We start from the raw sequence: 44,185 nt of genomic DNA on the forward strand, positions 1-44,185 counted from the left end.
GTGCACACTATTCACCGAAGCCCTTGAGTCTGAGATTTGTTCTGTCGCAAGACAAATCATCAGTCAAGGGCTTCGTTCATGATCAACTCGGGTCCCCGAGCACGACCTCAAACGTTAAAACTCAAGCTAGTCGATCGAGTCGGGGAGGTCTTCGATGTCGGAAGCTGTGCCGTGGCTTGCCAGTTCGGCTTTCACCACCTGGTAGGCGGTGGACTGGTTGTAGCCGCGGCGGGCGAGCATGCCGACGAGGCGGCGAATTGCTTTGTCGCGGTCCAGGTTTGCCGGCATCGAGCGGAGTTTGCGGCGAACCAGTTCGACGGCGCGGGATTCCTCGTCGTCCGAAGTGATGGCGTCCAAAGCGAGGGCGGCCTCGGACGGCGCGACGCCCTTGCGGCGGAGTTCTCGAGCAAGGGCCTGTTTGCCTTTACCGGAGAAGGTGTGGCGGGCGTGCACCCACTCTTCGGCGAAGGCGGCGTCATTGATGAGGTCGATCTCGGCGAGACGGTCCAGGGCGGCCTCGGTCACTTCGGGTGTGAATCCCTTGGCGGCCAAGCGTTGTGCGAGTTCTGCGCGGCTGCGGGCGCGGACGGCGAGCAGGCGCAGACTTGCGTCCTTTGCCTGCTCGACCGTCCCGCCCGGCGGGGTCGGCTCCGACGAGGACCGGTGCGCCCCGGCCTGTTTCGGCTCCGATCGACCCCGCTCGGATCCGGCCGCCACCGGATCCGCCTCCCATCGGCTTCCCGAACGATCAGAATCGCCCGATGAGGTGGCTTTCGCCCGCCTACGCTTGGATGTGGACCCAGTCGAGCGCGCCCGCTGCGGTTCGAGCGCGCTCGACCAGCTTCCTCCTATGTCCGGATCGGCGGAACCACCTTCAGCCGACCGGAATCGCCCGAATCCGGACTCGTGCGGTCGCGATCCAGTGTTGACCGGATCAGCGGAACGGCCAGAAGCGGACAGGAGTTCGTGCAGCCGACGCCGCGTTTCGTTCACCGGGTCGGGCCGCGCCTCATCGGGCGCGGCCGGACCGGAACGTTGCGGTGTGCGTCGGCCGTTCATCGGATCAGAAATCGGCGGGCACCTCGGCGACCGCATCGGCTGCGGTCACATCGGCGCCGATGCCGAGCTTTTCCTTGATCTTCTTCTCGATCTCGTCGCGGATATCGGTGTTCTCCAGCAGGAACTTGCGGGCATTCTCCTTGCCCTGACCCAGCTGGTCACCGTCGTAGGTGTACCAGGAGCCGGACTTACGAACGAAGCCGTGCTCGACACCCATGTCGATGAGCGAGCCTTCCTTGCTGATGCCGAAGCCGTACAGAATGTCGAACTCGGCCTGCTTGAACGGCGGCGACACCTTGTTCTTGACCACCTTGACGCGGGTGCGGTTGCCCACCGCGTCGCTGCCGTCCTTGAGTGTCTCGATGCGGCGCACATCCAGGCGCACCGAGGCGTAGAACTTCAGCGCCTTACCACCCGTGGTGGTTTCGGGGGAACCGAACATCACACCGATCTTCTCGCGCAGCTGGTTGATGAAGATGGCGGTGGTACCCGTGTTGCTCATCGCACCGGTCATCTTGCGCAGCGCCTGGCTCATCAGACGGGCCTGCAGACCGACGTGGCTGTCACCCATCTCGCCCTCGATCTCGGCGCGCGGCACCAGCGCGGCCACCGAGTCGATGACGATGATGTCCAGCGCGCCGGAGCGGACCAGCATGTCGGCGATTTCCAGGGCCTGCTCACCGGTGTCCGGCTGCGAGACGAGCAGGGCGTCGGTATCGACGCCGAGCTTGCGGGCGTACTCGGGATCGAGGGCGTGCTCGGCGTCGATGAAGGCCGCGACACCGCCCGCCGCCTGCGCGTTGGCCACCGCGTGCAACGCGACGGTCGTCTTACCCGAAGATTCCGGGCCGTAGATCTCCACGACACGACCGCGCGGCAACCCACCGATACCGAGGGCCACATCCAGCGCGATGGAACCGGTCGGGATCACCGAGATGGGCTGGCGGGCCTCCTCGCCGAGACGCATGACCGCGCCCTTGCCGAAGCTCTTCTCCACCTGAGCCAACGCCATCTCGAGCGCCTTGTCGCGGTCATACGCCTGTGGTGCCATGTCCTGATCCCCTTTTCGCCGGGTAAGTCTTCGTTCTTGGTTGGCGCCCACATTAGAGGGCGGCACCGACAAGTTCTGACGCCAACATTAGACGAACAGATGTTCGAGTCAAGCGACGCGCCCGGTAACACGCGAACCGGCTTTCCCGCCCCTGGCAACCGGCCCGTTAAGCGAGGTTGAGCCGCGACGGAGCCGCCGAACATCGACGTGATCCGATCACCGCACCAAGGAAATCCGATCACTGTCCAGCAGCGTCTGCGCCTGCTTGAAGACCCGCAGCGCGGGCGTGACCTCGACGTCGGTGATTCCGTCGAGGGGGCCGAGCCGCTGCGTGACATAGCGGTAGAGGTGTGCAGTATCGCTACACACGATCGAAACCATCAGATTGGTAGGCCCGGTGGTCGCGGCGACGAACACGGTTTCCGGGTGCGCCGCGATCGCGGCACCCGTCGCCTCGAGGTCGGCGGGCCGGGTGCGCAACCACAGCCCTGCCCGCACGGCATATCCCATCCGCTCGATCGCGAAGTCGAGATCGAAATACAGCACCCTGGATTCGACGAGTTCGGCCATCCGGCGGGCCACTCGCGTTGCGGTCCAGCCGATTTCGGCGGCGATCTGCGCGTACGGCGCGCGGCCGTCGCGGCCGAGAATCATCAGCATCGCCTCGTCCTGCGCCGAGAAGTCGACCGGAGTCTCCGGCCCGACGTGGTCGGCCGTCGATCCTCGCGGACCGAGTTGGCGCAACTGGGCCCGGGTCAGCAGGTGGCTGTAATGCGGCCAATCCTCCGCGAGCGGGAACCGGTGGATCACCTCGTGCGCGATCAGCCCGGTCACCTGACTGGCCTGGGGCAGTGTGTGCAGCAACAGTCTGTCGCGACGCTCGGCGGAGCGTGGCCGGCTCACACAGGTCACTTCGGACCCGGTGGACAGCAAGGTGACCCAGCTCAGATCGGGGAACCTGGCCAGCGATTCGGCCAGCCGCACCGCCTTGTCCGGTGTCGACCGGAGCCGGATCACCCAGCGGGCGTGCCCGAGCGGCACCGCGTTCACCTGGCCCGACACATGCAGGATGCCGCGTTGACGCAGTGACCGATAGCGGCGCGCGACGGTCTGTTCCGACACTCCGAGGATGACGCCCAGCTTGGCGAACGCGATTCTGGCGTCGGTCACCAGTGCGTACACGATCTGCTTGTCGAGCACATCCAGCAGGGAGGATTCCTGCGCCTCTTCGAGCTTCACCGGAGGAATCTATCGCAGAGAGCGGTATAGCTATGTGGATATCGCCGGTTGTCGCACGCTGGGCGTCGAAATCGTTCGCATTGCCCTTGGAGGCTTCCTGTGAAGAAATGGCTCCCCTTGTTCGCCGCGTGCCTCGGCACGCTGATGCTGCTCATCGACGTCACCATCGTCAATGTCGCACTCCCCGACATCGCCGCCGATCTCGGCACCAGCCTGTCCGGCTTGCAGTGGGTGGTCGACGGCTACGCGCTGGCACTGGCGGCACTGCTGCTGATACTCGGCTCGATGGCCGACCGAGTCGGCGCGAAACGGACGTATCTGGCCGGGCTCGCAGTGTTCGCCGTCGCGTCCCTCGTGTGCGGGATCGCGCAGTCCGCATCGAGTTTGATTGCGGCACGGGCACTTCAGGGCCTCGGCGGCGCGGCCATGTTCGCCACCACGCTGTCGCTGTTGCACTCGACCTACACCGGCCGCGATCGTGGTGTTGCCTTCGGCATTTGGGGCGCGGTCTCCGGTGCGGCGGCAGGCCTCGGCGTCGTACTCGGCGGCGCACTGACCGACGCGTTCTCGTGGCGCTGGATCTTCTTCGTCAATCTGCCGATCGCGGTGGTGGCAATCGCCTTGACCGCCCTCGTGTTTCCGCAGTCGATGCGGCGGGCCGATCGCGCGGTGGATCTGCTCGGCATGCTGACCTTCGCGACCGCCGCAACCGGAGCGACCTATGGTGTCATCCGCGGCGGTGAGCACGGTTGGACCGACGGTCCCGCGCTGTCGGCGCTGGTGCTCGGCGGCGCGGCGCTGCTGGCCTTCTGGCTCGTCGAATCCCGTAGCGCGGCACCGATGTTCCCGCTGGCGCTGCTGCGAAACCGCGATTTCGGCGGCACCCTCATCGGGGCGAGCGGACAGACCTTCGCGGCTTTCGCGGCAACACCGCTGATCTCGCTGTGGCTGCAGCAGCAGTTGCAGATGACCCCGCTGCACGCGGGCCTGGCAATGTTGCCGATGGCCGCGACCGCGTTCGTGGTCGCGGGAGTGTTCGGGCGACTGCTGCACGACACGGCGCCGAAGTGGACGATCGGGGTCGGGCTCGTCGTCGTCGGCATCGGCGCCGGACTGCTCACCCTGATCGACACCGGATCATCCTGGAGCGCACTGTTGCCCGGGTTCATAGTGATCGGTGCCGGGATCGGCGTCAACGCACCGGCATTGGTCGCCGTCGGCATGGCCGCGGTGCCGCCGCAGCAGGGCGGCACGGCCGCGGGCGCGGTCAATACGGCGCGGCAGCTTGGGCTCGCGCTCGGAGTCGCGGTGCTGGGCACCGTGTTCCGCGAAGTCGCCGACGCCGATCAGCGGATGACACCGGCGCAGTTCGTCGATGGGCTCGACGCGGCCCTCCAGGGGGCGGCCGTCGTCGGCATCGCATTCGGACTGATCGCGTTCGCCCTGTTCCACCGGCAGCGCACGGTTGCCGGGGCAGAGCGGGGCGATCGCACGGCAGTCGCCGCACGGTAGCCTGCTGGTGCAGGAGGCGTGATCGGGAGCCCGCAGCTCCCGATCACGCCTTTCCTGGTAATCATTCGATCGAGCGAGCATGGCAGCCAGGGGCGAGTGCCGCGATCCGCTCGACGGTCGTCCTCGGCACTATCGCCGCGTTCCGACCTGATCTCGTCAGCGTCGACAAACGCTGCCGCGCATCAGATTTCGATGCACCACGGTCTCGTGACTGCTACTGCTGCGGCTGGACCGAGTCGTCGCCTTCTTTCCGTGGGCCGAAAATGCGGCGATCGGATTCGGTGATGCGGACATCGTTGATACTCGCCTCGCGGCGCGACATCAGGCCTTCGGGGGTGAACTCCCACTGCTCGTTACCGTAGCTGCGCCACCACTGGCCCGACTCGTCGTGCCATTCGTACTGGAAGCGGACCGCGATGCGGTTGCCTTCGAAGGCCCACAGGTCCTTGCGCAGCGCATAGCCGTTCTCGACGGACCACTTCCTGGTGAGGAACTCCACGATCGCCGCGCGGCCGGTGAAGAACTCGTCGCGATTGCGCCACACCGAGTCCTCGGTGTACGCGGCGGCGACGCGCTCCGGATCGCGTGTGTTCCAGGCATTTTCGGCGGCACGGACCTTGACCTCGGCGGATTCGCGATCGAAGGGTGGTAGTGGGGGTCGCATGACGACTCCTTCCTCGAGTGTTGACTGCCGTGGGTATCGCGATCTCCCCGGAAATGTTCAACCGCTATTCCTTGTTTGATCGGTTAGAACTTAGCCGCAACAAGCGGCCCGAGTCAACCTGTAAAATTACTTTATCCGGTTAGAACGGCGGTGGTTGCCTTGGTAGAACATAAAGGCTCGTTACCCTCAGTCATGCTCGATCCACGCCCCCACCTCGGTGAACCGCTGGCACTCGACCTGTTGAACACGAGGTGGATCGAGAACGGGCCACAGGACCTGCTGACCGATGTCGCCGGACTCGGCGTCTGGCTCGACTCGGCGGGCCTTGCGCACCGTGCGTCCGCGGACGAACGGACGCTGGAAGCGGTGCTCGCCGCGCGCACTGCCATCTACGACGTCGTGAAGCACAGCACCGCCTCCGGACTCAACGATGTGCTCGAACACGGCCGCGTCCGGCGCACCCTCACCAGCACCGGCCCCACCGACGTCGATGACGTGGCCGACCCGGCCTGGCTCCCCGCCTGGCTGGCTGCCGACAACCTGCTGCGCCTGCTCACCGAAGCCCCCGACCGCATCCGTCAGTGCGCCCACCCCGACTGCGTGCTGTTCTTCTACGACACCTCGAAAAACGGCACCCGGCGCTGGCATTCGATGGCAACCTGCGGCAACCGCGCCAAAGCCGCGCGCCACTACGCGAAGAAGGGGTGAGGTCAGAAGAGCTCGTCGAGCAGCCGGTAGTAGCCGAGACGGCGCCGATCGGGCTCGGCCAGGCCGTAGGCGGTGAAGAACGCGCGCACCTCGTCGGCGCCGAAGTCCTCCCGCAGATCGCGTTCGGCCAGCGCAAGATCGCGATACCGATCCGCGACACCGAGGCCGCCGACATCGATCAGAATGCCGCCTTCGAGCACGTTGGACGGCGTGAAGTCGCCGTGAGCGACCACGAGATCCTGCTCGTCGGGGCGCTGCGCACGGAGTCGGTCCAGTATCTGTTCGGGGACCAGATGCTCATGGTCAACATCGAAGTCCTCGGGATCGATCAAACCCTCGAGCACTCGGCGAGCGGCCCGGGTCAGCATCGAATCGAGTCGGCCGTCGAACGGGCACCCGGCAATCGGGATGCTGTGCAGGCTCCGCAGCAGCGCACCCATGAGCGCCCCTACCGTCCCGCCCACGTCCGAACCGTCGGCTGCGGGATATCCGCCGGGAACCTCACCACTCCCGGACGACGCATCGCCCTCGGCGGCATGGGCCCTGCCTTCGGGGATACCGCTGTCTCCCACCGCACCGATTTCGGCAGCAGCACGCTCGTTGCCCTCGGCGCGCGAGGCGAGACTCGGCACGCCCGCGTCGGCGAGCACCAGCACATCACCGTCGAACACGGCCACATCCGGTAGTCGAATCCCATAGTCGCGCAACCAGTTCAGGCGCGCATGCTCGGCCACCGCCAGCGGACCGCGCTTGACCCAGTACATGCCGTTGACGAACGAGACCCCGCCGCTCAGCCCCTCGTGATCATCCGACCAGACCGGTGTGGCACCGAGCAGTGCGGCGATTGCGGGAGGTAGGGCAACGGGCAGCTCCTCCAGGGCGTCCAAGATCGCGCAAGTCGACTCGACCAGCTCGGAATCGGCCTCGGCGCTGCGCAGCGCCAACGCCTCGGCCAACAGTGTGCGCGCTTCGTCGAGCCTGTGCTGCTCGGCGAGCGTTGTACCGAGGTGTTGGAGCGCGAACGACAGCACCTCCGGCACGTCGGTTCGGGCCAGGTCCAGCGCCTGCCGGTAGAGGATTTCGGCAGTCACCGCATCGCCTTGATATCGATAGACGTCACCGAGGTTGATCAGCACCGCGACCCGCCGTCGCTCGGTGTCGGCACATTCCAGTGCCCGGTCCAGATGGTCGAGTGCGTCCTCGTAGCGCCCGAGCAGCAGCAGGTCGATCCCGGTCTGCTGCCATTCGACATAGCCGGTAGGCCGGACTGCTGCCACCCGCGCGGCCAGGTGCTCACGATCGGTGTCAGCCATGTGCAACCGCCCGTCGAAGGGGTAGCCGGAGGCCGCGCCTGCGTCCCGGCCGAGCGCGGGACCGCGGACGGACTGCGTCCGCCGGCTCGGGTGATCGGTCACCATCGGCCGCGTGGCACGTCGAAGTCTGCACATAGCGCCCGCCACACATCCCGGGGATCGACCCCCGCGTCGATGGCGGTGGCCCCGGTCCGACCGCCCAGCGACGGGATCACATGATCGGTGAGCAGGGCATCACCACGGGCCACACCGAACTCGGTGTGCAACAGCTCCTGAAACTCAGTCAACCGCACCGGGTTCAAGATACTCGCGCCCTCCGACCCGATGCGCTCCGCCTGCGGGTCCCCAACCCGTGCGCTACTGGGCTCGCACCTCGTCCAACACCGCACGGCAGCGCGCGATCGGGTCGGCGACGGTGGCCGCATCCGCGGCTGCGGATCGGGCCGCCGCGGTGTAAGCAGGGGTGTGCAGCAAGTCGAGGACTGCCGAGCGTACGGCGTCGGCGGTCAGTGGGCGGACCAGGATCGAACTACCTTGGCGGGCGGCGCGATTGGCCAGTTCCCATTGATCGCCGCCACCGGGGATCGTCACGATCGGGACGCCCGCGAGCAGGGATTTGGCCAGCAGGCCATGGCCGCCGCCGCCCACGACGGCGGCCGAGTGGGTGAGTAGTTCGTCTTGGCGCCCCAGACCCGCAGTCGCCCACGACGGCAGATCGGTGGGCGGGCTGTCCAGCAGGGAGATCGCCACCCGCACGCCCGCGCCGTCGAGCGCCTCCAGCACAGTCTCGACCATGCCTGCGACACCGGTGTGCGCGGTCGAGGGCGCAACCATGACCAGTGGTTCGTTGCCGGGCGGCGGTTCGAGGATCGCGCTGGTCGGCTCCCACAGCAGCGGTCCGATCACGTAGGTGTGTTCCGGCCAGTCCGGGCGCGGCACCTCGAGTGCGGGCAGGGTGGCGATGAGCCTGGCGGCCGGACCCGGATCGGTAGCGGGTAGCCCAACACCCTCGCGGGCCTGCTCACGTTGGCGCTGACCGTTGCGAATGGCCCGCGCGGTCAGGGTGCGCAACACTCCGTCGCGCAACCTGCCACGCACACCCTCCCCTGGTGCGAGTCCACTCCCGATGGGCGGCAACGCTTTCGACGGCAGATACAGCGGATGCGGGGACAGCTCTACCCATGGCACCCCCAGGCGTTCGGCAGCCATGCCCCCACCCGCGGTGAGCACATCCGACACCACCAACTCGGGCAGCATGGCGCTCAGATCCGGCAGGATCTCCGTCGAAATGTGCGCGGCCCGTTCATGAATCCGCTGCCCGGCGTCGGCGTCGTCGTCGGCGGCCCGCGGCGCAAGGCCCTTGAGGCGACGCACCGGAATGCCCGCTTCCCGCGCGACATCGAACCACCGTGGCCCGGTGAACAACACGGGCTCGTCACCGGCCGCGAGGAATCGCTCGCACAGCGCCAACGCCGGAAACGCATGACCTGGATCCGGTCCCGCTACTACGGCAACACGCATTCGCCCAGCCTGCCACACGCTCTCTCGCGCCGAGCCGGCCCGTCGGGCCCGATGTTCACGCAGTGGTCGATCGCTGGACGCCGCACCTGGCGCCAGCGCCTGCAATGATGGTCTAGACCATTGAGGCCGTATTGGAGGATGCAGGTGCCCATCTCCACCGTCGACGAATTGATGAGCTTGCTGACCGGCTGTCACGACGTCTGGGACTCGCCGGACCGCAACGGCGACCCGGTCGACATTCTCGATCACGACCTGCAATGCGCAGAACTACTGCGCAGCGCCTATCCGGCCGATGAGGAACTACGACTAGCGGGCCTGCTGCACGACATCGGCCACCTACTCGTTCCCGGCGACGATGCAGGACACGGCAGGCACGGCGCACAGGCAGTGCGCCCGCTGCTCGGCAACCGGGTCGCCCGGCTGGTGGAACTCCACGTTGTCGCCAAGCGATATCTGGCCGCGACCGACGCCGTGCACGCCGACGGGTTGTCACCGTCCAGCCAGCGCACACTGGTCGCCCAGGGCGGCCCCATGGACGAGAGGGAAATCGCGGAGTTCCAGGCGGACCCGGATTTCACTGCGCGATTGCCCTGCGCCGCGCCGATGACGCAGGCAAGGTCGTCGGGTTGGAAGTGGCGCGCTTGGAGTCGTGGCGCGCCGTCATCGAACGAGTCGCCGCCGCAAGCTGACGACCGAATTGCAGGCTGCGGCCGACTCGGACAGCCACGGCGGGGCGGCCGGCTCGGCACTGTCGCACCAAGAATCGCCGGCGCAAGCCGGATCGAATGTCAGCCGCGGAAGTAATAGAGCTCGAAGCCGACAGCGTGATCGGCCGGGAAGCCTTCCTTCGGGCCGGTCGCCATCTCGATGACGGCGCGAACCTGGTCGGCGACCGGTTGGGGGCTGAGGATCTCCAGGTAGCGGCGATGCTCGGCGAGCGAGGCCGCGGCCTGGTCAAGGGTGTCGGTGACGTCGACGGCATGGGTAGCGGTCGGCCCGACTACCGCCGCCCACCGTGGTGACCACGGCGCGAGGTCGGAAAGTTCAGGAAAGATCCACTCGTTGCCCGCGTCGGAAATTGCGTCCAGGCCCGCGCGGCCGACCGCTCGGTGGTCGGCGCTGTTGGCATAGCCGGGAGCCCAGGCGTCCCCGAAGTTGAACAACACCACCAACTCCGGCCGATGACGCCGGATCGCGGCCGCCAGGTCCCTGCGCAAGGTCAGATTTTCCTCCACCCGACCATCGGGGTGACCGAGGAACTCGACCTCGTGAACTCCGACAACCTTGGCCGAGGCAATCTCTTCGGCCTCGCGCAGTGGACCGGCCTCGGCAGGCGGGATACCTGCCATCCCGGCTTCACCCGAGGTCACCAGAACGTACCTGATGTCCTTCCCCTGCCCGGTCCAGCGCGCCACGGCCGCAGCCGCTCCGTATTCGATGTCATCGGGGTGGGCGACGATCACCAGCCCGCGCTGCCAGTCCTCCGGAACCTGTTCCACAGCACACATTCAAGCACTCTAATTACCGAACCGGCCGCACCGCTCCGAGTTCCCGGCGCACCGGCCTGCGCCGCGCTACATCCACTCGCGACCACTCCTGCGCCGACCCCACAACGGCACAGCGACCCACTACAGCTTGGTGGCGGACTTATCCGAGCCCGATACCGCCTTGTACAGCAGATACAGGCCGAACACCACGGCGCTGATCACCAGGATCGGAAACAGTCCCTTGATGAGTGCGCCGATAATCGCCAGCGCGATCCAGACGACCGCGACGACACCGATGATCTTCCACAACATTGCCAGCCTCCAACAAGTCTCATGCGCATCGCCGTTCCGACGACCCGACTCCTCAATCCTGGCAGCCCGACGCCAATAAATCACCAGGTCAGCACCGACATCCGGGTGAAGATCAGGGTTCACCCTGATCTTCGACTCACCGTCTGCGCCTTCGGATCGAGGGGCCGATCACCACGAAGACCGAGGCCGAAACCGCTGGTCGCAGGCAGTCGAACGGCGCTACAGTCCCTGCGGCGGCAGTTGAGCGCCGACCTGATGGTCGGCGACCTCGGTGAGCGCCTGCGCCCAGCCGTCGAGACGGTCGGCGGCATGACGCAGATCGGAGACGATCACGTCGAAATCGTGCCGGAGCACCAGGGTTTCCGGCACCGCGAGAATGCGCCCGGCGGCAGCGACCACCTGCTCGTATTCCACGACGCCCGCATCGAGGCGACCGAGCGCGAACTGCACGTTGCCCAAAAGTGCATCTGCCGCATCGGAATTCGTTCCGCCCATCGTGCTGATGGCGCGCTCCATCGCGGTCACATCGGCGGCGAGCGCGTGCAGAGCGGCCGCACCCGATCCCGCGGTCTCCAGCATGTCGACCAGTTCATCGTCGGGCAGCCGCTTCGAGCGCGCGATCTGCCCGACCAATCCGTGCATAGCTCGCTCCGCACGAATCAACCTGGTGATCGGTGCCCGCGTGGCCGACCACAACGGCGGCTGCTTGGGCGCAACGAATGTCGCCTGTGGCAGCGGCGCATTGCGCAGTCGCAGATAGCGACGCGCACTCAGCGCGGTCCCGGTCACCAGGGCGACGGCTCCCCCACCGACGACAACGACCGCCCAGGCCGGCGCAGCGATGATGACGAGCCCGACCGTGCCCGCGGTGGTGAGGCCGGACACCGTACCGAGCTGGAAGCTGCGACGGCGGGCCCTGCGCCGCTTACGCAGCTCCCGTTCCCTCGGATCCGCCCAGCGGCGGACCGCGACCAACGCGTGCTGGCCGACCTCGCGCAGATTGTCGGGAAGACTTCCCGGCTGCGGCACGATCGCGGATTGTGCGCGCACCACAGCGCGACGTCCCGACCGCACGACACCCGCTTCCGCCCGGACCGACTGTTCCCGGATTCGCTTGCGGCTCACGGTTTCCCTCCCACCGGTGGTTCGGGCCGGTCGATACAAGGCCCGAGCGGCACCCGAGTGTTGCGCTCCGCCGAGAGCGCGTGCACCGAACAAGCCTTCACCGAACCAGTCCTCGCCGAACCTCCGGCAGCGTAGTTCCAGCGACCGGCAGCAGTCGCCGGTAGCTACTGCTGCGCGGTCTGGCCCTTGTTCATCTGCGGCTGCGCCGGATTGGCCTGGGTCTGTGCCGGGCTGATGGCGGGCGCGCCTGCGCCACCCGTAGGCAGTGCATCGCCTCGCATGGATGCGCGGATCTGCTCGAGCTTGCTGTGTCCTGCCATCTGAATGCTGGCCTGCTGCACCTCGAGCATCCGGCCCTGCACCGAGTTCTGCGCGAGCTCCGCGGAACCGAGCGCGTTGGCGTAGCGCCGCTCGATCTTGTCGCGTACCGCGTCCAGGCTGGGGGTGGAGCCCGGCGCGGACAGCGTGGAGTCCATCTGCTGCAGCGAGGCGGAGACCTGCTCCTGCATCTTGGCCTGCTCGAGCTGGCTGAGCAGCTTGGTGCGCTCGGCGACCTTCTGCTGCAACATCATCGCGTTCTGCTCGACGGCCTTCTTGGCCTGCGCGGCCGCCTGCAGGGACTGGTCGTGCAGCACCTTGAGGTCCTCGACGGACTGCTCTGCGGTGACCAGCTGCGCGGCGAAGGCCTCGGCCGCGTTGGTGTACTGGATCGCCTTCTCGGTGTCGTTGGCGGCCGCGGCCTGGTCGGCGAGCAGGACAGCCTGGCGCGCATTGGCGTTGAGCTTCTCGACCTCGTCGAGCTGGCGGTTGAGCTTCATCTCCAGCTGACGCTGATTGCCGATGACCGACGCGGCCTGCTGCGACAGGGCTTGATGCTGGCGCTGGGCTTCCTCGATGGCCTGCTGAATCTGGACCTTCGGATCCGCATGCTCCTCGATCTTCGAATCGAAGAGGGCCATCAGGTATTTCCAGCCCTTCACGAACGGATTAGCCATCGATTGATCCCGCCTCCATCTGATGCGCCGCGCTTTACCGCGACTCTAGTGCGCGACCGTCACGCACCCGATATGTGCCTATCCTCCACCATGTGGGCACCTGACCGGGAGAACCCGGCCTTTCCGACGCCTAGGGAGAATCTATCCGTTCCCGGCACCGGTCCGCAGCGTTGCCCGGGGCTGCCACCACTCGTTCTGTGTCAATTGCTCTTCACCAGGATCAGCATGTCGGATTTCGGCGCCGGAATGACGATCCGGGTGTCCTCCGCGATGTGCGGCGGGCGGACCTTCGTTGCGGCACCGGCCACCGACATCGTGGCCGTCGCGGGCTCCAACGCGGGCTCGGCGCCGGTCTCGGCGGGCTCGGCGGCGGCCGTCTGCTCCGCTTCGGCCGCGGGGGTGGCGGCGGACTCGCGGGCGGGAAGTCCGTCGGACCCTGCCATGATCGTGCTCACATCCCATAGCACCCGCGACAGTGGCACATCCAAGGCGGCGCAGATTGCGGCAAGCAGTTCGCTGGATGCCTCCTTGCGGCCGCGCTCGACCTCGGACAGGTAGCCCAGGCTCACCCGCGCCGAGGTGGACACCTCACGCAAGGTCCGACTCTGGGCGAGACGAGCACGCCGCAGACTGTCGCCGATCGCCTCTCGCAGCAGCGTCATCTCGTTCTCCTTCGCTCACTGACAGCGGGCCACGCGCGGCGCCTACAAGCACTGCGCATGCCGTTCTTTCTGGCACAACGTCGGACACGGTCCGGTTGGTTCCCGCGGAGCGAACTTCGATTCGCCTCGCGCTCACTACGCCGAAACCGAGGTTTCTCCGGCCGTCACGTATCGCAGTAACTCCCGAATGGCCGTGTGCGTTGCGCCAATCCTGATAGTCCACCGGTCACCGAGGAGTTTCAACCGGACGACCTCGGTATGCCCTGGACCAGCCAGTCCGAGGAAGACAGTGCCGACGGGATGCCCGTCCTGAGCGTCCGGTCCTGCGACACCGGTCAGCCCGACGCCCCAGTCCGCGCCACATCGGATCCGAGCGCCGACAGCCATCTGCTCAGCGGTGCTCGCGGCCACCGGACCCTCCGTTGCCAGTACTTCGTCGCTGACGCCCGCGAGACTGTGTTTGAGATCAGTGGCGTACACCACCAATCCGCCGCGCAGCACCATGCTTGCGCCGGGCACGCCGGCGATAGTCGCCGCGAGCAGGCCCGCCGTCAGGGATTCCGCCGTAGCCACGGTCTGTCCGGCCGCGCCGAGTGCGTGCACCAGGTCGGCGGCGGGCACGTCGGCGATCAGCGGATCCGTCATGCCCCGCGAGTCCGTCCCGGTGTGCCCGCGAACCACACCCTGGCGGCCTGCCCGACGTAATCGAGGCCGGTGAGGACCGTCAGCGCGACCGCCACGTACATCAAAGCCATCCCCGCGGTGGCGAATCCGCCTGCCAACGGCAACAGCAGCACCGCGATCGCGACGGATTGCATGAGGGTTTTGAGTTTGCCGCCGCGACCTGCCGGGATCACGCCGCGGCGCACCACAGCCAACCGCAACAGGGTGACCCCGATCTCACGGCCGCAGATCACGAGGGTGATCCACCACGCCAGATCGCCGAGAACGGAAAGGCCGATCACTGCGGACCCGATGAGCGCCTTGTCCGCGATCGGGTCGGCGAGCTTGCCGAAATCGGTGACCAACCCATATTTGCGGGCCAATTGCCCGTCGAAGCGATCGGTGATCGCGGCAAGGCCGAACAGCGCCGCCGCCGCGATCCGCCAACCGGTTTGATGCCCGCCGGCCGCGAACAGCGCGAGCACGAAAAGTGGCACCAGTGCGATCCGCATCATGGTCAGCACATTCGCGATATTCATCAGCGGAACGGCAGGCTCGGCCTGCGTCGGCACGAACCCGGAATGGATCGGAGCGGGCTCGGTCCACTGGCGGTCGATCTCGTCGGGCTGCACGCTCATGCCTCCGCCTCGGTGGGCGGCCTCATGGCCGCCTCTCCATCCGGTCGCGCTGCTCGGCGCGATGCGGTGAGCGGAGCGATCGGATGTGCGGCACACCTTCAGACTATCGGTAACCGGGCCGACTACTGTGCACCCCATGACCTCTCGGGGACCAGTAGGTGGTTCGACCAGCGATGCGCATTCCGGCGTGGCACCCGCCGCGCGCGACTCCGCCCTGCTCGTGCGCCGCGCCCGAACGTCCGATGTACCCGAGATCAAGCGCCTCGTCGATGTCTATGCCGGTCGGATCCTGCTGGAAAAGAACCTGGTCACCCTGTACGAGGCGGTCCAGGAATTCTGGGTTGCCGAGCTCGACGGCCGGGTGGTCGGCTGCGGCGCGTTGCACGTGCTGTGGGCAGACCTCGGCGAGGTGCGCACGGTCGCCGTGCACCCCGATGTCAAGGGGCACGGGGTCGGCAAGCTCATCGTGCAGCGCCTCGTCGCGGTGGCCAGGGAGTTGGAGCTCGGGCGCCTGTTCGTGCTCACCTTCGAGGTGGACTTCTTCGCAGGCCACGGCTTCGTCGAAATCGAGGGCACCCCGGTGACCGCCGAGGTGTATGCCGAGATGTGCCGCTCCTACGACACCGGTGTGGCCGAGTTCCTCGATCTCAGCTATGTGAAACCCAACACTCTGGGCAATACCCGAATGCTGCTGAACCTCTGACAGGAAGCGATCCTCGTGCCGATCTTCGCCGTTCATTACACCTATTCCGAGGCCACCGTCCCTGGCCGCGACACCTATCGCCCCGAGCATCGGGCCTGGTTGTCCGGTCTGGTCGAGGCGGGCACCCTGCTCAGCAGCGGGCCCTACCCGGACGGTTCGGGCGCCTTGCTGCTGTTCCGCGCCGACGACGAGACCGCGCTCACGGATCTGCTGGCCGATGATCCGTTCGCGCGGGAGAAACTGATCGACGCGGTCCGCGCCGTCGAATGGGTGCCGGTGATGGGCGCATTCGCCGTCTGATCGGATCCCGCGGCAAGCTCCGCCGGCCGCGACCGTTGGCGTCAGCTGTCGCGATGACGCCAACGGGTGTGGCTCATTCGCCCGAGATATCGACCGGTCGCGATGACGCCAACGGGTGTGGCTCATTCGCCCGAGATATCGACCGGTCGCGATGCCGCCGCACCGCGGGTCTTGATCAGGCTGGCGACCGTCGCCACGATCAGGATGCCGAGGATGACCCCCAGCGACGCCGGCGTCGATATTTCCGGGACACTCACATGCCGGCCACCGTTGATGAACGGCAGCGTGTTCTCGTGTAGCGCATGCAGCACCAGCTTGACGCCGATGAACGCCAGGATCGCCGAGAGCCCGTAGGACAGGTAGACCAAGCGATCGAGCAATCCGCCGATCAAGAAGTACAGCTGACGTAAACCCATGAGTGCGAACGCGTTCGCGGTGAACACGATGTAGGGCTCCGCGGTGAGGCCGTAGATCGCCGGAATCGAATCCAGCGCGAACAGCAGGTCTGCGAAGCCGATCGCGAGCAGTGCCAGTAGCAGTGGCGTGACCGCGCGGCGGCCATCGATCCGGGTGACCAGCTTGTCGCCGTCGTAGCTGTCGGTGGTCGGCAGCACCCGCTTGGCCAACGCGACGATCCTGCTGTCGCGTTTCTCCTCGTGCTCGACCTCGTGGCCGCTCTCGCGCAGCAGCTTGACGGCGGTGTACACGAGAAATACCCCGAACAGGTAGAACACCCAGCTGAACGCGCTGATCGCCGCCGCGCCGACGGCAATGAAGATGCCCCGCATGACCAGCGCGAGCACGATGCCGATCAACAGCACCTTCTGCTGGTAGATCCTCGGCACCGCGAATGTCGCCATGATGATGACGAAGATGAACAGATTGTCCACCGAGAGCGCTTTCTCGGTGACGAAACCGGCGTAGTACTCCCCCGCGAAGGTAGAACCCCACTGCCAGGCGACGAAGCCACCGAACGCCAGCGCCAGTCCGATGTACACCGCCGACCAGGTCCCGGATTCCTTGAACGTCGGATCGTGCGGCGTACGGACATGTGCGAAGAAGTCGAAGACGAACAGCCCGAGGATCACGAGGATCGTGATCATCCACTCGAGAGCGGTTACGTGCATGCGGCGTCCTGGTGATTGATCATGACATCAAGCATGCCCGATTTGTCCGTTCTTGTCGGCTTGCGGGGTGGTTGCTGTCAATAATTTCACATGCGTGCACGCACCCCTCCATGCCACAGTGACGAAGTGGTCGACGACTATCGAGTCCTCAACAAGACGAACTGGGACGAACGGGCACCGCTGCACGCCGCCGCGCGCGACTACGCCGTGGACCGTTTCCTGTCGGAACCGGACTTCCTCAGCGAGGTGGTGCGATTCGATCTGCCGCTGCTCGGCGACATCCGCGGGCTGCGCGGGGTCCACCTGCAATGCCACATCGGCACCGACACGATTTCGCTGTCGCGGCTCGGCGCCACCATGACCGGACTCGACTTCTCGCCCGCGTCCCTGGCACAAGCCCGGTCGATTGCCGAAAAGGCCGGAGCCGCAGTAGATTTCGTCGAGTCGGACGTGTACGACGCGGTGTCCGTGCTGGGCGGTGCGCGCTTCGACCTGGTGTTCACCGGGATCGGCGCACTGTGCTGGTTGCCGAGCGTGGATCGGTGGGCCCAGACCGTCGCGGGACTACTGCGGCCCGGTGGGCGGCTGTTCCTGCGCGAAGGCCACCCGATGCTGTGGGCGACGGACGAAAATCACACCGACCGACTGGTCATCGGCTATCCGTACTTCGAAACACCTGAGCCGATGGTGTTCTCCGATGGCGGCACCTACGTGGCGACCGACGGCGTGCTGACCCAGACCACCACGCACGAATGGAACCACGGATTCGGGCAGATCATCACCGCGCTGCTGGATGCGGGCATGACGATCACTGGGCTCGTCGAGCACGACACGGTACCGTGGGAGGCGCTACCCGGCCTGATGACCTGCGACCCGAACGGCGAATGGCGGCTCACCGAGCATCGGGAGCGACTGCCGCTCAGCTACACACTGCAAGCACGCAAGACCTCCGGGACCGAGACTGTTCTCGGCGCGACGCACGAACGGTGACCAGGACATCGGATCACGGTACGACGGGTTGCCCGCAGGGCTCGTTTGTGGTCGAGCCGTCACCGGCGCCGAGCATGTTGTCGGCGAGGAAGTTGTCCACATAGCCACCGACACGGGTGAAGACGGCGGAGTAGCCGGGGCGCGCATTACCTCCGGCCCAGGAGTACAGGCCGACGAGCGTCGCCTTGTCGTTGCTGCGGGTGACCAGGGGACTGCCCTCGTCGCCCGCACCGGGCGATTTACCACCCGCGTCGAGGCCGGCGGCGATCATGTTGGCGGTGACCGCTGCGACCCCGTACTGGCCCTGAGCTTGTTGACGGCTGACGGTCGGCAGATCAACGCCCATCAGTTGCGAAGGCGTCTCACCACCTTCGCGCAACGCCCCCCACCCCGACGCCTGCGCGATCACACCGCCTCCGGGGTCACTCCCCGGTTCTGGCAGACACACCGTTGCGGCGTTCGTCCCGAACGACAGGTTCTCGGAGGTGTGCAGCACGGCGATGTCGTTTTCGCGGTTGACCACGTCGTAGCGGGGATGCACCACGATCTTCTCGATGTCGACCACGCTGCCGCCGGAATCGTGCCGCAGCGAGCCGTACCGCAGCTTCAACTGCTCCGGCCGGACGCCACGAACGCACATCGCCGAGGTGATCACGGTACGACTGTTGAGCGCAGCGCCGCCGCAAGCGTGCGCGCCACCCTTCTGCACGCTGACCGTCCACGGGAATTGATCATCGGCCGCCACATAACCGCCGACGATCGCCGATGCAGGCGTAGACATCCCCACCACTAGCGCACTCGCGCCGAAAACCACCGTCGCGAACGCCCGCCACCGAACAAAGGCCTTGCTCATCGCTTCCCTTCCCACCGACCACACTGACGAGGTGAAGTACCGCAACCGCCGGATGTCAACGGTAGCGGTGTGGATGCGGAGAACCCCCGAATCGCGAGGCGTGTCGTAACATCCGTACCGCGCGCCGGGTGGTAGCGCGATCGCCCACCGGTACCGATCGCCCTCGCATTCAGGTCCGGCGCCGACGCCCGAACAATAAAAATCGGTTCCCCACCGGGAGCCTCGGTGCTACCGTCGGAGACAGCGAACCCACGAACCACAGAAAGGCACAGGCGGATGATCGGGCAGACCCAGCAGCGACGGCAGCGATTGCTAGACAATGCCTGGCTTGCCTATGTCCTACGTTCGGCCATGCAATTCGGCGATCGCGCGATGCGTGTGAGCGGCCCCTGAGGTCTCGATCTCGAGAAGACCTGCAACAGGGGTCATTCCGCGGCACCCGCCGAGGAATGACCTTTTTTCATGGCAGCATGCCCGAGCGGCCGAAGGGACCTGACTGTAAATCAGGTGCGATCATGCCACCGGAGGTTCGAATCCTTCTGCTGCCACGTAGTTTTCACGCCCGCGTGGCTCAGTGGACAGAGCGGCGCCTTCCGAAGGCGCAGGTCGGTGGTTCGATTCCACCCGCGGGATCGGGTTGCCGGACCGCGGAGCCGTTCTACGTAGCCGGTTAGCAGACATCGCGGAAGTCCTTCCACTAGTTGACAATTCGAGGAGGCAACTGATGATTCGAGATCACAGAACAGTTACTGGCCAGCTGGATGCTTTCCGCAGGCACAACTCACGCATTCACGCGTCTGCGGGCGCACTGCTCACCTCTGACACTTCTCGCACCGAAACGCACCGCCGCACTGGAATATCGACATCAGATGAACGCGAGAAACATCTGCGTGGCTCGCCGGGACGCTGCGCAGAGCTGGATGAATTTGTCGGACCAGAGTATTGAGAACAACCGATCCCTCGTAGCCCAACGGGTAGAGGCACCGGCCCTAGAAGCCGGACAGTGCGAGTTCGAATCTCGCCGAGGGAACAATCCGCGCGCCTAGGCGGGTGAGCGCGCTCGTAGCTCAAATGGATGGAGCACCGGCATACGAAGCCGGCGGCTGGAGGTTCGAGTCCTCCCGAGCGCACTGATGGAGTGTGGTGTAACGGCTGCACAGCGGTCTCTGAAACCGTCGGTTCAGGTTCGAATCCTGGCACTCCAGCTGTTGATTCACTCCACACGGCTCATGCAGGATGCCGTCGGGCTCTCATAAGGCCCGATCGCGTGGTTCGACTCCACGATGAGCTACTACCGTCTCACTCCGCGTCGGTCCTGTCGGGCACCTCGGCGCCACCACGGATCGACCACAGCAGACCATCCAACTCGTCGGGCTTGATGAGGACGTCGCGGGCCTTCGAGCCTTCGCTCGGGCCGACCACGCCACGGGTTTCCATCAGGTCCATCAGCCGGCCTGCCTTCGCGAAGCCGACGCGCAATTTGCGCTGCAGCATCGAGGTGGAGCCGAATTGGGATGTCACCACGAGTTCTACAGCCTGGACGAAGACGTCGAGGTCGTCGCCGATATCGGGGTCGACATCCTTCTTCTCGCCTGCCTTCGCGGCGGTGACACCCTCCTGGTATTCGGGTTCTGCCTGGTTCTTGGCGAAATCGACGACGGCATGGATTTCCTCGTCGCTGATGAAAGCGCCCTGCAACCGGGTCGGCTTGCCAGCGCCCATGGGCAGGAAAAGGCCATCGCCCATGCCGATCAGCTTTTCCGCGCCGGGCTGGTCGAGGATGACTCGGGAGTCGGTGAGCGAAGACGTGGCGAAGGCGAGGCGGGAGGGCACATTCGTCTTGATCAGGCCGGTCACCACGTCCACCGACGGCCGCTGTGTGGCAAGCACCAGGTGAATGCCTGCGGCGCGGGCCTTCTGGGTGATCCGCACGATCGCGTCCTCGACGTCGCGCGGCGCGGTCATCATCAAGTCCGCGAGCTCATCGACGATGGCGAGAATGTACGGATAAGGACGGTAGATCCGTTCGCTGCCCAGCGGCGCGGTGATCGCACCTGACTTCACCTTCTTGTTGAAGTCGTCGATGTGGCGAACCTTGTTGGCCTGCATGTCCTGATACCGCTGCTCCATCTCTTCCACCAGCCAGGCCAGCGCGGCAGCGGCCTTCTTGGGTTGGGTGATGATGGGCGTAATCAGGTGCGGAATACCCTCATAGGGGGTGAGTTCCACCATTTTCGGGTCGATGAGGATCATCCGGACCTCGTCGGGAGTAGCCCGCCCGAGCAGCGAGACCAGCATCGAGTTCACAAAGCTCGATTTACCGGAACCGGTGGACCCTGCCACCAGCAGGTGCGGCATCTTCGCGAGGTTGGCCGAGACGAAATCGCCTTCGATGTTCTTGCCGAGCCCGATCACCAAGGGGTGGTGGTCATTTCGGGTCGAGGGTGCTTTGAGCACATCGGCCAGGCGAACCAGTTCGCGGTCGGCATTGGGGACCTCGATGCCGACGGCGGATTTGCCGGGGATGGGGGCGAGCAGTCGAACGTTCTCCGTCGCAACGGCGTAGGCGATATTGCGGGTCAGCGCGGTGATCTTTTCGACCTTGACGCCGGGCCCGAGTTCGACCTCGTAGCGGGTGACCGTCGGACCACGCACGAATCCGGTGACCGCCGCGTCGATCTTGAATTGCACCAGCACCTCGGTGATCGCCTCGATCATCGATTCGTTGGCGGCGCTGCGCTTCTTGGGCGGATCACCGTCGGTCAGCAGAGTGAGCGGCGGCAACACATAGTCGCCCTCGATCTCGCGATCAGCGATCAGTTCCATCTGCTTCGGCGGAGGTGGTGTCTGATCGGCTACCTTGGCCGGCCGCTTCTTCGGCTTGGGCGGCTCCTCGGGCGGCTCGACCGCAATCGGTTTGGCGTCGCGCAGCGGCGGCTCGCCGAGCACTTCGGTGACCGCGTCGGCATTACCGAATTCATCGGGCGGATAGTTCTCGACCGGGGTCCGTCCGCGTCGCGTCGACGCGCCGGCACGATGCAGCGGAAAGCCGTCCGCGTCGTACTCCGCCGGGTCGTAGTCGCCGTCGTACTCACCGTATTCGTCGCCACCAGTGCCGATGCCGAAGTAATCCCGCAGCCGGTCGGGCACCTCGCGCACGGTGGTGCCGGTCAGCAGGAGCACGCCGAAGACGCTGGCCAGCAATAGAATCGGCACCGAGAGCCACGCGGTGAGCCCGTTGGTGATCGGGCCGCCCATCACGAAACCGACGAAACCCGCAGCGCGGGAGCGGCCGTGCGCATCGGCAGGCGATCCGGCGGCGATATGCCAGAGGCCGAGGATGGGCAACCCGACCAGCATTCCGCCGAGCACCAGGCGCGGCCGAATCTCCGGCTTCGCCTCGGTGCGCATCAGCACGATGGCGATAGCGGTGGCCACGAAAGGCAGTCCGGCCGACGCGGATCCGGAGACCGCGCGGATGGCTTCCTCGACCCAGTGTCCGACCGGGCCGCCCGCCGACAGCCAGACTGCCGCCGCGATCACTGCGCTCAGCGCGATGAGGGCGAGGGCGATGCCGTCGCGACGATGGCCGTGTTCGATCTCGCCCGCCCGGCTGATCGTGCGGGTGGTGGCGCCGAGACCCCGCGCCAGCATGGTCCAACCGCTAGTGATGCCACGGCTGATCACCGCGAGCGGCGCAGTGTCGGACTTGCGAGGGGCCGGGCGGCGGGTGGTGGTGCCGCGTCGACGTGGAGTGGGGGCGGTGCCGCGCGGGGTGGCGGCACCGCGTGGTGTTGCCGAGCGGGACCGTGCCGTGGTGGTCCTCCCCCGGGCCGATCCCGCCCGCGCACGAGAGGTCGTGGAGCTGCGGGACTTACCTGCCATGACCTCAGGCTAGCCGCAAACGCCCCATCCGGACCATCCGCAACACTGGTATCGGCCGTCTCAACCCTGCCGAATCATACGGAAGCCCAGGTCGCACCCGCCGCCGTCGAGCTCGCTTCGCACCCGAATCGCCGCGCGTGTGTCGAGCGTACTGCGGCTACACCGAGCGATCGAGGGCCAGCACGGCGCGCACATCGCCCGGTGCGCCGGCGGTCTCGAGGCGAACTTCGTCGCGACCGAAGGCATGCAGCAGCAATTCCGAAGGCTTGCCGGTCAATGTCACTTCGGCCTCGGATTGCGTGTGCACAACCGCCCGGTCGCCGTCCGGCGTCGCGAGCACGACGGTGACCGTCGCTTTCCGATATGCCATTCGTGCCATCTTGCGCAGCAGCGACCACAGCCGCGCCTCATCGGCATCCGACAGCGTGCGCGGCTCCCACCCCGGCGCACTACGGCGCACATCTTCATGGTGGACGAACATCTCGGACAGGTTGGCGACGGCATCGACCGGGCGCAGGGGTGACCACCACGGCGGTCCGGTGCGAACCTCCTCCAGCAGCTCCTGGAATGGCTTGCGCGCAATCTTTGCCTGCACACTGTCGAGATACCCGGAAAACGGTTTCAGCATGATCCCCGGTGCCGCGTCGGGGCGGCGCTCACGAACCACCAAGTGTGCAGCCAGTTCTCGCACGGTCCACTTCCCACAAAGGGTGGGTGCGTCCGGTCCCACGGCGGACATCGTCTCGACCAGCGCCCGACGCTCCCGTTGTGCCATGCTCACGTGCTCGAACATAGTCGATCGGCTGAGGCATCGACATTGCCGCACAATAAGTTATCGAAGTTGCGCCCTGGCTTTCGCTCGGCAACACTGTCCACCGCACGCCCGGTGCGGGGAGCCGTAATTCCCCCGGCATCGCCCGGCGCCGAGTGGATCCGACGGCCGCGCCCCGAATTCTCGGGTAGCGCTCGAGGCCTCGGCTCTGTAGCTTGTCACTCGGTCCATCGGGTCGTGGACCTGTGAGCAAGAAGGGGATTCACCTGTGAAGAAATTCGTCACCGGTGCCGCCATCATGGCGGCAACGGTTGGATCTGTGCTGGCCACCGCGGCTCCCGCGCAAGCCGCGTACGGGTACTACGGCGCCATTGCCGTCTCCAACGACGGGGACTACGCGATCTCGAACAACTACGGCAGCTACTCGGCCGCGGAGAATTCCGCCGTGTCGGCCTGTGGCTACGGTTGCTCGGTGCTGATCTCGTGGACCAACGGCTGCGGTGTCCTCGCCAGCTCGTCGTCGCAGTGGAGCGCGTCCGCTCGGGCCAGCTACTCCGCCGCCAAATCGGCCGCGTTGAGCCGGGTGCCCGGCGGCTATGTCGTGGACTGGCGCTGCACCAGCGGCTACTCGCTGTAACTCCGACACCCACCTCCGTCGGGTCCGTACAGGTCCGCGACAACTCATTCCAGGGGAAATTTAGTGAAGCACAGAACAATTCGAGCGGCGGTCGCGGTCGTACTCGCGACGGCGGCACTCGGCCTCACCGCGTGCACCTCCGACAAGGACTCATCGTCGGGCTCCAGCACGCCGACCTCGGCGCCGGGCAAGTTCGAGAGCGGTAAGAGCGGCGAGGGCACCGCGGAGGGATCCGCGAAGACCACGACGCCGCCGAACCTGGCGAAGCCGGCCGTCGGTCTGCTCAACGAGCGCATCACCAAGGCGTTCGACCCGAGCGTCAGCAGCGAGGAAAAGATCAGCTGGGTGCAGGACGCCGAGCGCGATCCCCAGCTGGTCGACAAGCTCGTCGAGGCCGCAAAGGCACAGAACGTCAAGGTGGAGATCACCGGCGTGCAGGAGCCCAAGGACGGCAAGCTGAAGGCCGACGCAAAGGTCACCATCAACGGTGAACCGGTGCAGAACGCCTTCGTCGAGTTCGTCGCCGAGGGTGACCAGTGGAAGGTCTCCCACCAGTTCACCTGCAACGTCGTGAAGTCGGCGAAGCTGGATTCGGCTGCCTGCCAAGCCAAGTAAGCTTCCACTACATACAAAAACCGCCGGATGATGTCACCATCATCCGGCGGTTTTCTGTGTGCTAGACCCCGATGACGGTGGGCACGATCATCGGGCGGCGACGGTAGACGTCGGCCACCCAACGCCCGACCACGCGGCGCACGCTCTGCGCGATGCGGTGCGTGTCGGTGACGCCCTCGCCTGCCAGCCGCAACAGTTCGGCCTCGACCAGTTCCGCGGCGTCGGTGAGGGCGGTCGGGTCGTCGGAGAACCCGCGGCCACTCACCTCAGGAGTGCTGACCGCCTTGCCGGTCGACGAGTCGACTGCGACGGTGATCGAGATGAACCCGCCCTCGCCGAGCACCAGCCGGTCCGACAGGGTCGATTCGCCGACATCGCCCACCGAAAGACCATCGACGTAGACGTGCCCGACCGGGACCCGTCCGACGATCGAGGCGATCCCGTCGACCAGGTCGACCACGACGCCGTCCTCGGCGAGCACGACCCGGTCCTCCGGCACGCCGGTAGCAATGGCCAGTGCGGCGTTGGCACGCAAATGCCGCCATTCCCCGTGCACCGGCATGGCGTTGGTCGGCCGGACCGCGTTGTACAGGTACAGCAGTTCGCCCGCGGAGGCGTGTCCGGAGACGTGGACCTTCGCGTTCTGCTGGGTGATCACCGTGGCGCCGAGCCTGGCCAGGCCGTTGACCACCGCGAAGACCGAGTTCTCGTTGCCCGGGATGAGCGAGGAGGCCAGCACGACCAAGTCGTCCTGACGGATGTTGATCTGTCGGTGTTCGCCGCGCGCCATCCGCGACAGCGCTGAGAGCGGCTCACCCTGCGAGCCGGTCGAGATCAGCACCAGCCGGTCCCCTGGCAGGGTCGCAGCGACATCGAGATCGACCACGACGGAGTCCGGGACCGTCAGGTACCCGAGATCCTGGGCGATCTCCATATTGCGGACCATCGAGCGCCCGACGAAGCACACCCGCCGCCCATATTTCTGCGCGACATCGACGACCTGCTGGATGCGGTGCACATGGCTGGCGAACGACGCGACGATCACGCGGTTGCGTGCCTTGCCGATCACCGTGTCCAGAACACCGCCGATCTCGCGTTCCGGCGTGACGAAACCGGGCACCTCGGCATTGGTGGAGTCGACGAGGAACAGGTCGACGCCCTCGTCGCCGAGGCGAGAGAACCCGGCCAGGTCGGTGAGGCGACCGTCGAGAGGCAGCTGGTCGAGCTTGATATCGCCGGTGTGCAGCACGACTCCGGCGGGGGTGCGAATGGCCACCGCGATGGCATCCGGGATCGAGTGGTTGACTGCGAAGTACTCGCACTCGAACGGACCGTGTGTGGTGCGCTCACCCTCGGTGACCTCGGTGAGCTTCGGACGCTGACGGTGCTCCTTGCACTTGGCGGCGACCAGCGCGAGGGTGAACTTCGAGCCGATGACCGGGATGTCGGGGCGCAGCCGCAGCAGGAAGGGCACCGCGCCGATGTGGTCCTCGTGGCCGTGGGTGAGCACCACAGCCACGACATCGTCGATCCGGTCCTCGATGGGCCGGAAGTCGGGCAGGATCAGGTCGACGCCGGGCTGCTGGTCCTCGGGGAACAGCACACCGCAGTCGACGATCAGCAGCTTGCCGCCGTACTCGAATACGGTCATGTTGCGGCCGATTTCACCGATGCCGCCGAGGGCGAAGACACGCAGACCGTTCTTGGGCAACTTCGGCGGTGCACCCAGGCGATCGGCGATGGGGCGATCGACCGGGCGGGCGGGAGCCTGTTCGGCGCGACCCCGGCCGGACTGCTGGCGGGCGCGTCCCGGCTTCTTCGCCGGCGCTTGCTGCTCGCTGGCGGCGGACTTCTTGGCCGCGGTTCTCTTGGCGGGCGTTTTGTCCGGTGCGGCCTGCTTGGCACGCCGGGCGCCGGATTGCGTTGTGCCCGCGGTCTGCACGGTGCTCGCGGTCTGGCCGGCCGTCTCGAACTGCGCCGCAGCGGCGGCCTCGACCATGCTGTCGAGCTCCACCGGGCTGTCCTGTGGAGCCGGCTGCGCAGCGCGCTTGGGCGCGGCCGGGGCGGGGGCGCCCGCGGCACGGGAGGCGGTCCGGCGGGGACGGCGTGCTAGTGGTTCGCTCATCCGAGCACCCCGGCAATCTGCAGGTCAGCGGACAGCTCGTCGAGCTGTTCGGCGGTGGGCATCAGCTGTGGCAACCGTGGCTCCCCTACGTTTACGCCGAGCAATCGCAGCCCGGCTTTGCTCATGGCGACACCACCGAGCCGGGACATCGCCGCGTTCAACGGCAACAGACTGACGTTGATCTCCCTGGCACGCACCACGTCGCCCGCGGCCCATGCGTCGCTCAGCGCGCGCAGCCGTTCAGGCACGAGATGCCCGATGACGCTGATGAATCCGACGGCGCCGACCGACAGCCAGGGCAGGTTCAGCGAGTCGTCGCCGGAGTAGAAGGCCAGATCGGTCGTGGCGATCAGGTCCGCGCCCGCGTTCAGGTCACCCTTGGCGTCCTTCACCGCGACGATGCGCGGGTGCTCGGCGAGCTTGCGGATGGTGTCGGTGGCGATGGGGACCACCGAGCGCGGCGGAATGTCGTACAGCGTGACCGGCAGGTCGGTGGCGTCGGCGACGGCGGTGAAGTGAGCAAGCAGGCCGGCCTGGCTGGGACGCGAGTAGTACGGGGTCACCACCAGGAGACCATGGGCGCCTGCCCGCTGCGCGTTGCGCGCGAGTTCGATGGAATGCGCGGTGTCGTAGGTGCCCGCACCTGCGATCACGGTGGCACGGTCGCCGACGGCATCGACAACGGCACGCAGCAGATCGGCCTTCTCGGATTCGGTGGTGGTGGGCGATTCACCGGTGGTGCCGGAGATCGCGAGCAGATCGACGCCGCGCTCGACCAGACGGGCTGCCAGCGCAACGCCGGCATCGACATCGAGCTTGCCCTCGGCACTGAAGGGGGTCACCATCGCGACACCTACTGTGCCGGACGCGCGCAGCTCCGTTGGCGTCGATTCACCGTTCGTCATGGTCAGAAAGGCTACCCGCTCCAGGGAACGCCCTCGACACCCTGACCGCCGATCGGACTGCCCGTGCGAGTGATTCACCTCTTACCGCAGAGCGATGGCGTCAGCCTGCGCCTTGTATGACATCACGAATGGCGTCACACTGATGTCATGGACCTCAACAAGTACACCACCCGGCTGCGTGACGACCTGATCGCCGCTGCCGCGCTAGGCGACGAAAAAACCCAGGCCACCGCCGCCGCGCTGGCCGCGGCTGCGGAAAGCGCGACCCGGCTGGCGCTGCTCGCGGCGCTGTCGGACCTGGCCGCCGAGGTCAGCACTGCGCTCGGCGACCGCACCGTGCACGTCTCCGTGGACGGCACCGACGCCAGCGTGGATGTGCGCAAGAACTCCGCGACCACCGCCGACCACGACCATCCGAGCTTCGAAGAAATGACCGGCGACATCAGCCGCGTCACGCTACGACTGGTCGAGCAACTGAAATCGCGCGCCGAAGAGGCGGCCGCACAGAGCAATATGTCGCTCAACTCGTGGCTGTCGGGCGTCGTATCAGGCGCGCTGCGCGACCAGATGCGCGGTTACGGGCCCAAGCGCGACGTCTGATCACAACAGCGGGGCGAGGTCCCCGCGGTCACCGATCACCACTTTGTCCAGCTCCAGCCAGTCCGCCATCTCACGCAGTGCCTCGGTGAGCGCGGCCACCGTCTCCGGTGTGCGGTAACCGGGCTCGGCGAACGCGCCGGGAACGAGCAGCCGCCCGGTCGCGCGCTCGGCGCGCAGGTCGACCCGGCCGACGAGTTCACCGTTGAGCAGGAACGGGAAGACGTAGTAGCCGTGCACCCGTTTGGGTTCCGGCGTGTAGATCTCGATCCGATAGTGGAAGTCGAAGAGCCGTTCGGTGCGCGCCCGGAAGAAGATCAGCGGATCGAACGGGCACAGCAGGGCCGCGCCCTCGATCCGGCGCGGTGTCGCGGCGCCGACGCGCAGGTAGGCGGGTTTGTCCCAGCCCGCGACCTCGACCTGTTCCAGTTCCCCCGCGTCCACCAACTCGGCGATGGCCGGTTCGGTCTGGGTGCGATGGGTCCGGTAGTAGTCGCGCAGATCGGCCTCGGTCGCGACACCGAGCGCGGTTGCCGCGCGCCGCGTCAGCTCACGGATCGCCTCTTCCTCTGATACGTTGCGCGCCAAGACTTCCGGCGGAATCACCCGCTCCACCAGATCGTAATGCCGGGCGAAGCCGACCCGCTTGTCCACCGACAGCGAGCCCTTGGCGAAGAGCTGCTCGCAGATCATTTTCGTATCGCTGAGATTCCACCAGGAACCCTTGGGGCGTGGCTTGTCCAGTTCCAGGTGGCGCTCCACCTCCCCGGCAGTCGCCGCACCGACCTCGGTGATGACATCCAGAATGTCTCTGCCGAGTGTGGGATTGCGTTCCACCGCCCGCCTCATGCCCTCCCAGCGACCGTGGTCGTATTTCGCCATCCGCCACCGCATCAACGGCCAGTCCTCGACCGGGATCAAAGCCGCCTCGTGCGCCCAGTACTCGACGAGTTTGCGCGGGCGTCGCACCCCGTTGCTCCAGGCGGCCTCGTCCAGCAGCGCGCGGTCGTAGTCGCCGATCCGGCTGAACACCGGCGCATAGTGTGCGCGCACCACCGCAGACACCGAATCCAGTTGCAGCAGTTGCGTTCTGCCCAGCACATCGAGCACCGTCCGGCGGGTCGGCGCGACCGGTTTGCGCCTGCCGAACCCCTGCGCGGCCAAGGCTGTTCGTCGCGCCGCCGCCGCACTCATCTTCCGCATGACCGGCACTTTGCCACGACGGTCCGACAAGCGCCGCCGTGCCCGCCGCGGTCACGTCGAAACCGACACCTCTCCCGCGGTGTCGATCTCGGTGCGCCGATCGCGCTCCGGCGCATTCGCGAGCACCGTGGCCAGGATCCGACGGCCCATCGGCAGCACGCGCACAGTCACCGAGCCCGCATTGGCCGCGTCCAATTCCTTGGTCGCCGACTCGATGACCTGCTGACGCACCCAGCGCGGCACACCGGCGAAGCCACCGTCGTCGAGCAACACCACCTCGACACCGCGAGAGCGGGCGCCGCGGGCGGCGCTGCTCAGCTCGTCGGTCACCAACTGTGGCGCGCGCAGCCCGTCGCGCAATTCGGCCTCCAGCAGCCTGCATTGTTCGCGCTCGGCCGCGCTGAGTTCGGCCCCGCCCGCGATGCGTTCGAGGATCGGACGCGCGACCTTGTCGAGCTTGGCCAGCTGTCGATCCCGCTCACCGTTCTCCGCGGCCATGGTCGCCTCCGCCGCCGCGCGCATGGTCGCTTCTTCCCGCAGCAAACGCAGCGATCGCTGCATCGGGCGCATGATCGCCGCGCCGATCGAGATCCCGGCCACCGTCGCCACCGGCACCACCGATCCGACCACCACACCGACGCGCGCACCGGTCATCGCACCCACGATGGCGATCACCGCCGCGATCCCGCCGACGCCGAGCCAGGCCGCACCCAACCGGCCGCGCAGCACCAGCACCGCGAGGACGTAGGACGACGCGAAGGGTGCCCACACCGGTTTGGTAAGCCCGTGGTCGACATCGATGATGGTCAGCACCGTCGCCACCGGTCCGGCAGTTACTACGAACACGGTGGCGGGCCACGGCAGCGGGTCGACCGGAATCACCAGCACCAGCACACCGGCCACGACCATGATCAGCAGTGCGGAAAGCCCGGCTACCGGCGCGGAGTCGGACAGAGTCCGCAGCATGTACAGCACAATGGTGAGTTCGAAAATGAGCAGGAAAAGCCACGCCCAGCGGTCGCGCAGGCCGAGCAGATCGCGCAGCCCGGATTCGGTGTGGGTGTCAGCCATCGCCACCCCACACCAACGTCACCGTAGTTCCTTCTCCCGGTTGGGATTCCACGAATCCGGCCCCACCGGCCAGCTGCCGCATCCGACCGAGGATGCTGACCGCAATGCCGAGCCGATCGACGGGCACCCGGTCCAGATCGAAACCGGCGCCGTCGTCACGGAACACCACACGGATGCCACCCGCACTCACCGTGACGGTGACCGCCCGCTGCACCGACCGGCCCGGCGCCGTCGCGTGGCGCAGACTGTTGCGCACGGCCTCGGCGAGCGCGGCGGCGATGGTGCCCGCGGCGTCTACCGGCAACCGCAAATCGTCGAGTCCGGCCCAGCGCCGCGCGGTGAATCGGACGCCCGGATTCACCTCGTGCACCGCAGAGCGTAGGAAGCCGATCGCCGATTGCGCGTCGAGATGATCGGGTTCGCTGTCGCCGCCACGGCATTCGTCGAGCTGGTCGAGGGTGCGCTCCGCCTGCTGGCGCAGCACTGGTGACTCGGTGCCGCCGCGGGAGGCATCGAGCAAGGTCGACAGCACCGCATCGTGGATCAGGGCGGCGAATCGCGCCTGCTCACGATCCCGGGCCGCGGCGCCCGCCACGGCTGCGGCGCGCTTGCTCGCGAGCATTGATTCCCGGTCGACGCGGGCCGCCGATGCGAGCGCAAAGGTGGAGCCCCACAGGAACATCGCACACAGTCCTACGGCCCGTGCGAAGTCACCGATCAACGACAACGTGGTCCCGCCCGCCACGACGGCACGATTCGCCAGCGCTGCATCCGCCGCTGCGACAATCAGATAGATGACCGACAGCGGCGGCCGCCACGCCAAGGCGGCCGCAAGCACACCGAGCGCAAGCACCCGATACACCCACACCGTGGACGGGTCCGAGGTCGGCTCGGCGTAGGCGAGCGGGATCGCTGCCATGGCCGCAAGGAAACTCACCGCCGCGAGACCGGCGACCGTGCGAATCACCCGCCTGCTCCGCCCGAGCGATACCGCGGCGAGCACCGGAAACCAGCCGAGCGCAAGGACCACGGTCAACACGGTCCAGCCACCTGAGACGAATCGGCTCTGGTCGACGATGTCGGGCAGCTCTACCACCGCGACGATCAACCCGCCCAGGCCGATGGCGAGGCCGAGTCTGCGAAGAATGCAGTCGGCCGTCGGCTCGGCATGTTTTTCCTCGGACACCGCCGCAACGCGGCGGCGCCGGCGACTCGACCGGAAGCGGTCGAGCGTCACGGAGTCCGTGGTAGCAGGGGTGTCCAGCATGCTGGACGTGGTCATGCGCGCGGATGCCGCTCGGGAACCGGTAGCCACCCGTCCTCCACCGCCCGCTTGTACAGATCGGTTTTGGTGGGAGCCGGACGGCCGGCATCGGCATACTTCTGCCGGATCCGACCGAGATAGTCGTTCACCGTCTGCTCCGAGAGACCGGCCAGCCGGGCCACCCGGGAAGCTTTCTCGCCGGAGGCGTACAGGGTGAGCACCTCTTCTTGACGCGGGCTCAAGCCCACGTCGGACAGCTGCGGGTCGCCGTCGATGGCCGCGGCCCAGTCGGTGGTTACCACCTGTTCGCCTGAAGCCGCCCTGCGCACCGCCGCGACCACGGTCGGAACGTCCTCGGACTTGCGCACGACGCCGAGCACGCCGGCCTTCGCGGCCGCGCGCACCAGAAAGGCGTTGTCTGCACCGGTGAACACCAGGACCTCGATCCCGCGGTCGCGCAGTGCACGCACGTTGTCCTCGGGCGAGGACCCGTCGGCCAGCCGCAGGTCGAGCACCACCAAGTCCAGCGCGGGCTGTGTGGTGGGCACTGGCGGTGTCGCGCTATCGGACGCCGCGCGCACGGCGGCGGCCAGCAGTTCCGGCACGGTTCCCGCGGTCAGCACCAGATCGAGATCCGGTTCCGGAGCCAGCATTGCGGCGAGCCCGATCGCGACCGATTCGTGGTCTTCGACGAGACCAATCCGTCGCGGCGCACGCTCGCCACCTTCGACACAGGTCACCTCGAACTCCCATCCCGAGCAACTCGTCCATAGACCCACCGGTACAACGTCACCATGAGTATGCCCGGCAGATACTCCCGGAGGTCAGCCACCAAAACCGGGGGCCGACCGGATGCCATCGGTGGCAGATTCTGCTCGGTTGCGGCCGAGTTCGCGAAATCTGGCCGGATGTCGACGTGGCGGGCGACGAACGTCAGGACATGAGCTGCGCGGCGATGGTCGCGCCGAGCTCCCAGCAGCGCTGGATGTCGTTTTTCGTCGGCGGCCCCGAAACAACTACCGGGGCGGCGGCCTTGACCCAGCCCATACCTGTGGTGATGCTCTCGACGGCCCGCTCTGCACCCTCGGTCCCCTGGTTACCGTGCAGATACAGCCCATACGGGCGGCCGCCGGTCGAGTCGAGACACGGGTAGTAGCACACATCGAAGGCATGCTTGAGTGCGCCGGACATATAGCCGAGATTCGCCGGTGTCCCGAGCAGATAGCCGTCGGCTGCCAACATGTCGACCGGTGTCACCGCCAGTGCCGCGCGACGTATCACCTCGACACCTTCGATCTCCGGGTCCGTCGCACCGGACACCACCGCCTCGAACATCTCCTGCATGTGCGGCGAGGGTGTGTGATGAACGATCAACAACCGGGGCACGTCGCTGAGCGTAGCGCGGCCCGCACCCGGTGTCGGCGAGGCTGCGGCCGGCCGTCAGCCGATCTGCACCGATTGGCCGGTGTAGGTGCCGGAGACGCCCGGCGCAAGAATCGCAGTGGCAGCGCCCGTGCAGCCTGCCGTCCGGTAGACGGTGACGGTGCTGTTGGTGTCGTTGACGAACTCGGTTGTCTCCTCGATACCGAGGTTGATACACCCTGAGGGGTCGCTGTAGACGACGCCGCCCACGGTCAGATCGCCCGTGGCGGCCGTCGCCGCCGGAGCGGCCGCAATCACGGCCAACACACCCAGTAGCGCAAGAATGCCTCTTCGCATGTTGTGCTCCTTGTCAGTCGAACGGCCGGTCCACGCCCAATGTCGAAGCCGGATGATTGCCGGATTGTTGCTATCAACTGTAGTCCGTCGACACCCGACACAACATCGACTGCAAATAATGCTGACAGGTTCATCGGATCACCCCCACCTTGGCGGGCGCAGGACCTCAGCCCTCGCTGTCGTCGTGTTCCAGCCTCTCCAGTGCCACCGCACGCCGCATGGTTTCGCGGGCGCGGGTGCGGTCACCCGCGTAGTCGTAGGCGCGGGCCAGCCGGTAGGAGACGCGCCAGTTATCCGGATCCGCCTCCCATTCCTGCTTGACCCGGTCGAACAGTGCGTCCGCTGCCTCGCGTTCGATGCGGCCGGAGGGGCGGCGCGGCAGCGCGGAGGTGTCGAGTTCCAGACCCTCGTCATGGATGCGGCGAGCCAGGTGCTGATGCGACAGTGCCGCGCGCACGGTGGCCACCACCATCCACACACCGAGCAGCGGCAGGATCAGCACGCCGATGCCGATAACGATCGCGGCGACATCACCGGAACCGATGAGGCTCACCGAGATTCGGCCGAGCAGCAGGAAGTAGAAACCGAGCACGACGACCAGCGCCGCAAGCAGGGCAACGACCTTGCGTACCTCGGCGCCGCGGCCGGGATCGGACGACTCGACCGGTTCCGGTGTGCTCACAGATCCAGCAACGGGTCGAGTCCGACAGTCAGGCCGGGCCGGTTAGCGATCTCCCTGACCCCGAGCAGCACGCCGGGCGCGAAGGAGTTCCTGTCGATGGAATCGTGCCGGATAGTGAGGGTTTCGCCCTGGGTACCGAACAGCACCTCTTGATGCGCGACCAGCCCGGCCAGGCGTACCGAATGCACCCGCACCCCGTCGACATCGGCACCGCGCGCACCCTCGAGTTCAGTGCTGGTGGCGTCCGGACTGCGGCCGACGCCCGCACGTTCGCGCGCGGCCGCGATCAGCCCGGCAGTGCGGTAGGCGGTGCCCGAGGGCGCATCGGCCTTGTTCGGGTGATGCAGCTCGATTACCTCGACCGATTCGAAGAACCGGGCAGCCTGTTCGGCAAAACGCATGGACAGCACCGCGCCGATCGCGAAGTTGGGCGCGATCAGCACGCCGGTCGCCGGGCGCTCGGCCAGCCAGCCGCGCACCTCGTCGAGCCGAGCGGCATCGAAACCGGTGGTGCCGACCACCGCATGGATCCCACGCTCCACCAGGAACTTCAGGTTCCCCATCACCACGTCCGGGTGCGTGAAATCCACAACGACCTGCGTGTTCGACTCGGCGAACGCCTCGAGCGAATCGTCCTTGTCAACGGCCGCAACCAGCTCCAGATCGGTCGCCGCCTCCACCGCCGCACAGATCGCCTGTCCGACTTTCCCGCGTGCACCGAGCACTCCGACCCGAATGGTCACCGCACCTCCTCGTTCCGCTCCAGTTCCGCAAGCCTATAAGGGGGCACCCGCACACGGTCCGACCGCCGTCTTACGTTGGGTTGAGCGGAGGCGAGACTTCTGTTTTTCGTGCGCAACCGCAGATCGAGGCGGTGACCGATCCGGCGGGCAGCGCCGGCTCTGTCCGGTCGTATCGGCAAATGCTCGAACTCGCCGAGCGCGTCGACGAAATCATGGCGGGTCCGGCATGGCAAGGACCCACGCTGATCTTCCGCGCCGACGACGACCCGCTCATCACCACTGCGCAGACCGACCGCTTGCTCGAGCTGCATCCGAACTGTGAATATCGCACCATCCGGACCGGCGGCCACCCGCTGCTGATCAGCCGCCCTGCTGACTATATAGCGTTGGTGACCGGGTTCCTCAGCGCGACATAGCCATTCACGCTAGGCACCAGCAGCCATATTTCCGGCCATCTTTTCGAGCATGCGCACCGTCTCGAGGTACTGCTCGTCGGTGATGCCCTCGACCATCGCACGCCGTCGGCGGCCGATTCGGATGAACGCCTCGTCATGCGTTGCGCGGCCCGCATCGGTCAGCGACAGCGTGCCCGAATCCGCGACGACGAAGCCGCGCTCCACCAACTGCGCGACCTCCTGCTCCCATTCCCCCGCATGCGTCCAGAACGGCGCGAGGGCATCACGGATCTCGCCTGCCGGACGCGCCCCCTCGGCCAGCGAGTGCAGCATCTGCCAGTGCCTGCGACTGAGTTCACCCGCGGCGAGATCCTCGTCGAATCGCTCATTGATCAGTCGATCGAGTTCCTTGAGCCAGTACCCGATCAGGCGCTTCTCAGCCATCATTCCTCCACAGCATGTATTGTTACAACTACATGTAGTCTTACATGAAAGCGAGTCGCAATGGAAGAGCACGACGTGGTCACCGCAGCGGTCGAAGCGGCGATGGTCCGAATCCGGCGCAGACAAACCCGCGGCGCGCTGGCACGGAAGTCACCCGTACCCGTCGCCGTGTTCCGCGTCCTCGACGCCGTGGCCGAATCCGAATCCGCCACTGTCGGAACGTTGGCGCCCGTATTGGGTGTCGACCAGCCGCGCGCGAGCCGCCTTGTCGCGCAGGCAGTTTCGTCCGGACTACTGGAGCGGGTAGCCGACCAGCACGACGGCCGCCGGGGCGTGCTGCGCCTCACCCCCGGCGGCGCAAGTCTGGTGGCCGCCGCGCGCGACGGCCGCCGCGCCGCCATGGCCACCGCGATGGCGGACTGGACCGCCGATGAACGCACCGAATTCGCCCGCCTACTCGGCCGTTTCATCGACGCGCTCGACAACCCCGCCGCAGGGCGCCGAGGCTCCTGACGTCGCGCCCCGCGCCACCAGCGACGCCGCCTTCTCCGGGCTGCGGTTCCACACGGTGGTCGGATGACCCGCCCTGACAAAAGCTTCGGCCAGCGCGCTGCCCATCGAACCCAGCCCGATGACGATCACCGGTGTGCGCTCACCAGCGGTCATGGCGGCTCCATTCCTAACGATCCGAACCGGGGCATCGAACCCCGGAGGTACGGAGACAAGTCTTCGAGGCCGCTCGGGCTGCCCGCAAGCACTCACTTTTCGGTCGAATACCTACGTCGAGGTAAGCGAACAGGTCACGCGCAAAGACCACGCCGGGTCTATGAGGACGATCACGTCCGCATCGAAGCTCGCTGCCGAAGGCGGCCGGCTGTCACCCGAAGACGATCACTTGGCGGAGCGCATGACCGGCGGCGAGTTCGTCCATCGCATGGTTGATTTCGTCGAGTCCGATGTGCGCGGACACCAGCCGCTCAACCGGCAGTCGTCCCTCGCGCCACATCCGGACGTACTCCGGAATATCGCGCGCAGGCACGGCCGAGCCGAGGTAACTGCCGACGATCGAACGGCCCTGCGCGACAAGGGCAAGCGGCGAAATGCTGGCCTTGGCATCGGGCGCGGGCAGGCCGACGGTGACCGTCGTGCCGCCGGGCGCTGTTGCGCCGACCGCGGTTTCGAAGGCACGGATATTGCCAGCCGCCTCGACAACGACCTCGGCCTGCACACCCAGCTCGACGACCTCGGCCGGTGTGTATGCCGCGGTGGCGCCGAGTTCCTTGGCCAGAGCGAGCTTTTCCGGAACGGTATCGACCGCGATGACCTCCGCACCACCCAGCGACACGGCCACAAGTAAGGCCGCCATCCCGACACCGCCGAGTCCGACAACCATCACCCGGTCAGTGGGTCCCGGCCGCGCGGAATTGAGCAGCGCGCCGCCGCCGGTCAATACCGCGCAGCCGAGCACCGCGGCGACCTCGGGTGGCACATCGTCGTCGACCGCAACCACCGACCTGCGATCCACGACGGCGTAGGTGGCGAACGCGGAAACGCCCAGATGATGGTGTACTGCTGCGCCGTCACGGTGCAGCCGTCGCCCGCCGTTGAGCAGCTCGCCGGCATTGTTGGCCGCACTGCCCGGCCCGCACGGTGTCCGGCCCTCGCTCGCACAGCCCGCGCAGGCACCGCAGCGCGGCAGGAAGGTCATCACCACGCGCTGCCCGACCTCGATATCGGTGCCGCCTGCGCCGACCGCCTCGACCCGACCGGCCGCTTCGTGCCCGAGCAGCATCGGCACCGGTCGCACGCGGTTTCCATCGACCACCGACAGGTCCGAGTGGCACAACCCGGCCGCCTCGATCCGCACCAGCAGCTCACCGGGACCCGGTTCATCCAGGTCCAGCTCGCACACGGTGATCGGCGCCGATTCGGCGAACGGCACGGGCGCTGCGATCTGCTCCAGGACCGCACCACGAATCTTCATGCCGCCGACGCTACCGCTCGCGATTCGCGTCGCCCAGCGAACGCACCGAAAGCGCTCCAGCGTCGGCCATCGCCACCCGCTCGAGCCGAGCCGAGCCGAGCCGAGCCGAGCCGAGCCGAGCCGAGCCGAGCCACGATGCCCCTGTCCCTCGGGTGCCGAGCACAGCGTGCGAGTGCGTGCCCGCACATGATCAAGATCACGAAAGGCTGGCAGGGTCGGCACATTTGGTGCTAACGTTTTCGGCCGTGATGGTGCTCCTGTAGGCCGCCTTGTACCGAGCCCAGGGTCGGGACCGTCACTACTCGAGGAGAAATCCCCTGTCAGTACAGTTCAATCACACAATTGTCGGTTGTCACGACAATCGGGTGTCCGCCGAATTCTGGGCAGACATCCTCGGCTTGGAACTCGGAGCGGAATGGGGCCCGTTCATCCCGCTTCCCACGGGTAACGGGGTCACCTTCGACTTCGCGAACGTTCCCCCTCCCCACACCGAAATCCAGCCTCAGCACTACGCATTCCTGATCTCCGAGGCCGAGTTCGACGCGGCCTATGCCAAAATCCAGCGCTACAAACTGGACCACTGGGCCGACCCCCGCCAACAGGGCGTCAACGAGATCAACCACAACGACGGCGGCCGCGGCGTCTATTTCAAAGACCCCAACGGCCATTTCATGGAACTGATCACCGTCCCCTATGGCGGCTGGCCGACGTAACCACGACGGCGCGGCGGCGGTCACCAGGACGCCGCCCCGCCATCACCCAAACCTCGTCACCGGGTCGGCGCAGCGGGCTGAACCGGTGCCGGCGGCCAGGGGTTGGGCTTGACGCAGGTCGGCTTGCGGATGGGGTTGTCGTCCCAGTCGAAGTGTGCGCCGACCCAGGCTCTGGGGTGGTCGAATCGGACTTCGTTCGCGGCGAATCGGGTGGTGCGGAAGGAGATATCGCCGAAGAAGTCGCCGTCGGAGAAGTCGACGGTGCGGCCGCCGAGAGTGGCGCGGGCGAAGGTGACGCCACCGTGGAATTCGGCCTGCGTGAAGTCTGTTTCGCGAGTTCCCCTGGTGCGCAACCGGGATGACACACCCAGTTGGGCGTCGTCGAAGTCGATGGTTGCAGCGTAGAACTGGGTGCCGGTGAAAGCGATTCGCGCGCTCGCGAACTCGGCGCCCGCGAAGGTGATCCGCTCGCCGTCCAGTGCCGCACGCTCGAACGAAGTGCGCTCGGCACGGAACTTCGCCTCCTGGAAGGATGTTCGGGCACCGAGGAAACGGGCACCGAGGAACGAGGTGCGCGGGCCGCGGAAGGTGACGCTCTCGAAGGACGCCGGGCAGTCGAAGGTGGTGCCGTCGAAGGTGGTTCCGAAGCCGGCGACCTCGTTCTTCTCGACACGAGTCGACCCGAACTCGGCGTGGTCGAACAGTGCGGAACCATTCCGGAACGTTGCTTCGCGAAAGGTGACATGCGAACCCGCGAAGATCGTGCGCTCGAATGTCGTGGTGCCGGTAAAAATCGCACGCGCGAACGAGGTGTGTCGACCCGCGAATACCGCGTATCGGAAATCCGCCTGCTCGAGAACCGCGCGGTTGAAGGTGAAATCGCGATCCGACCAGGAGACGTCTGTCGAGCGCCGCAGGTGGTCGGCGATCACCTTGACGATGGTTCGCCGCACCTCGCTGTCGTTCTGCCGGAATTGATAGACCCGTTCGACCTTGACGCCGGCTGCCTCGGTCGACTCTGCCCGCGACACAAGGTGATCGGCTGCCTCATCGAGATCGAACGGCAGCCGCAGATAACCACACAGCACGTCGATGCACTGCTGCCTTCGGCTCGGAGCCGAGAACTCGTCGGCGACCCCCGCCATCGCATAGACCCCCGCGATACGGACCGCGACATCGGCATCGCCCAGCTGTTTGGCCGCCGCCCCGAACAGCTCCGCGAACCGCCCGCGCTCGAGATCCCGTTGCCGCCGGTAGGCCACCACCAGGGCGACCGCGCCACCCACTCCCGCCGCCACCGACAGCGCGATCTTGGTGAGGTCCAACTGATTCGGCGTCTCCGCCTTCGCCCCCAGTGCCCACCACAACAACCACCAGGTCAGACCAGCGATCGCCAAGCCACACAGCACGACCGTCACCACCGCCAGCAACAATGCCGCGCGATGGAGTCGGGCGCCCAACCTCCCCCCATCGCATCTCCGCATGGTAGCGGGATTGTCGCTCCCCGACTACCGGACCGGATCGGTGACCGCTGCGCCCCAAACCTTTTCGAACGTCCGTCCATCCGTAGCACCGACACGCGCACAGCTCGCCGATAAGCGAGCCAGGCACGCGGCGGCCCTATGATTCGCGGATGTTTGCTGACGTCTCTTGTGATCCGGTGGCAGCGGTAGAGACGCTGCACGCCGACCTCGCCGCGTGGCTCGGTTCCGACGCGGCCGTGGAGGTCTTCGATCGATTCGCCGCGGCCCAGCACGAGGAGTTCTCGATGGTGACCACCTCGGGTGAGGTGCTCGGCCGGGCCGAGCTGCTCACGGGGTTGCGTGGTGCCCGAAATATCCAGCCGGGGTTGAAGATCGATATTTCCGACGTGCAAGAGCTGGCACGGGAAGGCAACACCGTTGTGGTCCGTTTTCTGGAGATGCATCGCCTCGCGGGCACGGGAAGTTGCCGACAGGTAACTGCCGTGCTGGTCGCCGAGGGCCCTGAATTCCGCTGGCGCACCGTGCACGAGACCGAAGTCTCTACCTGAGGACCGCTCGCCCGCCAGCGGTCGATGATCCGACTACCACGGCGATCACCAAGACGAAGGCGGCCAGCGCGCATCCGGTCCTGGTGAAGTGGAACAGCTCCCAGCGCCGCAGGATCGCGGCATAGTCGCTGGGTGGGCCGCTGACCATCCACACCTTGATCTGCTGGTTGATCGGCACATTGCCCAGGCGCGTGACCAGGAACGAGGTGCCCGCAAGCGCCGCAGCGCAGGCAGCCGCCCATCGCGATCGGGACGTCGACCGCGCGGCGAGGGCGAGCGTGCTCAGTACGGTCAGCCCCATGAGGATCTGCATGACCGGGCCGTTGACCCGCATAAGTGTGGTGTGGAAGGTGAACCGAACGTCCAGCGGCACCGCGCGGAACGCGTACAGCACATTGACCGCGCCGTATCCGAAGGCCCCGGCCAGCAGGCCGGGAAACAACAGCGCCGCTGACCGAACGAGTTTCGACAGCATGAGTAACTCCCGTCTCAATCATTGCAACTCCAAGTTGCGATAGCATCGAGCTTGCCTTGCTTCACCCGATATCGCAACAAGGAGTTGCAATGAGTTCCACCGCACCGCTCGGACGTGGCCCGAAGGTGCGCGCCGCCGTGCTGGCCGCGACAGTCGACGAACTCGGCGAACATGGCTACGCGGCTCTCACAGTGGAGAATGTGGCCCGCCGCGCCGGCGTGCACAAGACCACCGTCTACCGACGTTGGCCCGATCGCGATGCACTGATCGCCGATGCACTCGGCGACAGCGTCACCACCGACATCCCCATCCCCGATACGGGTTCCATCGACGAGGACCTGCGCGGACTGGCACGAGGCTTGGTCACCTGGGTGAAAAGCTCAGGCGGACAGGCGGTTTTGTCGGTACTGCTCGCGGAGACGACGGGTGCCGCCCGGCCGCCCGATGCCGTCAGGCACGTCTTCCGCGATCGCATCCGCACGTCGCTCCCCGTGGTCGGCCGCGCCATCGAACGCGGCGAACTTCCCACGGGCACCGACGCGGCCGAACTCGTCAAGGCGCTGGTCGCCCCGATCTACTTCCGCGCGCTCATCACTCGGGAGCCGGTGACCGACGCGACCGCCGACGCCGCTGCCCGACTGGCACTCACCGGTGCACGAGCGGGACTGTTCGAAAAGAGCAGATGACGGGACCCGAACCCGCCTGGTTCGCTGCACAAAAGCCTGGTCAACGACCCGAGTCGAGCCAGATTCTGGGTCCGACAGGCATCTCAGCGCAGCACGCGATTCATCGTTGTGAGCGTCACGACTGTAATGATCTGGGCCGGGTTCGACGATCCTGCTGTGTGCACTTTTCGGCTATCGAGATGTGAGGGATCGTAAGTGAGAGTTGCTATTTCAGCAGCCGTTCTGGCCGCGGTAGTCCTGGGTGCCAGTGCCTGCCAGGACGATGCGGCCGTGACCGGGTCCGTCTCGACGAGCGGTTCGACAGCCGCGTCCACCACGACGCCTGCCTCGAGCCCGGCGACGAGGACCGGTGCTCTGCCCACCTCAGAGGAAACGACGACCAGCGCTCCGGCCACGTCAGAGGAAACGACGACACGATCCGCGCCGGCGACAAACCCAGCCGGCACGGCGTGCGAGCGCGCAACCCCGCAGCAACTGCAACAGGTGCTGGAGGCGAGCCGTGTCTCATCGGTTCCGATCGTGCTCGGGCAACCACAATGCAAGGAACACTGGGCTATGGCGTGGTCGGAACACACCGATGCCGCGCCGCAGCCCACCGGATACCTGTTCGCGGCGTCGGTGCAGGGCTTCTGGCACTACATCACGCAGGGCAGCGCGATCGACTGCACCGCGAACGGAGTGCCTGCCGACATCGCCGTGATGTTGCGCGGCTGCCGGAAGTAACGCCGAAGGCGCGCCGCGCCGGCACTGAACATGAGCCCCCAGAGACGACCCTCTGCGACACCGTTGACAGCAAGTGGATGTTTGTCAGGGACATCAACCCTGCAGGCGGAGTAGTGCCCTTATCGGCGGCAAATTGGCCCGGCTCTATACCGTGGAGCCGGGCCAACATCCGCGCTGCTCGATACCGTCAGTTGTAGCCGGAAGTGAACCCGAAGCTGAAGCTGTGACCTTTCGAACTACACGACACCTCGGCACGGAAACCGCTGCCGACGCATGTCACGCCGGCGTAGGTGATGCTGGCATCCGACCCATAGGCCGTACCCGGAGCGGGCCGGCCGCCACTGAGCTGCAGGCTGCCCGGCCGACCGTGCTGGCCCAGCGGGCCGAAGGCCGGGTGGGCGGGCAAAAACGGCAGATCGATCGAAATATTGCCGACCTGGAAGCCATTCCAGTTCATCGTGCCGGAGGTGATGTCACAGCCGACATCGCCGTTCGGGCGGATGGCGCAATTCGCCATGTTGCCGTAGCTGAAATACACCGTGTCACCGACCAGGTAGCTCGACGGGTCCTCTACTACCGTGTCGGCATTCGCGACCCCGGTACTGGATATCGAAACCGCTGCAGCGGCCAGAACGGTCCCGGCGATAGCGGTCCCCACGCGCGCAAGTAGCCTCATGCTTCCCCCGTGCCCGGCATCGCCGCCAGCAACCCGCAGCGGATCGTTCCTGCTTGCTTTCTCATCTCGCTCGTCATCTCCTTCACCTGCGATGGCATACGACGACCGAGACTATATGGCCCCGCTGGCATTTCGCTGGCATTGACGGTCAACCGTCGACTCGCGGCGCGAGCAACACAGGTTCGATGACCGCAACGCCGCCGATGCGAACGAACTTCGCAGGCAAGAGAACTGGTGACAATCGTGACGGCTGCTCTTGGTAGCTGCTGATACCAGGACTCAATGCACGGTGGCCACCTATCCCGCGTCCGGCCTGATGATAGATGCGGCCTGCACGTGACTGCTAGAACCTCATGAGAGCGGATGACGGGATTTGAACCCGCGACCCTCACCTTGGCAAGGTGATGCGCTACCACTGCGCTACATCCGCATGCACGCCCTGATGGCTTGGTCTTGCCGTCGTGGCGCGAAAAAGAACGATACCGGACACAACCGAGGAGTCGGGGAATCGCGGTACCGCGTGGAATACATCGGTCCAGGTCGATGTCCGAAGCCGTCTGCGCGGATGTTCGAAAGTCGTCTGCACCGGTTGCGTGGCGCTGACTGCTCAACCGCTACGCCCGGTGCGACGGGTCGGCTTTCGCGTGAGCAGCATCGGCCTGGCACCGAGTGGGTGAGTTCTCGTCGTGCGCACCGTAGCCCCGATCCAAAGTGGCCCGACGCAAGGACCCGTGCTCGAGATCCCGCCGACACCGCCGAGTCTCAGCCCCGGCGACCTCGGGTGTCGGGTTAGGTTCTGTCTCGAAGTCGTGAGGGCGGGCCTGCGGCTCGCCCTCACGACTGCCGCAACCATTGATTGATCACCGCGACATGGATCGTGGCCTGGTAACGAACCGCGAGCTTGTCGAACCGGGTAG

The 44,185-nt window shown here is 66.5% G+C and carries 49 protein-coding genes and 6 tRNA genes; 20 read left to right on the forward strand and 35 right to left on the reverse strand.

Features of this window, described 5'->3' with window-relative positions; genetic code table 11:
• Positions 1-126 precede the first annotated feature (126 nt).
• The 3 genes from recX to ACLMAL_RS35615 form a co-directional block, all read right to left on the reverse strand.
• Complete coding sequence (gene recX / locus ACLMAL_RS35605) at positions 127-717, reverse strand: recombination regulator RecX (RefSeq protein ID WP_412003078.1); 591 nt, start codon at positions 715-717, stop codon at positions 127-129.
• Positions 718-1,063: 346 nt separating this feature from the next.
• Positions 1,064-2,110 carry a recombinase RecA gene (recA, locus tag ACLMAL_RS35610; protein WP_328403677.1) on the reverse strand — a complete coding sequence of 349 codons (1,047 nt, stop codon included), beginning with the start codon at positions 2,108-2,110 and terminating at the stop codon, positions 1,064-1,066.
• A gap of 216 nt (positions 2,111-2,326) precedes the next feature.
• Positions 2,327-3,349, reverse strand: a complete 1,023-nt coding sequence (locus tag ACLMAL_RS35615; protein WP_412003079.1) for an Lrp/AsnC family transcriptional regulator — start codon at positions 3,347-3,349, stop codon at positions 2,327-2,329.
• Positions 3,350-3,448: 99 nt separating this feature from the next.
• Here ACLMAL_RS35615 and ACLMAL_RS35620 point away from each other — a divergent pair, with 99 nt between their 5' ends.
• Positions 3,449-4,861 carry an MFS transporter gene (locus ACLMAL_RS35620; RefSeq protein ID WP_412003080.1) on the forward strand — a complete coding sequence of 471 codons (1,413 nt, stop codon included), beginning with the start codon at positions 3,449-3,451 and terminating at the stop codon, positions 4,859-4,861.
• Between the two features lie 214 nt (positions 4,862-5,075).
• Here ACLMAL_RS35620 and ACLMAL_RS35625 read toward each other — a convergent pair whose 3' ends face one another.
• Positions 5,076-5,525 (reverse strand): nuclear transport factor 2 family protein, encoded by a 450-nt coding sequence (locus tag ACLMAL_RS35625; RefSeq protein ID WP_412003081.1) that lies wholly within the window; start codon positions 5,523-5,525, stop codon positions 5,076-5,078.
• 192 nt (positions 5,526-5,717) lie between these two features.
• Here ACLMAL_RS35625 and ACLMAL_RS35630 point away from each other — a divergent pair, with 192 nt between their 5' ends.
• Positions 5,718-6,233, forward strand: a complete 516-nt coding sequence (locus ACLMAL_RS35630; protein WP_328403685.1) for a CGNR zinc finger domain-containing protein — start codon at positions 5,718-5,720, stop codon at positions 6,231-6,233.
• 2 nt (positions 6,234-6,235) lie between these two features.
• Here ACLMAL_RS35630 and ACLMAL_RS35635 read toward each other — a convergent pair whose 3' ends face one another.
• The 3 genes from ACLMAL_RS35635 to ACLMAL_RS35645 form a co-directional block, all read right to left on the reverse strand.
• Entirely contained in the window at positions 6,236-7,651 is a 1,416-nt protein-coding gene (locus ACLMAL_RS35635) for a phosphotransferase (RefSeq protein ID WP_412003082.1), read from the reverse strand.
• Positions 7,645-7,839 (reverse strand): DUF3046 domain-containing protein, encoded by a 195-nt coding sequence (locus ACLMAL_RS35640; RefSeq protein ID WP_328403689.1) that lies wholly within the window; start codon positions 7,837-7,839, stop codon positions 7,645-7,647. Before ACLMAL_RS35640 ends, ACLMAL_RS35635 begins: the two co-directional genes overlap by 7 nt.
• 64 nt (positions 7,840-7,903) lie before the next feature.
• Positions 7,904-9,067 carry a glycosyltransferase gene (locus ACLMAL_RS35645; RefSeq protein ID WP_412003083.1) on the reverse strand — a complete coding sequence of 388 codons (1,164 nt, stop codon included), beginning with the start codon at positions 9,065-9,067 and terminating at the stop codon, positions 7,904-7,906.
• Positions 9,068-9,211: 144 nt separating this feature from the next.
• Between ACLMAL_RS35645 and ACLMAL_RS35650 the strand changes: the two genes are divergently transcribed.
• A complete protein-coding gene (locus ACLMAL_RS35650; protein WP_412003084.1) occupies positions 9,212-9,871 on the forward strand; it encodes an HD domain-containing protein in 660 nt (219 codons plus the stop codon).
• Here ACLMAL_RS35650 and ACLMAL_RS35655 read toward each other — a convergent pair.
• From ACLMAL_RS35655 to pgsA, 7 genes are all read right to left on the reverse strand, one after another.
• Positions 9,856-10,566 (reverse strand): PIG-L deacetylase family protein, encoded by a 711-nt coding sequence (locus tag ACLMAL_RS35655; RefSeq protein WP_412003114.1) that lies wholly within the window; start codon positions 10,564-10,566, stop codon positions 9,856-9,858. The genes ACLMAL_RS35650 and ACLMAL_RS35655 overlap by 16 nt on opposite strands.
• A gap of 129 nt (positions 10,567-10,695) precedes the next feature.
• Complete coding sequence (locus tag ACLMAL_RS35660) at positions 10,696-10,866, reverse strand: hypothetical protein (protein WP_412003085.1); 171 nt, start codon at positions 10,864-10,866, stop codon at positions 10,696-10,698.
• Between the two features lie 219 nt (positions 10,867-11,085).
• A complete protein-coding gene (gene pspM / locus ACLMAL_RS35665; RefSeq protein ID WP_412003086.1) occupies positions 11,086-11,991 on the reverse strand; it encodes a phage shock envelope stress response protein PspM in 906 nt (301 codons plus the stop codon).
• A gap of 164 nt (positions 11,992-12,155) precedes the next feature.
• A complete protein-coding gene (locus ACLMAL_RS35670) occupies positions 12,156-12,986 on the reverse strand; it encodes a PspA/IM30 family protein (protein WP_412003087.1) in 831 nt (276 codons plus the stop codon).
• A gap of 200 nt (positions 12,987-13,186) precedes the next feature.
• On the reverse strand, positions 13,187-13,648 hold the full coding sequence (locus ACLMAL_RS35675; protein ID WP_328403701.1) for a helix-turn-helix transcriptional regulator: 462 nt from the start codon (positions 13,646-13,648) through the stop codon (positions 13,187-13,189).
• A 135-nt stretch (positions 13,649-13,783) separates the two neighbouring features.
• Positions 13,784-14,293: a CinA family protein gene (locus ACLMAL_RS35680; protein WP_412003088.1), complete on the reverse strand. Its 510-nt coding sequence runs from the start codon at positions 14,291-14,293 to the stop codon at positions 13,784-13,786.
• Positions 14,290-14,949 carry a CDP-diacylglycerol--glycerol-3-phosphate 3-phosphatidyltransferase gene (gene pgsA, locus ACLMAL_RS35685; RefSeq protein ID WP_328403705.1) on the reverse strand — a complete coding sequence of 220 codons (660 nt, stop codon included), beginning with the start codon at positions 14,947-14,949 and terminating at the stop codon, positions 14,290-14,292. Before pgsA ends, ACLMAL_RS35680 begins: the two co-directional genes overlap by 4 nt.
• A gap of 136 nt (positions 14,950-15,085) precedes the next feature.
• Here pgsA and ACLMAL_RS35690 point away from each other — a divergent pair, with 136 nt between their 5' ends.
• Together ACLMAL_RS35690 and ACLMAL_RS35695 are read left to right on the forward strand one after the other, a co-directional pair.
• Positions 15,086-15,652: an amino-acid N-acetyltransferase gene (locus tag ACLMAL_RS35690; protein ID WP_412003089.1), complete on the forward strand. Its 567-nt coding sequence runs from the start codon at positions 15,086-15,088 to the stop codon at positions 15,650-15,652.
• Between the two features lie 15 nt (positions 15,653-15,667).
• On the forward strand, positions 15,668-15,952 hold the full coding sequence (locus tag ACLMAL_RS35695) for a YciI family protein (protein WP_328403709.1): 285 nt from the start codon (positions 15,668-15,670) through the stop codon (positions 15,950-15,952).
• 122 nt (positions 15,953-16,074) lie between these two features.
• Here the strand turns inward: ACLMAL_RS35695 and ACLMAL_RS35700 are convergent, their stop codons facing one another.
• The gene (locus tag ACLMAL_RS35700) at positions 16,075-17,079 is read right to left on the reverse strand and encodes a TerC family protein (RefSeq protein ID WP_412003090.1); all 1,005 of its coding nucleotides are present in this window, start codon (positions 17,077-17,079) and stop codon (positions 16,075-16,077) included.
• A gap of 126 nt (positions 17,080-17,205) precedes the next feature.
• On the opposite strand from ACLMAL_RS35700, the gene ACLMAL_RS35705 reads away from it, so the two are divergent.
• Positions 17,206-18,069: a class I SAM-dependent methyltransferase gene (locus ACLMAL_RS35705; protein ID WP_412003091.1), complete on the forward strand. Its 864-nt coding sequence runs from the start codon at positions 17,206-17,208 to the stop codon at positions 18,067-18,069.
• A gap of 13 nt (positions 18,070-18,082) precedes the next feature.
• On the opposite strand, the gene ACLMAL_RS35710 is transcribed toward ACLMAL_RS35705, so the two are convergent.
• Positions 18,083-18,922, reverse strand: a complete 840-nt coding sequence (locus tag ACLMAL_RS35710) for a serine protease (RefSeq protein ID WP_412003092.1) — start codon at positions 18,920-18,922, stop codon at positions 18,083-18,085.
• Between the two features lie 464 nt (positions 18,923-19,386).
• On the opposite strand from ACLMAL_RS35710, the gene ACLMAL_RS35715 reads away from it, so the two are divergent.
• The 5 genes from ACLMAL_RS35715 to ACLMAL_RS35735 all read left to right on the forward strand — a co-directional run bounded on the left by ACLMAL_RS35715 (position 19,387) and on the right by ACLMAL_RS35735 (position 20,127).
• A tRNA-Tyr gene (locus tag ACLMAL_RS35715) sits at positions 19,387-19,470 on the forward strand.
• Positions 19,471-19,483: 13 nt separating this feature from the next.
• Positions 19,484-19,555: transfer RNA gene (locus ACLMAL_RS35720), tRNA-Arg, on the forward strand.
• 323 nt (positions 19,556-19,878) lie between these two features.
• Positions 19,879-19,952 (forward strand) — tRNA-Leu (locus ACLMAL_RS35725).
• A gap of 26 nt (positions 19,953-19,978) precedes the next feature.
• Positions 19,979-20,052: transfer RNA gene (locus tag ACLMAL_RS35730), tRNA-Arg, on the forward strand.
• A 4-nt stretch (positions 20,053-20,056) separates the two neighbouring features.
• Positions 20,057-20,127: transfer RNA gene (locus ACLMAL_RS35735), tRNA-Gln, on the forward strand.
• A 94-nt stretch (positions 20,128-20,221) separates the two neighbouring features.
• Here the strand turns inward: ACLMAL_RS35735 and ACLMAL_RS35740 are convergent.
• Both ACLMAL_RS35740 and ACLMAL_RS35745 read right to left on the reverse strand, forming a co-directional pair.
• A complete protein-coding gene (locus tag ACLMAL_RS35740; protein WP_412003093.1) occupies positions 20,222-22,807 on the reverse strand; it encodes a DNA translocase FtsK in 2,586 nt (861 codons plus the stop codon).
• A gap of 157 nt (positions 22,808-22,964) precedes the next feature.
• On the reverse strand, positions 22,965-23,588 hold the full coding sequence (locus ACLMAL_RS35745) for a TIGR03085 family metal-binding protein (RefSeq protein ID WP_412003094.1): 624 nt from the start codon (positions 23,586-23,588) through the stop codon (positions 22,965-22,967).
• 259 nt (positions 23,589-23,847) lie between these two features.
• Here ACLMAL_RS35745 and ACLMAL_RS35750 point away from each other — a divergent pair, with 259 nt between their 5' ends.
• Both ACLMAL_RS35750 and ACLMAL_RS35755 read left to right on the forward strand, forming a co-directional pair.
• The gene (locus ACLMAL_RS35750) at positions 23,848-24,216 is read left to right on the forward strand and encodes a DUF4189 domain-containing protein (protein ID WP_328403721.1); all 369 of its coding nucleotides are present in this window, start codon (positions 23,848-23,850) and stop codon (positions 24,214-24,216) included.
• Positions 24,217-24,279: 63 nt separating this feature from the next.
• Entirely contained in the window at positions 24,280-24,831 is a 552-nt protein-coding gene (locus ACLMAL_RS35755; protein ID WP_328403723.1) for a hypothetical protein, read from the forward strand.
• 61 nt (positions 24,832-24,892) lie between these two features.
• On the opposite strand, the gene ACLMAL_RS35760 is transcribed toward ACLMAL_RS35755, so the two are convergent.
• Both ACLMAL_RS35760 and dapA read right to left on the reverse strand, forming a co-directional pair.
• Complete coding sequence (locus ACLMAL_RS35760; RefSeq protein ID WP_412003095.1) at positions 24,893-26,956, reverse strand: RNase J family beta-CASP ribonuclease; 2,064 nt, start codon at positions 26,954-26,956, stop codon at positions 24,893-24,895.
• Positions 26,953-27,861, reverse strand: a complete 909-nt coding sequence (dapA, locus tag ACLMAL_RS35765; protein WP_412003096.1) for a 4-hydroxy-tetrahydrodipicolinate synthase — start codon at positions 27,859-27,861, stop codon at positions 26,953-26,955. The genes ACLMAL_RS35760 and dapA overlap by 4 nt, the downstream gene beginning before the upstream one ends.
• A gap of 147 nt (positions 27,862-28,008) precedes the next feature.
• On the opposite strand from dapA, the gene ACLMAL_RS35770 reads away from it, so the two are divergent.
• Positions 28,009-28,461, forward strand: coding sequence for a hypothetical protein (locus ACLMAL_RS35770; protein WP_328403729.1), 453 nt, complete (start codon positions 28,009-28,011; stop codon positions 28,459-28,461).
• Here the strand turns inward: ACLMAL_RS35770 and ACLMAL_RS35775 are convergent, their stop codons facing one another.
• From ACLMAL_RS35775 to dapB, 8 genes are all read right to left on the reverse strand, one after another.
• A complete protein-coding gene (locus ACLMAL_RS35775) occupies positions 28,462-29,661 on the reverse strand; it encodes a winged helix-turn-helix domain-containing protein (RefSeq protein ID WP_328403731.1) in 1,200 nt (399 codons plus the stop codon).
• Positions 29,662-29,712: 51 nt separating this feature from the next.
• Entirely contained in the window at positions 29,713-30,732 is a 1,020-nt protein-coding gene (locus tag ACLMAL_RS35780; protein WP_412003097.1) for a hypothetical protein, read from the reverse strand.
• A complete protein-coding gene (locus ACLMAL_RS35785) occupies positions 30,725-32,014 on the reverse strand; it encodes a sensor histidine kinase (protein WP_412003098.1) in 1,290 nt (429 codons plus the stop codon). The genes ACLMAL_RS35780 and ACLMAL_RS35785 overlap by 8 nt, the downstream gene beginning before the upstream one ends.
• The gene (locus ACLMAL_RS35790; protein WP_412003099.1) at positions 32,011-32,736 is read right to left on the reverse strand and encodes a LuxR C-terminal-related transcriptional regulator; all 726 of its coding nucleotides are present in this window, start codon (positions 32,734-32,736) and stop codon (positions 32,011-32,013) included. Before ACLMAL_RS35790 ends, ACLMAL_RS35785 begins: the two co-directional genes overlap by 4 nt.
• Positions 32,737-32,929: 193 nt before the next feature.
• Entirely contained in the window at positions 32,930-33,382 is a 453-nt protein-coding gene (locus ACLMAL_RS35795) for a flavodoxin family protein (protein WP_379069872.1), read from the reverse strand.
• Positions 33,383-33,436: 54 nt separating this feature from the next.
• On the reverse strand, positions 33,437-33,715 hold the full coding sequence (locus ACLMAL_RS35800; RefSeq protein WP_412003100.1) for a hypothetical protein: 279 nt from the start codon (positions 33,713-33,715) through the stop codon (positions 33,437-33,439).
• Between the two features lie 166 nt (positions 33,716-33,881).
• Positions 33,882-34,397 carry a hypothetical protein gene (locus tag ACLMAL_RS35805; protein ID WP_412003101.1) on the reverse strand — a complete coding sequence of 172 codons (516 nt, stop codon included), beginning with the start codon at positions 34,395-34,397 and terminating at the stop codon, positions 33,882-33,884.
• On the reverse strand, positions 34,394-35,140 hold the full coding sequence (gene dapB, locus ACLMAL_RS35810) for a 4-hydroxy-tetrahydrodipicolinate reductase (protein ID WP_412003102.1): 747 nt from the start codon (positions 35,138-35,140) through the stop codon (positions 34,394-34,396). Before dapB ends, ACLMAL_RS35805 begins: the two co-directional genes overlap by 4 nt.
• A 179-nt stretch (positions 35,141-35,319) precedes the next feature.
• Here dapB and ACLMAL_RS35815 point away from each other — a divergent pair, with 179 nt between their 5' ends.
• Positions 35,320-35,556 (forward strand): alpha/beta fold hydrolase, encoded by a 237-nt coding sequence (locus ACLMAL_RS35815; RefSeq protein ID WP_412003103.1) that lies wholly within the window; start codon positions 35,320-35,322, stop codon positions 35,554-35,556.
• Positions 35,557-35,565: 9 nt separating this feature from the next.
• Here ACLMAL_RS35815 and ACLMAL_RS35820 read toward each other — a convergent pair whose 3' ends face one another.
• Positions 35,566-35,979, reverse strand: coding sequence for a MarR family winged helix-turn-helix transcriptional regulator (locus ACLMAL_RS35820; protein WP_412003104.1), 414 nt, complete (start codon positions 35,977-35,979; stop codon positions 35,566-35,568).
• A 60-nt stretch (positions 35,980-36,039) separates the two neighbouring features.
• Here ACLMAL_RS35820 and ACLMAL_RS35825 point away from each other — a divergent pair, with 60 nt between their 5' ends.
• Entirely contained in the window at positions 36,040-36,492 is a 453-nt protein-coding gene (locus ACLMAL_RS35825) for a MarR family winged helix-turn-helix transcriptional regulator (protein WP_412003105.1), read from the forward strand.
• Here ACLMAL_RS35825 and ACLMAL_RS35830 read toward each other — a convergent pair.
• On the reverse strand, positions 36,433-36,645 hold the full coding sequence (locus ACLMAL_RS35830) for an NAD(P)-binding domain-containing protein (RefSeq protein ID WP_412003106.1): 213 nt from the start codon (positions 36,643-36,645) through the stop codon (positions 36,433-36,435). The two genes, ACLMAL_RS35825 and ACLMAL_RS35830, sit on opposite strands and share 60 nt — an antisense overlap.
• Positions 36,646-36,856: 211 nt before the next feature.
• A complete protein-coding gene (locus tag ACLMAL_RS35835; RefSeq protein WP_412003107.1) occupies positions 36,857-37,963 on the reverse strand; it encodes an alcohol dehydrogenase catalytic domain-containing protein in 1,107 nt (368 codons plus the stop codon).
• A 317-nt stretch (positions 37,964-38,280) separates the two neighbouring features.
• Here ACLMAL_RS35835 and ACLMAL_RS35840 point away from each other — a divergent pair, with 317 nt between their 5' ends.
• Entirely contained in the window at positions 38,281-38,676 is a 396-nt protein-coding gene (locus tag ACLMAL_RS35840) for a VOC family protein (RefSeq protein WP_412003115.1), read from the forward strand.
• Positions 38,677-38,732: 56 nt separating this feature from the next.
• Here ACLMAL_RS35840 and ACLMAL_RS35845 read toward each other — a convergent pair whose 3' ends face one another.
• Positions 38,733-40,136, reverse strand: coding sequence for a pentapeptide repeat-containing protein (locus ACLMAL_RS35845; protein ID WP_412003108.1), 1,404 nt, complete (start codon positions 40,134-40,136; stop codon positions 38,733-38,735).
• Between the two features lie 173 nt (positions 40,137-40,309).
• On the opposite strand from ACLMAL_RS35845, the gene ACLMAL_RS35850 reads away from it, so the two are divergent.
• Positions 40,310-40,708, forward strand: coding sequence for a hypothetical protein (locus ACLMAL_RS35850; RefSeq protein WP_412003109.1), 399 nt, complete (start codon positions 40,310-40,312; stop codon positions 40,706-40,708).
• Here ACLMAL_RS35850 and ACLMAL_RS35855 read toward each other — a convergent pair.
• A complete protein-coding gene (locus tag ACLMAL_RS35855) occupies positions 40,701-41,183 on the reverse strand; it encodes an anthrone oxygenase family protein (RefSeq protein WP_412003110.1) in 483 nt (160 codons plus the stop codon). The genes ACLMAL_RS35850 and ACLMAL_RS35855 overlap by 8 nt on opposite strands.
• Positions 41,184-41,272: 89 nt before the next feature.
• Between ACLMAL_RS35855 and ACLMAL_RS35860 the strand changes: the two genes are divergently transcribed.
• Both ACLMAL_RS35860 and ACLMAL_RS35865 read left to right on the forward strand, forming a co-directional pair.
• Positions 41,273-41,869 (forward strand): TetR/AcrR family transcriptional regulator, encoded by a 597-nt coding sequence (locus tag ACLMAL_RS35860; RefSeq protein ID WP_412003111.1) that lies wholly within the window; start codon positions 41,273-41,275, stop codon positions 41,867-41,869.
• Positions 41,870-42,424: 555 nt separating this feature from the next.
• A complete protein-coding gene (locus ACLMAL_RS35865) occupies positions 42,425-42,592 on the forward strand; it encodes a hypothetical protein (RefSeq protein ID WP_412003112.1) in 168 nt (55 codons plus the stop codon).
• Positions 42,593-42,779: 187 nt separating this feature from the next.
• Here ACLMAL_RS35865 and ACLMAL_RS35870 read toward each other — a convergent pair whose 3' ends face one another.
• On the reverse strand, positions 42,780-43,268 hold the full coding sequence (locus tag ACLMAL_RS35870) for a hypothetical protein (RefSeq protein ID WP_412003113.1): 489 nt from the start codon (positions 43,266-43,268) through the stop codon (positions 42,780-42,782).
• A gap of 358 nt (positions 43,269-43,626) precedes the next feature.
• Positions 43,627-43,698 (reverse strand) — tRNA-Gly (locus tag ACLMAL_RS35875).
• Between the last annotated feature and the right edge of the window lie 487 nt (positions 43,699-44,185).

The organism is Nocardia sp. CWNU-33, assembly GCF_046764895.1.
GTDB lineage: Bacteria > Actinomycetota > Actinomycetes > Mycobacteriales > Mycobacteriaceae > Nocardia.

What these genes read in the sequence shown, in the direction of transcription:
- ACLMAL_RS35815 (WP_412003103.1), top strand. Translation starts at nt 35,320, where the DNA reads ATGCTCGAACTCGCCGAGCGCGTCGACGAAATCATGGCGGGTCCGGCA.
- ACLMAL_RS35865 (WP_412003112.1), top strand. Translation starts at nt 42,425, where the DNA reads ATGGCGTGGTCGGAACACACCGATGCCGCGCCGCAGCCCACCGGATAC.
- ACLMAL_RS35850 (WP_412003109.1), top strand. Translation starts at nt 40,310, where the DNA reads ATGTTTGCTGACGTCTCTTGTGATCCGGTGGCAGCGGTAGAGACGCTG.
- ACLMAL_RS35700 (WP_412003090.1), bottom strand. Translation starts at nt 17,079, where the DNA reads ATGCACGTAACCGCTCTCGAGTGGATGATCACGATCCTCGTGATCCTC.
- pgsA (WP_328403705.1), bottom strand. Translation starts at nt 14,949, where the DNA reads ATGAGCGTGCAGCCCGACGAGATCGACCGCCAGTGGACCGAGCCCGCT.
- ACLMAL_RS35800 (WP_412003100.1), bottom strand. Translation starts at nt 33,715, where the DNA reads ATGCGAAGAGGCATTCTTGCGCTACTGGGTGTGTTGGCCGTGATTGCG.
- ACLMAL_RS35825 (WP_412003105.1), top strand. Translation starts at nt 36,040, where the DNA reads ATGGAAGAGCACGACGTGGTCACCGCAGCGGTCGAAGCGGCGATGGTC.
- ACLMAL_RS35820 (WP_412003104.1), bottom strand. Translation starts at nt 35,979, where the DNA reads ATGGCTGAGAAGCGCCTGATCGGGTACTGGCTCAAGGAACTCGATCGA.
- ACLMAL_RS35635 (WP_412003082.1), bottom strand. Translation starts at nt 7,651, where the DNA reads ATGGTGACCGATCACCCGAGCCGGCGGACGCAGTCCGTCCGCGGTCCC.
- ACLMAL_RS35785 (WP_412003098.1), bottom strand. Translation starts at nt 32,014, where the DNA reads ATGACCACGTCCAGCATGCTGGACACCCCTGCTACCACGGACTCCGTG.
- ACLMAL_RS35675 (WP_328403701.1), bottom strand. Translation starts at nt 13,648, where the DNA reads ATGACGCTGCTGCGAGAGGCGATCGGCGACAGTCTGCGGCGTGCTCGT.
- ACLMAL_RS35860 (WP_412003111.1), top strand. Translation starts at nt 41,273, where the DNA reads ATGAGTTCCACCGCACCGCTCGGACGTGGCCCGAAGGTGCGCGCCGCC.
- ACLMAL_RS35630 (WP_328403685.1), top strand. Translation starts at nt 5,718, where the DNA reads ATGCTCGATCCACGCCCCCACCTCGGTGAACCGCTGGCACTCGACCTG.
- dapA (WP_412003096.1), bottom strand. Translation starts at nt 27,861, where the DNA reads ATGACGAACGGTGAATCGACGCCAACGGAGCTGCGCGCGTCCGGCACA.
- ACLMAL_RS35760 (WP_412003095.1), bottom strand. Translation starts at nt 26,956, where the DNA reads ATGAGCGAACCACTAGCACGCCGTCCCCGCCGGACCGCCTCCCGTGCC.
- ACLMAL_RS35680 (WP_412003088.1), bottom strand. Translation starts at nt 14,293, where the DNA reads ATGACGGATCCGCTGATCGCCGACGTGCCCGCCGCCGACCTGGTGCAC.
- ACLMAL_RS35740 (WP_412003093.1), bottom strand. Translation starts at nt 22,807, where the DNA reads ATGGCAGGTAAGTCCCGCAGCTCCACGACCTCTCGTGCGCGGGCGGGA.
- ACLMAL_RS35835 (WP_412003107.1), bottom strand. Translation starts at nt 37,963, where the DNA reads ATGAAGATTCGTGGTGCGGTCCTGGAGCAGATCGCAGCGCCCGTGCCG.
- ACLMAL_RS35770 (WP_328403729.1), top strand. Translation starts at nt 28,009, where the DNA reads ATGGACCTCAACAAGTACACCACCCGGCTGCGTGACGACCTGATCGCC.
- ACLMAL_RS35645 (WP_412003083.1), bottom strand. Translation starts at nt 9,067, where the DNA reads ATGCGTGTTGCCGTAGTAGCGGGACCGGATCCAGGTCATGCGTTTCCG.
- ACLMAL_RS35775 (WP_328403731.1), bottom strand. Translation starts at nt 29,661, where the DNA reads ATGCGGAAGATGAGTGCGGCGGCGGCGCGACGAACAGCCTTGGCCGCG.
- ACLMAL_RS35625 (WP_412003081.1), bottom strand. Translation starts at nt 5,525, where the DNA reads ATGCGACCCCCACTACCACCCTTCGATCGCGAATCCGCCGAGGTCAAG.
- ACLMAL_RS35710 (WP_412003092.1), bottom strand. Translation starts at nt 18,922, where the DNA reads ATGAGCAAGGCCTTTGTTCGGTGGCGGGCGTTCGCGACGGTGGTTTTC.
- ACLMAL_RS35780 (WP_412003097.1), bottom strand. Translation starts at nt 30,732, where the DNA reads ATGGCTGACACCCACACCGAATCCGGGCTGCGCGATCTGCTCGGCCTG.
- ACLMAL_RS35870 (WP_412003113.1), bottom strand. Translation starts at nt 43,268, where the DNA reads ATGAGGCTACTTGCGCGCGTGGGGACCGCTATCGCCGGGACCGTTCTG.
- ACLMAL_RS35670 (WP_412003087.1), bottom strand. Translation starts at nt 12,986, where the DNA reads ATGGCTAATCCGTTCGTGAAGGGCTGGAAATACCTGATGGCCCTCTTC.
- recA (WP_328403677.1), bottom strand. Translation starts at nt 2,110, where the DNA reads ATGGCACCACAGGCGTATGACCGCGACAAGGCGCTCGAGATGGCGTTG.
- ACLMAL_RS35830 (WP_412003106.1), bottom strand. Translation starts at nt 36,645, where the DNA reads ATGACCGCTGGTGAGCGCACACCGGTGATCGTCATCGGGCTGGGTTCG.
- ACLMAL_RS35660 (WP_412003085.1), bottom strand. Translation starts at nt 10,866, where the DNA reads ATGTTGTGGAAGATCATCGGTGTCGTCGCGGTCGTCTGGATCGCGCTG.
- ACLMAL_RS35690 (WP_412003089.1), top strand. Translation starts at nt 15,086, where the DNA reads ATGACCTCTCGGGGACCAGTAGGTGGTTCGACCAGCGATGCGCATTCC.
- ACLMAL_RS35855 (WP_412003110.1), bottom strand. Translation starts at nt 41,183, where the DNA reads ATGCTGTCGAAACTCGTTCGGTCAGCGGCGCTGTTGTTTCCCGGCCTG.